Below are 55,554 nucleotides of genomic sequence, written 5' to 3'. Positions count from 1 at the left end.
ATCGCCCACATCACCGGCCCGTCCAACCATCGCTCGGCCGTCGAACGCGCTCACGCCGTCGCCGGCGCGCTGTGCACCGAGCCGCTCTTCGGCGACTGGAGCGAACGCTGGGGGCGCCAGGCGACCGATCTGGTACTGCGTGAACACCCGGACGCGATCAGCTGTGGCAGCGACCAGATCGCCCGCGGCGTCTGCGATCGCCTGCGCGAGTTGGGTCGTACGGTGCCGGACGACCTCGCGGTGACCGGCTACGACAACTGGCCGGTGATGGCGCTAGCCAGCCGGCCGCCGCTGACCACCGTCGACCTGCGCCTCGAAGAGCTCGGCCGCCGCGCCGCGACCCTCCTCCTCGAGAAGATCGCCGGCACCGCACACCACGGCGTACTGGAACTCCCCGCCCAGCTGATCACCCGGGAGTCGACGCTAGGGTCCTGAGCGGCGGCGCTCTTCGCGCTGCGGGCGGGAGGCCCAGCGGTAGGTGAAGAAGATCCAGGCGAGCGCAGGCAGGCCGAAGATCGCGGCGGCGACCTCGCGCCCGAAGACCAGGAGCAGCAAGCCGACCAGCGCGAACGGCACCGCCATCCACACCGCGCCCGCGAACGCCGCCCACCGCCACTTCCCAGGTTTGCGCGGCTGCGGCTTGTAGAGCGACGGCGTCGGCAGCCCGGCGAAGATCGGCTGCAGGTCGCCGTGCGTGACAGCGTCGTTCAGCAGGTCGACGCGGCGGTGCAGCTCGTCCTCGTTCAGCCGGCCGATCGCGAACTGCTCGGCCAGCTCGTCCGTACAGACATGCCGTTCCTCGTCGGTGAGCCGGATGCCGGCCATCCGCCGCCGGGCCGCAACCTCCCGCGCCTCCTGACCAGCCGCCGTGGCAAACCCGATCAGGTCACCCGGCTTCACCGGCCGCCGTTCCGCCATCCCACCTCACCTCACCCTCGTCCCTGTCGAGTGTGCCAGATGGACCGAAGAGTGGTCTGACGCTCCGGAGCGGCCGTTCGGTTGCCGCACCGGCAGCGACGTTGATCACAGAATCGGCGATCAACCTCGCTCGCGCGCCAAGTCATCTTTGATCGCGACGGGCCGAACGGTGCCCCACTAGTTACGGAGAACGACCATGAAGAAGCTTTCCGCCCGGGTACTGGCCGGCACCGCGATCCTCGCCTCCGCAGGGCTGCTGGTCGGCATCGCGCCGAGCGACGCGGCCGTCACCACCCGGGCCGCCGTCAGCGCGCACACCAAGCCTGCGCTGAACCCGGCGAGCCTCAGCTACACGTACAAATGCTGGGGACACCCGGACAACTGCAACGTCTCGGTCTACGCCCCGAAGGGCTGGAAGTTCACCCAGCTCAGCGTGGCGCACGCGAAGTTCACCGACAGCTCGAACACCTGGATGCTCCGGGTCGACGGCAGCCTCGGCGGCAAGGTCAGCACGAACACCGCGGCGCAGCAGCGGGTGAAGGCACTGCACAGCACGCCCGGCCTGAAGATCGTCTCCCGCGCCCACGGCACGGTGAAGTCCGAGGTTCCGTGGAGCACGCCGCCGGTCGCCTACACCAGCCTGACCTACACCTACCGCGACGGCGCCCGCGGACAGCGCTGGGTCTCGACGCGCTTCGTGGACACGTACACGCAGGGCAAGCACGCGTACATCGAGATCACCGTCGCGGGCCGCCCGCAGGACCAGGCCGGACTCAACCGCGTGCTGGCCAAGGCCACCCAGTGGGTCGCCCTGGTCGGCTGACCTGATCGACCCGGGCACTCAAGGTGCCCGGGTCAACCAGTCAGTTGAGGACTGCGGGGAGGGTCGCGGTCCAGGCCGTACGCAGCTCGGACAGCGGGATCTCGAACTGGTCCTGGACATCCAGGGTGTCGCCCGTGATGACGCCGATCTTCGCGTGCGGGAAGCGGCGCGCGGTGCACATGTCGGTGAACCGGACCTCTTCCGTCCGCGGTACGGCGACCACCGCGCGGCCCGCCGACTCCGCGAAGAGGAACAGGAACGGGTCCAGCCCGTCCGGCGCCCACACCCGCGCGCCGACACCGGCGCGCAGCGCGGACTCGACCAGCGTCTGCGCGACACCGCCGTCGCTGACGTCGTGCGCCGCGTCGATCAGCCCGTCCCGCGAGGCGTTGATCAGGATGTCGGCCAACTGCTTCTCGGCCTCGAGGTCCACCGCCGGCGGCCGGCCGCCGAGGTGGCCGTGCACGACGTGGGCCCACTCGGACCCGGACAGCTCCTCCTCGGTCTCACCGAGCAGGTAGAGCTGGTGGCCCTCCATGTCCGCGGTGAACCCGATCGGCGTCCGCCGGGTGACGTCGTCGATCACGCCCAGCACGCCGATCACGGGGGTCGGCAGGATCGGGGTCTCGCCGGTCTGGTTGTAGAACGACACGTTCCCGCCGGTGACCGGGATGCCGAGCTCCTTGCAGCCGTCGACCAGGCCACGGATCGCCTCGGTGAACTGCCACATCACGCCCGGGTCCTCCGGGGAGCCGAAGTTCAGGCAGTCGGTGACCGCGGCCGGGCGGGCGCCGGTGGTGGCGACGTTCCGGTACGACTCCGCGAGCGCGAGCTTCGCGCCGGTGTACGGGTCGAGCTTGGCGAACCGTCCGTTGCAGTCGGTGGAGACCGCGACGCCGAGGCCGCTGGTCTCGTCGACCCGGATCATGCCGCTGTCCTCGGGCTGCGCGAGCACCGAGTTGCCGAGCACGTACCGGTCGTACTGGTCGGTGACCCAGGACTTGTCGCAAAGGTTGGGCGAGGCAACGAGTTTCAGCAGCGTGTCCCGGAGCTCCGCGCCACTGCTTGCCCGCGGCAACTTCTCGGCACCGTCGGACTGCAGTGCGTCCTGCCAGTCCGGCCGGACGTAGGGCCGGTCGTAGACCGGTCCCTCGTGCGCGACCGTCTCCGGCAGCACGTCGACGACCCGCTCGCCGTGCCAGTCGATCTCCAGCCGGCCGGTGTCGGTCACCTCACCGATCACGTCGGCCTGAACGTCCCACTTGGCGCAGATCTTCAGGAACGCCTCGACGTTGTCCGGCGTGACGCAGGCCATCATCCGTTCCTGCGACTCGCTCATCAGGATCTCTTCCGGCGACAGCGAGGCGTCCCGCAGCGGCACCTTGTCCAGCGACACCCACATGCCGCCGTCGCCCGCGCTGGCCAGCTCGGAGGTCGCGCAGGACAGGCCGCCACCACCGAGGTCCTGAATACCCTCGACGACGTTCGCGGCGAAGAGCTCGAGCGTGCACTCGATCAGCAGCTTCTCCATGAACGGGTCGCCGACCTGGACCGCCGGGCGCTTGGTCGGGCCGCCCTCCGCGAAGGTCTCGCTGGCCAGCACCGACACGCCACCGATCCCGTCGCCGCCGGTCTTGGCGCCGTACAGGATCATCTGGTTGCCGACGCCGGTCGCGTTCGCCAGGTGCAGGTCCTCGTGGCGCATCACGCCGACACACAGCGCGTTCACCAGCGGGTTGCCGGCGTACGTCGGGTCGAAGACCACCTCGCCGCCGATGTTCGGCAGGCCGAGGCTGTTGCCGTACCCACCGACGCCGGACACGATGCCGGGCAGCACGCGCTTGGTGTCCGGTGCGTCCAGCGGGCCGAAGCGCAGCGGGTCCATCACGGCAACCGGGCGGGCGCCCATCGCGATGATGTCGCGGACGATGCCGCCGACCCCGGTCGCCGCGCCCTGGTACGGCTCGACGTACGACGGGTGGTTGTGCGACTCGACCTTGAACGTGACGGCGTACCCCTCGCCGATGTCGATGACGCCGGCGTTCTCACCGATGCCGGCCAGCATCTTCCCGGCCGGGGTCTCCTGCGGGATCTCGCCGAACTTGCGCAGGTGCACCTTGGACGACTTGTACGAGCAGTGCTCGCTCCACATCACCGAGTACATCGCCAGCTCGCAGCTGGTCGGGCGGCGCCCGAGGATGTCCCGGATCCGCTGGTACTCGTCCGGCTTCAGCCCGAGCTCAGCCCACGGCTGCTCGACGTCCGGCGTGTTGCTCGCGTTGTTAACGGTGTCGGTGGACAACTCAGGACTCCTGCACTAGGTGGGACTCAGGTGAAACGGTAGCTGGCTGGTGGGAGGCCATCAGATGGGCCACCAGCAGTGGTACGGCGAAGCCGGCCATGATCGCGGGCAGGGCGACACCGGCGTCGTTCAGCAGCATGCCGACCAGACCGCACGTCGACAGGGCGATCAGGGTCGGGCGGATCATCGGAAGACTCGCGTAGAACTCGCGGTACGTCTTCGACGGGACGCGGTCCGGGAACACGGTGGCGGCCATGCAGAACAGGACGGCGACCAGCATCACCCAGCCGGCCGGACCGCTGAAGAACTGGACAGCCATCTGCAGCTTGCGGATGAAGACGTCACCGACCTGTCCGTCCAGGACGCGCGCTACGAACGTCCCGAAGTGGCTGCGCTGCTCCGGCGGCCGCAGGTAGTCGAGGAACGCGACCGCGGAGACAGCCAGCACCCCCGCCACACCCACAGCGATCAGGGCGCGCAGTGAGATGCTCCCCCGCCACGTCAGCCAAGCCATGAGCAGCACAGCCGGCACGAGAGCGATGATGCCGCCGAAGTCGGTTCCCCAGCCTGGTGTGCCGTCCACAACGATGGCCGCACCACCAATGACCAGCACGGCGATCGCCGCCTGGACCCTGCTCTTGTTGAGAAGCTTCTGCGCGGCCCAGCCGGCTGTCACTAGCGCCCCGACCGCCAGTGTCGCGAAGGTCGAGTTGCCGAAGCCGTAGAACCGTCCACCGATCACAGGTCCGTCCGCGTACATGCTGCCGACCTGCATGGGAGTACCGAGGACGCCGTCGACCAGCAGGAGCAGGTACGCCCCTAGTGCGAGCCCGAGGAACGCGTACCTCTTCAACAGCACCTGTGCCACGGCTGCAGACAGGACACTGATGCCGATCGTCACTGCGTACAAGGAGAAGCCGGGCGCGGGCCAGCGCCACCAGACAGTCGCTTGCGCCAGGAAGACCGCGATGTAGAACCCGCCCTGGATCAGCAACGTGAAGACCGCGGTACGGCGGGAGGCAGGCGACCGGCGGAGCAGGAACCAGAGCAGCGCGAGGACCTCAGCGCCCACGATCGTCAGGGACACCGCGAACAGCACCGGGCGTGGCCGCTCGAACCGCTGGTTGGCGTCCAGCCTGTCATCGATCACCGCGGACGCGTCGGTGTGGCGGTCGCCGGTGAAGTGGATCTGGCTCCCGTCCAGCGGTCCGGCGGTCTCGGAGCCTGCTGGGTCCACCTTGGCCGGTGTGCGGCCCTTCAGAATCGTCGCGGTGATGTCGGTCAGCTGGATCAGCCCGGGGCGCCGGGTGCTGTCACTGGTCAGCCAGCGCGGCCCGTTGTCGGGAGGCAACTGCATCGCGACCAGCGTGTGCGGCTGCGCAACCGCGTCCTCCTGGCTCACACCGACCAGCAGGACCCAGCCGCCCGCCGCGCGGGCCTGTGCGACCAGCTGTGCGACCTTCTGCCGCGCCTCGGCCCGGCCCTCGCGGACGGGCAGCGCACCGGCGTCGATGATCGCGTCACCACACTCGGGCTTCGCCAGCTGGGCAGGGTCGAACTCCGGCTGCCAGTTGGCGACCGAGCCATCAGTCTTGGCCAGTGCAACCGCAGCGCCCGGACCGAAGCCGCAGATGGGGTAGCCGGTCTGACCGAGCCGGCCGATCGGTGCACCGGTGTGGTGCTCGGCCTGCCGGTCCACGTACGTCTGCCAGCCGGCCACCTGCCCGTTCGACACCGCAGGCAGCTCAGCGCACGGCTGGTCGGCGACACTGCCCCAGGCGCGAGTACCCGCTCCGATGGTCAGCCAGCCGTCGATCGGGCAGGTGTGCGGCCCGGCCGTCTTCACCGAGATCGAGCCCACGTGCGACTGGTTGACCAGAGCGGTCAGCTCCGGCGAAACCTGCACGTCCTGCCAGGTCAGACCAGGTACGCCGATCACCACGACCTTCGCGAGCAGCCCGTCCGGCGCAGCGTCGGCCGGCGCGGTGGACCCCAGAACGGCAGATGTCGCCGCGAGCGCGACGGCGGCAGCGCGGACCAGGGTCCGCCCCGCCCTCGACCACCTCATCAGGAGGCGACGACGGCCTTCAGGACCGAGGTGAAGAAGCCCAGGCCGTCGATGGTCGGGCCGGTGAGAGTCTCGACGGCGTGCTCCGGGTGCGGCATCAGGCCGACCACGTTGCCACGCTCGTTGGTGATCCCGGCGATGTCGCGGTACGAACCGTTCGGGTTGCCGAGGTACCGGGCCACGACCCGGCCCTCACCCTCGAGCCGGTCCAGCGTCGGCTCGTCGGCGACGTACGAACCGTCCTGGTTCTTCAGCACGATGGTGATCTCGTGGTTCGCGTCGTAGTCACTGGTCCAGGCGGTGCGGTTGTTCTCGATCCGCAGCGGCTGGTCCCGGCAGACGAACTTGCGGTGGTGGTTCTTGATCAGCGCGCCCGGCAGCAGGTGCGACTCGCAGAGCACCTGGAAGCCGTTGCAGATGCCGAGCACCGGCATCCCCTGGCCGGCCTTGGCGATGATCGTCTCCATCACCGGCGCGAACCGGGAGATGGCACCGGCGCGGAGGTAGTCCCCGTACGAGAAGCCGCCGGGCAGGACGACCGCGTCCACGCCATGCAGGTCCGCGTCGCCGTGCCAGAGCGCGACCGCCTCGGCACCCGCCACCGCGGCCGCGCGCCGCGCGTCGGCGTCGTCGAGCGAACCCGGGAAGGTGACGACCCCGATCTTCACTGGTTCTCCACGTGCAGCGTGTAGTCCTCGATCACCGGGTTGGCCAGCAGGGTGTCCGCGGCCTTCCGGATCTCCGCTACGGCCTCCTCGGTCGCCTCACCGTCCAGGGTGATCTCGAAGCGCTTTCCCTGCCGGACGTCGGCCACACCAGAGAAGCCGAGCCGGCCGAACGCGCCGTGCACCGCCTTGCCCTGCGGGTCGAGGATCTCGGGCTTGAGCATGACGTCGACGACAACGCGAGCCACTGACTACTCCAGGTTCGTTGCGGGGTGACGGCTGAATCCTACCGACCCACGCCCGGAACTCCCGCATCCTGTGACTATTCACTCAGTACATACACGCGGTGTATAGTCACGGTCATGGCCACTGCGGAGCTCGTTCTCGGACTGCTGTCCGCGGGACCGGCGCACGGGTACGACGTGAAACGCGGCCACGACGCCTGGTTCCCGGACAGCCGGCCACTCGCCTTCGGGCAGGTCTACACGACCCTCGGGCGGCTGGAGCGGGACGGGCTGGTCGAGGTGGTCGACAAGACCTCCGGCGGCGGCCCGGACCGGACCGTCTACGCGCTCACCGCGAAGGGCCGCGACCACCTCACGGACTGGCTCAACGACCCCGTCCCACCGGCCTGGGGCAGTGCGGACGAGGTGCTGCGCAAGCTCGTGGCCGCGATCCGTACCGGGGGCGACGCCGCAGGCTTCCTCGCTCGCCAGCGCGCCAGCCACCTGCGCCGGATCCGGGAGCTGCGCGAGACTCCCGCCGACGAGGATCCGACCTCACCACTGGTCCGCGAGTACGTCGTGGCCCACCTGGACGCCGACCTGCGCTGGCTGGACAGCGCCATGGACCACATCTCCGAGCAGAGGGGGACTCGCTGATGAACGCCGCCTTGGAGGTCACCGACCTCGAGTACTCGTACCGCCGGAACGCCGCCCTGCGCGGCGTCAGCCTGCGACTCAAGCCGGGTGAGGTCGTGGCCGTCACAGGGGCCAGCGGCTGTGGCAAGTCCACCCTGCTGCACTGCGCCGCCGGCATCCTCGCCCCGGACGTCGGAGCTGTCCAGGTGGACGGTCAGGACCTGGCCGAGCTGCCCGACGAGCGCCGTGCGGCCCTCCGGCGTACGAAGATCGGCATTGTGCTGCAGTTCGGGCAACTCGTTCCGGACCTGCCGCTGATCGACAACGTCGCACTGCCGCTGCTACTCGGCGGCCACGAACGGGGCGAGGCGCACGTGTCCGCAATGGACTGGCTGGAGCAGGTGGGGATCGCGGAGGACGCGGAGGCAGTACCGGCAGAGCTGTCCGGCGGCCAGACGCAGCGTGCCGCGGTAGCACGCGCCCTGATCACCGGACCGTCCGTCGTACTCGCGGACGAGCCGACCGGCAGCTTGGACAGCCGGGCCGGCCAGGAGCTCCTCGACGTACTACTGAAGGCCGCCCGCTACCGGGGGTCCGCGCTGCTGATGGTGACGCACGACAACCTCGTCGCCGCGTCGGCGGACCGTGAGATCCGGCTACGCGACGGCGTCATCCAGCACGAGGTAGTGCTCTGATGACACTCGAGACGCTGGTCAAGCTGGCCCGGTCGCGCACCCCTGCGGACCGCAGCCGGGTGCAACTCGCGACTGCGTCCCTCGCGCTCAGTGGAGCCGTCCTGATCGCGGCACTGCGCATCGTCCGGCTGGGAAAGGGTGACCTGGACCAGAGCGTGTACAGCGACTACATCGCCCAGAGCGGCCTCCGGTCCGGGCTAACCGCGATCCTCGTCATCCTTGCCGTACTCATCGGCGGCCTGGCAGTCCAGGCGTTACGGCTGGGCACGGCGGCCCGCGAACGGCGCTTGACCGCACTACGGCTCGCAGGCGCCTCCAGGAAGCAGTTGCGGCAGCTGACCGTGGCCGATTCCGCCATGGCTGGTCTGGCCGGCGGCCTGCTCGCAGGGCCGGTGTACTTGCTGCTCAGCCTCCTGTTCGGCGCGCTGCCCCGGATCGCTCGGGTCCTGCCCGGCGCCGAGTTGCTGGACGCTGCTCTGTGGGTGCCGGTCGTCGTGATGACCACCGCAGCCGGTGCAGTCATCGGCAGCCTGCTCCACCGGGACGGGTCCGCCATCCGCGAGACCTCGCCGGCGGCCCAGCCTCGTACAGGCCTGATCGCGGGGCCCGTGCTGATCGCCCTCGGTCTCTACTTTGCGCAGTACCTGGGCTACATCGCGACAACCGTCCTGCTCGCAGGTGTTGCGCTGCTGTTCCTCGCGACGTCGACGATCTGGATCCGCTGGCTCGGGCGGCGGCTGCGCCGGTCCGGGGACCCGGCGAACCTGCTGGCCGGAGTCCGGTTGACCATCGACGCCCGGCCGTCCTCCCGGATCAGCGTGCTGCTGGGCTGTTGTGGTTTCCTCGTCGGCAACATGGCAAGCGGCATCGAGAACGTACTCGTCGACGAGAACCACCTGGCCTCGTCCGGGACGTTCTACAACACCGGCTACGGCCTGGCGATCGCCGGCCTGGCCATCGTCGTCCTGACCGCGATGGCGGCGTTGATCGTCGGTGTCGCGGACCAGTTGGTCGACCAGCGTCGCCAGTTCGCCAGCCTGACCGCGCTCGGCGTGGACCAGCCGTTCCTGCACAAGGTCATCCGGCGGCAGCTGACCGTCGTCGCGGCGCCTACGCTCGCTCTCGGCCTGCTGCTCGGCACCGTGATCGGCGTCAATCGGATCGCGGGCGGCGACGTCGGGTCTTTCGACCCGATGACGCTCGGTCTCGCGGCGGTCCTGACGGCGGCCGGCTGGGCCTTCGGTCACCTCGGCGGCGCGGCCGCCGGTTTCCTGCTTCGCAACCAACTGCGGGACGCACTCGATCCCGAGAATCTGAGGGCGGCGTAATGACCACCACTTCACTGCCGTCGGCCGTCCGGCCGGCCCTGCTGCTCGGGGTCCCGAACCGGGTCACGCTGATCCGGACGGTGATCGCGATGGCGGTCGCCACGTACGCGTTCCGTACCGAGCAGCTGCCGTGGCTCGTGGTCGGCTACTTCGCGTACTGGTTCGGCGACAGCCTGGACGGCTGGGTCGCCCGCCGCCGCAACGAAGAGTCGCTGTCCGGCGCGGTCTTCGACATCGTCTGCGACCGTGCCTGCTCGTTCCTGCTCGCGGCCGCATTCATGACGACGTACCCGGACACCATCGGGCCGCTGGCGATCTACCTGATCCAGTTCGGCGTGCTCGACACGATGCTGACGTTCGCGTTCCTGCTCTGGCCGTGGATCCTCAGCCCGAACTACTTCTACAAGATCGACCGGCCGATCTACCTGTGGAACTGGTCCAAGCCCGCCAAGGCGCTGAACACCGGCGCGGTGGTGATCTCGCTGATCGTCGCCGGCGAGACCGGCGCCCAGTGGCTGCCGTACACAGTCGCGATCGCCGCACTGGTGGTCAAGGTGGTCTCGTCGTACCGGCTGATCACGATCCTCTGCGGGCGCCGGGCCGCCGCTCCGGAGCCGGAGGGGGGTCCGGTGTGACCCTGGTCCCTCCCTCAACCCGGCCCGAGATCCGTGGCGATGGCCGTGATCGCGCTTAGCCTCGGAGACATGTGGGTCTGGCAACTGGTACTGGCGGTGGGCTTCGGCATCGGGTCCGCGGTCGTACCGTTCATGAACGCGGAGGCGTACGTCCTCGCGCTCGGCGCCACGAACACGCTGAACCCGGTCACCGCCGCGATCGGGGTCACGATCGGCCAGACCATCGGCAAGGTCGCGATGTTCCTCGCGGTCCGGTACCGGCCCGGCTATGCCGCCCACAAGCACAAGGAGCCGAAGGCGCTCAACCTGGACACCCGGTGGGGGCGGCTGCGGCAGCGCAACCGCGACCTCAGCAAGCGGCTGCTGGACGCGATGAGCGACAGCCGCTGGGGGTTCCCGGTCACGCTGCTGAGCGCGTTCGTCGGCGTGCCACCGCTGTACGGCGTGGCGCTGATCGGCGGCGCCTCGCGGATGCGGACGGTGGTCTTCACCGTGTCCGTACTGATCGGCCGCGGCGCCCGCTTCATCCTGCTGGCGCTCGGCGTCAGTATGTTCTAGGGCGTGAACTTCTGGCCGGTCAGTTGCTCGTAGGCGTTGATGTACGCCGAACGGGTGCGCTCGACGACCTCGTCGGACAGCGGCGGGGGCGCCTCGCCGGACGTACGGTCCCAGCCCGACTCGAACTGCAGCCAGTCCCGGATGATCTGCTTGTCGTACGACGGCTGCGGCTTGCCCGGCGCCCACTGGTCGGCCGGCCAGAACCGGCTCGAGTCCGGCGTCAGCACCTCGTCGGCGAGCACGATCGTCCCGTCCGCCCGCGCCCCGAACTCGAACTTCGTGTCGGCCAGGATGATCCCGCGCTCCTCGGCCATCGCCCGCGCCCGCGTGTACTCCACGAGCGTCGTCCGCCGGAGCGCATCCGCGATCTCGGCGCCGACGGTCGCCACCACGGCGTCGTACGACACGTTCTCGTCGTGGTTGCCGAGCTCCGCCTTGGTTGCCGGGGTGAAGATCGGCGTCTCCAGGCGGGAGCCCTCGACCAGGCCGCTCGGCAGCGGGATCCCGCACACCGCGCCGGTCGCGTTGTAGTCGAGCAGCCCGGTGCCGCTCAGGTACCCACGGGCGACACACTCCACGGGGAACATCTCGAGCCGCTCGCACACCACCGCGCGCCCGGCGACCTCGGCCGGTACGTCCGTGGAGACGATGTGGTTCGGGACATCGAGCTGCTCGAACCACCACAGGCTCATCGCGGTCAGCACCTTCCCCTTGTCGGGGATCGGTGTCTCCAGGATCCAGTCGAACGCGCTCTGCCGGTCGCTCGCGACCATCAGCAGCTCGCCGGACTCCAGCTCGTAGAGATCCCGGACCTTGCCGGAGTGGACGTGCTTCGCACCAGCAATCTCGGGCGCCTGCGGAGTAGTGGTCACGGGCCGATTGTTCCATCCGGCGCCCGGGCGCGGACCGCCAGCACTCATCAATGGCCGTTCCGGCCGCCTTCGCCGCCTCGCTGAGCGCTGGATCGGCGCATTGTTGAGTGCTGCAGATCCGGGTTCATTTCCGCCTCAAGGCCAGCAGCTTGCCACCGAGCGCGACGACAGCGTCGCGGGTCGTGGACAGGAGTCGGTTCTCGGTCTGGGCGAGGCGGCCGAGGGCGCGCGAACGCTTCACCAGCTTCGTCGTCGCCGGGCGGCGTTCGGCGTCGTACGCCATCAGCGCTGCCGGCAGGTCCTTGCCTCCCTGGACCGCACCCAGGTGCCGTCCCAGTGCGCCGGCGTCCTCGATCGCCGAGCACGCGCCGCGGCCCAGGTTCGGCGTCATCGCGTGCGCCGCGTCGCCGAGCAGCGCGATCCGCCCCCGGGCGAACGGCACCAGCGGCAGCGTCAGGTCGTACACGTCGTTGTGCAGGATCTGCTCACTGCCCGCGATCAGCTGCGGGATCGGGTCGTGCCAGCTCTCGAACACTGTCGGCTCGCTCGTCGTCCCCGGTGCCTGGTTCGCGGTGGCGTACCAGTAGAACCGGCCGTCGATCAGCCGTGCGGCGCCGAACAGTTGCCCACGGCCCCAGGTTTCACCGCCGCCGTCGTCGATGTCTACGTTTGCGATCCCTCGGTAGGCCGTGAATCCGGAGTACCGCGGGCCCTTGTACTGCGGGTACAACGCGCCACGTACTGCACTGCGGATCCCGTCCGCGGCGACCAGCAGCTCCGCGCGGAGCTCGTCGTTGACCGTCACGCCGTCCGCGTCCTGCGTCACGGTCCGTACGTCGTATCCGGTCCGGACCGTGATCGCCGGGCCGAACTCGGCCGTCAGCAGATCGTGCAACTGCGCGCGATGGATCATCACCGGCAGCTCCACGCCGAGCTCGGGCGCACCGACCATCCAACGGCCGTCGGGCCTGCGGATCCCAGCCGGCTTGGACTGCACCGACGCCTTCTCGACGCCCTTGACCCCGAGCTCCTCGAGCACGGCGACCGCGGACGGCCAGACGGAGATCCCGGCGCCCACCTCACCCAGCTCCCGGGCCCGCTCCAGCACCGTGACCTGCCATCCGCGCCGTTGCAGCGCGACAGCAGCGGCAACCCCTCCGATACCCGCTCCCACCACAATCGCCGTACTCATGATCCTGACTCTACATCTGTAGAGTACGGTTGGAAAGTGCGAAACTGTCCGGCGTGACGAAGCAGGCGCCGCGGGGCGCGGAGCGGCAGGACGCGATCGCGGACGCGGCGATCCACCTCGTGGCGACCCGTGGACTGCGCGGCCTCACGCACCGCGCCGTGGACACCGAGGCCGGTCTGCCGCCGGGTTCGACGTCGTACTACCTGCGAACGCGGAACGCTCTGCTCACCGCGTGCGTCGCCCGGATGCTCACGCGAGACGTGGCCGGCATGCCACCAGCCGGAACGAATCCGCTCGAACTGATGGTCGCGATGACGACCGGGCTCGCCCAGAACCGGCCGGACGATCTGATCGCACGGTACGAGTTGTCGTTGGAGGCGAGCCGCCGTCCCGAACTCCGGACTGCGATCGACGAAGGCGGGCGGCAGTTGCGCACCATGCTCGCGCAGTTGCTGGGCGAGCTCGACGTACCCGATCCGGAGGCTGCGGCGTGGCCGGTCGCCGCGATGATGGATGGGCTCTTGTACGACCGGGTCGCCGGCGTCGGCTCGACCCTGTCACCACCAGCCTTCGAGGCCGCCGTACGACGCTCAGTAACAGCTCTGGTCGCAGGCCTCAGAGGCGGTCAGTGACTGCTACGAAGGTGAAGTAGCAGACGCCGACCAGCATGCCGACATGGCCGAGCACTGACAGGCCGGCGCCGGATCCCCAGGCGTCGCTCTGCTTGTCTTCGGAGTGTTTACCGCCGCTCGGCAGCCAACGGGCCAGAAGCAACAGTCCGATGACGGTCAGCAACCACCAGCCGGCCAGCATCACCAGCGCGACCTCCCGATGACCGGTGGCCAAGGCAACGACCCAGCCGATCAGCGTGATGATGCCCACGATCGTGTGCAGCCGCAGCAAGATCGCGGAATACCCGTGCCGGCCGGCGCCGTGACCGGTGCCGTCGACAACAGTACTGCCGAGCCGCACACGCGTGATCAGCACGACGACCGCCCCGAGCGCGGTCAGGAACCAGGTGACGTTCGACCATTCCACGACCCGATCCTTACCCCACAAGCCCGCCCAGTGAACCCCCCACACCCTTGACACTCGTCCAAACCCACCTTGCGCGGGAAGTGTGCGGTGGGCAGGCGTGGGGACGGGCTGGATATCCGCTCGTGTTGAGGGTTCTCTGCTGGTACGAGAGCGGAGAACCCACCGCACGCGTGGATATCCGCTGCGCTTGTCGGCTGGTGGGCTGGTGGGACGGGCCGGAGGCGGCGCCCGGCGGGCCGAGTGTCCGCTCGAGGCCCGCCGGGCTGACTACTTCAGGCGAGATTCAACTCGCCCGACCTACCTCTACCAACTCCCCTACCCCGGCCCAGTCCCACTCCCCTGCCCGATTCCAGACCCGCCCTACCCAACCCCGCTCTGCCCGGTCCCGCTCTGCCCGGTCCCGTTCAGCCCGGTGCCGTTCTGGCCCGTGCCGTTCTGGCCCGTGCCGTTCTGGCCCGTCCCGTTCTGGCCGGTGCCTTGGCCCGGGAATCCGCCGCGGAAGCCGCCGCCGGGTCCGCCGAACTGGCCCTGCTGGTTGCTCGATCCGTCCCACGAGTGCCCGACCGCCATCCCGCCGAGGAACGCCAGCACCGCGAGAATCGAACCGGCCCCCGCAAGTACCAGATTCCCCGACCGCCCACGACCACCCTGCCCGGGCCCGGCCTGCCCGGGCCCCGCGGGATTCTGCGCTGGGATGGCGGGCTGACCGGGGGCAACCTGTGCGGGGGCGAGAGGCTGTTCTTGGGGGATGGGCTGTTCGGGAGTCGGCTGGTTGGCTGGGGGTTGGGTGGAGGGATTCATGGTTAGGCTCCTGTTCCGCTCGAGAGGTCGTAGATGGTGGTATTGCCGACGGTCTGGGCGGTGAAGTTTTCGCTGACCCAGGTGGAGATCTCGCTGGATGTGCCGTCGCGACCACCTGGACCGCCACCGAAGCCGCCGCTGCTGCTCCCGACGAAGTAGTGGATCTTGCCTTGGGCAACCAGCTGCTTGAACTCGTCCAGCGTCGGCGCCGTGTCAGTCCCGTTGAACCCGCCGATCGCCATGATCGGCTCACCGGAAGCGATCTGCAGCGGCGCTGCACCGTTAGCGGTCACCGCCGCGGCAGCCCAGGTGTAACCCTTCGCACCCTGCTGCAGCAGCTTCACCAACTCATCGGACACCCCGCTGATCCCGCCACCGCCAAGGAATCCACCCGTCCCACCACCGCCACCACGTCCGGTCGCAGCCCCGGTCCCCGGTTGCGTCGTGCCGGTCCCAGGCTGCGTGGTACCGGTGCCCGGCTGCTGTGTCGTACCGGTGCTGTTCTGACCTGGCATCCCGCCCATCCGACCTCCGCCGAAGCCGCCGCCAGGGCCACCATCCATCCCGCCCACACCAGACGGGCCGGCGGACGGCAGGGCGCCTGTGTGCGCCGCGCTGATCGTCGAGAGCGAGTACGCCGTCGGCCCAGCCAGTGCGCTCACCGTGAGTACAACCGCGGCGAACAGCCCAGTCCGCCGAGCCGCCGTACGATGCAGCTTCAACTCCGGCAGCAGCATCAGCAGACCAGTCGCGAGTACGCCGGTGAACAGCACCACCCACCGCAGCCACGGCTGCCACGACGGTGTCTGCTTCAACAGCGCGAAGCTCCACCCCGCAGTCAACAGGATCCCACCCGCCAGCGTTGCTCGCGGCAACCACTCGGCCCGCCGTCGCCAGAGCACCGACATCGCCGCTGCGATGACTGCACCGATCGCCGGCGCCAACGCGATCATGTAATAGCTGTGGATGATGCCCTGCATGTAGCTGAACACCAATCCGGTGACGACAAGCCACCCACCCCACAACAACGCGAACGCGCGCTTCCGATCGGTCCGCGGAGCCTTCCCAGCAGCAACCACCAGTACGACCGTCGCAATCAGGGCCGCAGGCAACAACCAAGCGATCTGCGACGCGAACTCGCCGCCGAACAACCGCTGCACGCCAGTCGAACCGCCCCACCCAGGGTTCCCGACCCCGCCCCCGACGGATCCCGTCTCATTACCGCTCAACCGGCCGAGCCCGTTGTACCCGAGCGTCAACTCGAGAATGCTGTTCGTCGACGACCCACCGATGTACGGCCGCGCCGACGCCGGCACGAGCTCCACGATCGCGACCCACCACCCGGCGCTCACGATCAGCGAGACCGTGGCAAGCGCCAGATGCAGCAGCCGCTTCCCGAGCGCGGGCTTCCCGGCCACCAGGTAAGCGATCCCGAATGCCGGCAGGATCAGGAACGCCTGCAGCATCTTCGTCAGGAACCCGAACCCGACCAGCGCACCGGCCAGCATCATCCACCGCGCTGCGTACTTGGTCGAGTCGATCGCCCGCGTCACCGCCCACGCACCGGCGCACAGCAGCAGGATCAGCAGCGCATCGGGGTTGTTGAACCGGAACATCAGTACGGCAACCGGTGTCAACGCGAGGATCGCACCCGCCAGCAGGCCGGCGTTTGCGGAGAACCACCGGCGCACCGACACGTACACGAAGCCCACACTTGCGACGCCCATCAACGCCTCGGGCACCAACATGCTCCAGCTACTGAACCCGAAGATTCGCCCGGACAGTCCCATCACCCACAACGACCCCGGGGTCTTGTCGACGGTGATGAAGCTCGACGCGTCGAAGGACCCGAAGAACCAGGCCTTCCAGCTCGTCGACCCGGCCTGTACGGCGGCCGCGTAGTACTCGTTCGCGTACCCGTTCCGGGAAAGGCCCCACAGGTAAGCGATCGCGGTCAGCGCCAGCAATCCGCCGTACAGGATCTTGTCGCGACTCAGTGTGTACGTCGTGGTCATCGTTCGGGGTCGTGGAACATCGGACAGCGTGGTCACGGGGCCTCCCGGTCTGGACTGAGGAGCGCAGGGAGCGAAGCGACCGGAGCGACGAGGGAAGACCGGGAGTCAAAGCCCCGTGACCCCCGCGCCGGAGGCGCGGCATTCAACACCGCGTCGTCATCGAACACCCACGTTTGAAAGAGGCTGAACCGGACCACCGTGGCGGCCAGGTTCGCGATGGTCAGGACGGCGACCTCCACCGCTTGGTGCGGCGTGGTCACCGCGGTGTGCAGCAGCCAGAGCGACGCAGCGGTCAGGCTCCAACCGATCCCGAACGTGACCAGGCCGCGGAGCTGATGCCGCCAGCGTCCCTCCACACCGGTCACGCCGAAGGTGATCCGCCTGTTCAGCGCGGTGTTGCCGATCGCGGTGATCAGCAGAGCCAGCAGGTTCGCCACCTGGGCCGGCAGCCCCTGGCGTAGTACGAGATAGAGCAGCGCGTACGTCGCCGTACTCAGCACGCCGATCGCACAGAACCGCAGGAGCCTTGCAGCGAAGGCGGTCCGCGGATCGAGGACCCGAGGCCGTCCGTACTGCTGCCGGACCGGCTCCAGGTCGACGCGACTGCGCATCAGCCGTGCGATCCCACGCAGGTCCTCGCCGACCGTCTTCGCGATCGCGACCCGCGAGTCCAGGTCGTCGATCCAGTCCACCGGTACTTCGTGGATCCGCAGCCCGGCCTTCTCGGCCAGCACCAGCAGCTCGGTGTCGAAGAACCAACTGGTGTCCTGCACCAACGGCAGCAACTCGCGCGCCACGTCGGCACGGATCGCCTTGAAACCGCACTGCGCATCCGAGAAGTGCGCGCTCAGTGTTGCTCGTAGCAACAGGTTGTACGAGCGCGAGATGAACTCCCGCTTCGGTCGGCGGACCACCCGCGACCCCTTCGCCAACCGGGTGCCGATGGCAACATCACTGTGCCCCGCGAGCAATGGTGCGACCAACGGAAGCAGGGCGTTCAGGTTCGTCGACAGATCGACGTCCATGTACGCGAGCACCTCGGCCCCGCTGCCGGACCAGACCTGTTTCAGCGCGCGGCCGCGCCCGGACTGCTCGAGCCGTACCACCCGGACTCCGGGCAGCTCGGCGGAAAGGATCGTGGCGATCTCATAGGTCGCGTCCGTACTTCCGTTGTCCGCGATGCAGACCTCGGCCGGAAACGGGAAAGCGGTGTCGAGAAACTCCCGCAGCCGTCTGACGTTCGGTCCGAGGTCGTTCTCCTCGTTCTTGACGGGTACGACGATCTCGACCCGAGGCTGACCTGGAATCTGCATGCCACCCAGGCTGTCCGGCCAACCTGTGCCAGCCCCTGCACACTGCTGGCAGTTCCCTGGGACTTACCGCGTGCGACGAAGCCAGAGCAGTCCGAGCACGGGGAGCACCAGCGGTACGAACCCGTAACCCTGGCCGAAGTGGGACCAGACCGTCGCGTCCGGGAAGTCGTCCGCGGCGGCGTAGCTGAAGATTCCGACGCCGATCACGCCGACGAGCTCGATCGCGATCGCCGTGGTGGCGACCTTGCGGGACACCGCGGTCGCCTTCGCCAGCGCGAACGTCGCTGCGCAGTAGATGATCGCGGCAACGGCCGACAGCAGGTACGCGATCGGCGCAGCACTGAACTTCGTGGCGATCTGTACGCCGGCCCGCGCGGTCGCGGCCAGCGCGAACACCCCGTACACGGCGATCAGGATCCGCCCCGGCCCGTGCTTGGTGGCTGCCGGATCCGTCATCAGGCCGTCCACACTTGGTGCAGCCGGAGCTCGAGGATCGGCACCACCAGGCACGCGATCGCCAGCGCACCGGCACCCCAGCGGCTGCTCTCGGCCAGCGCCCAGAAGGCACCCGCCGGCAGGATGACCAGAGCACCGATCAGGTACCCGATGAAGAACGGCCCGGACACATCGCGATCGGTGCCGGCGTACTGCGCGATACCGACGATCAGCTGCGCGATCAGCCCGACCTCGATGACGCCCAGTACTCCGAGCACCGTCCAGTCGATCCGCTTGTTCCGCGCGGCCAGCACGACGGCGTACACCATCGCGGCCAGCGACAGTGCGACGAGCACCCAGGTGAGTGGCGTGAACACGGACTAGAGGATGTCACCCGGCGTGTACGCGGCCGCCTCGGGGTGGCGCTTGGCGAGCTCGTCGATCTTCGCGACGACCGTACCGACCTGGGCCACGGCCGCACCGGTGAACGACAGCGGCTCACCGACGATGCCGACGATCTGCTCCTCGCTGAGACCCAGGCGACCGTCGGCGCCGAGGCGGTGGAACAGGTCGTTCGCAGCCAGGCCCTTGCGCAGGTCGAGCGCGGTGGCGACCGCGTGCTCCTTGATCACCTCGTGCGCGGTCTCGCGGCCGACGCCGTTCTTCACCGCGGCCATCAGTACCTTGGTCGTGGTCAGGAACGGCAGGTACCGCTCGAGCTCCCGCGACACCACGGCCGGGTAGACCCCGAACTCGTCCAGCACGGTGAGGAACGTCTCGAACAGGCCGTCCAGCGCGAAGAACGCGTCCGGCAGCGCAACCCGGCGTACGACCGAGCAGAAGACGTCGCCCTCGTTCCACTGGTTGCCCGCGAGCTCACCGGCCATCGACGCGTACCCGCGGAGGATGACCGCGAGGCCGTTGACGCGCTCACACGACCGGGTGTTCATCTTGTGCGGCATCGCCGAGGACCCGACCTGGCCCTCCTTGAAACCCTCGGTGACGAGCTCGTGCCCGGCCATCAGCCGGATCGTGGTCGCCAGGCTGGACGGACCGGCGGCCAGCTGCACCAGGGCGGAAACCACCTCGTAGTCCAGCGACCGCGGGTACACCTGGCCGACGCTCGTCAGTGTGTGGCTGAACCCGAGATGCTGGGCGATGTCGTGCTCCAGCGTCTCCAGCTTGGCCGGATCGCCGCCGAACAGGTCGAGCATGTCCTGCGAGGTCCCCACCGGGCCCTTGATGCCGCGCAGCGGGTACCGCTCGATGAGCTCCTCCATCCGGGCGACCGCGACGAGCAGCTCGTCCGCCGCGGACGCGAACCGCTTGCCCAGCGTGGTCGCCTGGGCCGCCACGTTGTGCGAACGGCCGGTCAGCACCAGCGCGGCGTGCTCGGCAGCCAGCTGGCCGAGCCGTACGGCGGTGGCCACCGCACGGTCGCGCACCAGCTCCAGGCCGGCGCGGATCTGGAGCTGCTCGACGTTCTCGGTGAGGTCGCGGCTCGTCATCCCCTTGTGGATGTGCTCGTGCCCGGCGAGCGCACTGAACTCCTCGATGCGCGCCTTCACGTCGTGCCGCGTGACCCGCTCGCGGTTCGCGATCGAGGCCAGGTCGACCTGGTCGATGACCCGCTCGTAGTCCTCGACGACGCCGTCCGGAACCGCGACCCCGAGCGCGCTCTGCGCCTTCAGGACCGCGACCCAGAGCTTCCGCTCGAGCACGATCTTGTGCTCCGGCGACCACAGCTCGGCCATCGACAGACTGGCGTACCGCGCCGCGAGAACGTTGGGGATCCGGGGTTTGCTCACACCCCATTCTCCCAGAGTCTCAACGAGCCACGACCAGCAGGCGGGACCATCACCGGTCCGCGAGCTGCTCGCGGACCCAGTGCGGGCTCGGATTCACTCGCGTCTCGCCGCCTGCGACGACCGTGGGCACTGTCTCGTTGCCGTCCGCGACTGCGCGTACGGCCGCCGCTGCCTCGGGGTCGGTCCAGATGTTGACCCAGGATGCCCGGCGGGCCGAGCCGAACAGGCTGAATCGCAGCCGCAGGCAGAACTGGCATCCCGGACGCCAGTAGACGATCGGCTTCCCGGCGCGCGCGGCGTCCGCGGCGCTCACCGACCGCGGAAACGCCAACGGCGAGATCAGCCCCGCCAGCACGGCGAGGAGCAGGAACTGCAGCACGGCGCCCACCGTGGCGCCGCCTGACCACGAAATCCCCGCGACCAGGGCTCCAGCGGCAAGCACGACCAGAGCGGATCCCCAACTTCGCAACACAACTGCCATCAAATCAGACGGTCGATCTGACCTGATCCGTGGTCACCATGGCTGCATGGAGAGACTGACGACGTACGAGGCCGCGTGGCTGGCGGGCGGTGCCGAGCGTGCCGCGTTGGCCATCTTCGTGGCGCTGGCCGTCGACGGCCGGCTGGAGGTCGCGCACCGGCGTCAGCGGATCAAGGTCGTGCGGACCGAATCGACGTACCCGGTCGAGGCTGCAGCGCTCGAGCTGGTCCCCGAGAGCGGGCTCGCGGTGCCGGACTTCCTCCGGCGGATCGCCGCCAGCCCGGCGGTCGCCGACCTCGGCGCGGCGGTCCTCGCGAAGGGTCAGCTCCGGTTCCTCCGCCGGCTCAGCCCGACGTACCGCGACCTGATCAAACATCCCGGTACGGGCGTGCGGCGGGTGGCGGTGCTCGGCGTACCGGGGATCGAGGACGAACGCCTGCGGGAGATGCTGGCGCATCCACTGCCCCCGATGCCGAAGATCGACCCGATGAACCCGGTCCGCGACAACACCATCGACGGCACGATCGGCCCCTCCGAGGGGACTTGGACGGGCGGCCAGCCGTAGGGCGCGTCAGACGGTGATCTCGCCGCGCTCTGCCTTGAGGGCGATGTCGGTACGGTGCTGGGAGCCCTTGATCCGGATCTGACCGACCGCCGCGTACGCACGCTGCCGCGCCTCGGCGAGGTCCTTGCCGACCGCGCTCACCGCGAGCACCCGGCCACCGGACGTGACCAGCTCGTCGTCGTCGAGCGCCGTCCCCGCATGGAAGACGCGGACGTCGTCGTTCTCCGCCTGGTCGATCCCGGCGATCGCGTCGCCCTTGCGCGGGCTGGCCGGGTACTTCTTGGCGGCGACCACGACGGCGACCGCGGACGCGTTCCGCCAGCTCAGGTCGCCCTGGTCGGCGAGCTTCCCGGTCGCGGCGGCGTACAGCAGGCCGCCGAGCGGAGTCTTCAGCATCGGCAGCAGCGCCTGCGTTTCCGGGTCTCCGAAGCGGCAGTTGAACTCGATCACCCGGACGCCACGCGACGTCAGCGCGAGACCGGCGTACAGCAGGCCGTTGAACGGCGTACCGCGATGGCGGAGCTCGTCGACGGTCGGCTGCAGGACCTTCTCGGTGATCTCGGCAACCAGATCGTCCGGTGCCCAGGGCAACGGTGTGTAGGCGCCCATGCCGCCGGTGTTCGGGCCCTCGTCGTTGTCCGCGAGCCGCTTGAAGTCCTGTGCGGGCTGCATCGGCAGCACCGTCGTACCGTCGGTGATCGCGAACAGCGAGACCTCGGGCCCGTCCAGGAACTCCTCGATCAGCACCTGCTCGCACTCGCCCGCGTGTGCCAGCGCCTCCTCGCGGTCGGACGTCACCACAACGCCCTTGCCCGCGGCGAGCCCGTCATCCTTCACGACGTACGGCGGACCGAACGCGTCGATCGCCGTCGCGGCCTCGGACGGCGTGGTGCATACGTATGCACGGCCGGTCGGTACGCTCGCCGCGGCCATCACGTCCTTCGCGAACGCCTTCGATCCCTCGATCTGCGCGGCCTCCCGGGACGGCCCGAAGACCGCGATCCCGGCGTCCCGCAGCGGATCCGCGAGGCCGGCCACGAGTGGCGCCTCGGGTCCGACCACGACCAGGTCGGCGTCCAGTTCGCGGGCCAGCGCGACGACCGCGTCGTGGTCCGAGATGTCCACCGAACGGCAAACGATCGTTTGCCCGTCGTACGCCGGGCGCAACGCCGCGATGCCAGGGTTGCCCGGGGCGGCCACCACCTGCTCGACCTCCGGGTCCTGGGCCAGCGCCCAGGCCAAAGCGTGCTCGCGGCCGCCAGAGCCGATCACCAAGACCTTCACGGGCGCTCAGCCTAGCGTGCCCGATGGTTGGGGGACCTCAGGCGGTGCATACTGCGCCAATACTGGAGGTAAGCGATTGACTACATCAAGCGTAACGGGGCGCCGCCGCCCGACCCCGGCGTCCCTGCTGTCCTGGCTGTTGCTGGTGCCGTGCCTCGTGGTGTTCGCGCTGTTCATCGTCTGGCCGCTCGGTAAGTCCGTCTCGCTGTCGCTGCACGGCTCCGACCTGTTCGGCCGGCCGGACGCGTACGTCGGACTGCAGCACTACAAGGACATGCTCGGCTCCGGCGAGTTCCGGCACATCCTGTGGGTGACGTTCGCGTTCGTCCTGCTCACCGTGATCCCCGGCGTGCTCGGCGGCCTGGTGATCGTCCTGCTGCTCGAGCAGCACATCAAGGGGATCCGGATCTTCCGGACCGCGTTCGCGCTGCCGTTCGCGTTCTCGGTCGCCAGCGCGTCGGTGATCTTCGCGACCATCTACAACCCGGCGATCGGGCTGGCGAACGGCTTGCTCGGCCGGTTCGGCGTGGACCGGATCGGCTGGCTCACCGACCCGTCCTGGGCGCTGATCAGCGTCGCGATCACCACGGTCTGGATGAGCATCGGGTACAACGTGCTCGTCCTGTCCGCGGGCATCGGCGCGATCCCGGCCGAGATCAACGAGGCCGCGACCCTGGACGGCGCGGGCGGCTTCCGCGCCTCCCGGTACATCACGATCCCGATGCTCGGCCCGCAGTTGTTCTTCCTGGTCGTGATCTCCACGATCCAGTCCCTGCAGGGCTTCGGGCAGATCAAGATCCTGACGCCGGAGGGCGGCCCCGAGCAGTCCACCAGGACGCTCGTCTACTCGATCTACCACACCGCCTTCGCGAACAACGCCAGCGACTTCGGCGCCGCGTCCGCCCAGGCGATCGTGCTGCTGGTGATCCTGCTGCTCTGCACGGCGATCCAGTTCGGCGTCCTGGAGAGGCGGGTGCACTACAAGTGAGATCTCTTTCCGCCGGCCGGGTGGTCACGTACGTCGTACTGATCGGTGCTGCGCTGCTCGTGATCTTCCCGGTGTACTACGTGATCGCGGGGTCGGTCATGTCGCCGGGCCAGATCTCGTCGTACCCGCCGGACCTGTTCCCGCACGGGTTCTTCACGGGCAACTACAAGGGCGCGTCCTCGTCCGGGACGCCGATCGGGCAGCAGTACCTGAACTCGATCCTGCAGACGTCGATCATCACCGTCTCGCAGCTGATCACCAGCGTGCTCGCGGCCTATGCATTCGTATTCATGAAGATGTGGGGCCGTACGGTCCTGTTCGGGCTCTTCCTGGCCACGCTGATGGTGCCGTGGGAGTCGATCGTGCTGCCGAACTACCTGACCATCACCGGCTGGTCGCTCGGCGGCGAGCGGCTGACGGCGTCGTACGCCGGCACGATGATCGCCCTCGTGCTGCCGTTCCTGGCGAACGCGTTCGGGGTGTTCCTGCTCCGCCAGTCGTTCCTGCAGTTCCCGATCGAACTGCGCGACGCGGCAACGATCGACGGCGCCGGGCACTGGCGGTTCCTGAGCCGGATCCTGCTGCCGCTGAACAAGCCGGCCCTGATGGCGGTCGGCCTGTACGTGTTCCTGTCCGCCTGGAACCAGTTCTTCTGGCCGCTGCTGATCGGCGACTCGGCGTCCCGCCGGACGCTGCAGATCGGGATCAGCCAGCTCAACGACGCGGAGGCCGCCGACCCGGGACTCATCCTGGCCGGCGTCACGCTGTCCATCCTGCCCACGTTGGCCATCGTGATCTTCGGCCAGCGCTTCATCGTCCGCGGGCTGACCGCGGGTGCAATTCGCTGAGAAAGGTTGTGCACATGCGTTCCGTTCGACGTACGACGGCTGCCGCCGCACTGCTGGCGGTGCTGGCTCTGGTCGCCGCCGGCTGCGGTGGCAGTTCCAACGATTCCAAGGACTCGGGCAGCGGCGGGCAGGACGCCCCCGACGCCGGCGCGCTCGACAAGGCGAGCGGCGTCACCAAGATCACCTTCTGGCACGGCATGAAGGGCGCCAACGGCACCGCCGTCGACAAGCTCGTGAAGGCGTTCAACGACGCCCACAAGGGCAAGATCGAGGTCACGGCCGTCTACCAGGGCGACTACGACGAGACGATCACGAAGTACAAGACCTCGGTGCAGCAGGGCAACACGCCTTCTGTCGTACAGATCTACGACATCGGGTCGCGGTTCATGATCGACTCCAAGCAGACCGTTCCGGTGCAGAAGTTCGCCGACAAGGACGGCTACTCGCTGGACTCGATCGAGCCGAACATCGCGAACTACTACTCGATCGACAACAAGTTGAACTCGATGCCGTTCAACACGTCGATGCCGTTGCTGTACATCAACAAGGAAGCGTTCGTGAAGGCCGGGCTGGACCCGAACAAGCCGCCGACGAACCTCGACGAGATCATGGCGGACGCGAAGAAGCTGACCGTCAAGCAGGGCGGGAAGACCGTGCAGTACGGCTTCAACGCCGCGATCTACGGGTGGTTCCTGGAGCAGCTGATCGCGCAGTCCGGTACGACATACTGCGACAACGACAACGGCCGCAAGGACCTCGCGTCGAAGGTGAACTTCGACGACGAGCAGGGCGTGAAGGTCGCGACCTGGTACCAGCAGATGGTCAAGCAGGGCCTGATGCCGAACACCGGCAAGAAGACCGACGACGCGCAGGCCGTCTTCAAGTCCGGTACGTCGGCGATGCACCTGGAGTCGACCGGCTCGCTGCGCGGCTACCTGGACGCGGCGAAGGGCAAGTTCACCGTACTGACCGCGCCGTTCCCGCACCTGTCCGCGTCCGACAACGGCGGCGGCCCGATCATCGGCGGCGCCTCGCTGTGGATCGACGGCCCCGGCCACTCCGACGCCGAGAAGCGCGCCTCGTGGGAGTTCGTGAAGTTCGCGTCGACCCCGGACCAGCAGGCCGCCTGGCACACCGGCACCGGCTACTTCCCGATCAACTCCAAGGCCCTCGACGAGCCCGCCGACAAGGCCTGGGTCGCGCAGTACCCGCAGTTCACCACCGCGATCACCCAACTCCACAACACCAAGCCCACCAACGCCTCCTCCGGCTGCATCCTCGGCGTCATGCCCCAGGCCCGCAAGGCCTCCGAAGACGGCATCGAAAAAGCAGTCCTGGGCACCGACCCAGCCACCGCCATGAAGGCAGCCGCCGAGTCAATCAAGCCCCAGATCGACCAGTACAACAAAACAGTCAAAAAGTAGCCGTTCGCCCGACGACCGGCCCGCGGACAAGCGACCCACCATCTCAGCGGTCAACCTTCGAGATGGTGGGTCTGCCCCCGGCATGTCACCAGGCCGACCCACCAGCTCAGAGGTTGACCTCTGAGCTGGTGGGTTTCGTTTGGGAGGTTGCGGGGGCTTCGAGGTCCGGCGAGCCGGTTCCAGCTGTCCGCTTTCGACACTATGCGCGGGGTAGGCAGCATTTCTTGTACTTGGCTTGTGAGCCGCACCAGCAGGGGTCGTTTCGGCCGGGCGGCCAGGGGGTCTGGGGTGTGCCCGAGTCGATCAGGGAGTCGCGGTAGGCCTCGAGTGTGGGGATGTCTGGATCTTCGCTGCCGGAGGTTGTGGCGAAGGTTGCCAGGGCGTTGGCTGTGGCGGGGATTGTGGCGAGGCTGGTTGTGCCGTGTTCGGCTCGGAGGCGGAGTTCTTGTTCGGTGATTGCTCGGTGGTCGTCCCAGGTTGCGCCGTGGTCGGCGGCCAGGTCGGGCCAGCGGCGTAGGGCTTCGTCGAATTCGGGCTCCGGGAAGAACAGGACCACCGGGCCGTCGTCCAGCGAGTCCTCCAGTTCCGCCATCATCTCGTCCGCGAGATCGTCGTACTCGTCGTGCTCCAGGCCGAGCTCGTGCCGGACACCGTGCCGGGCCTGCAGTACTTCGAACGTGATCATCGCGACGTCGTCGTACGCCGGATCCGAGGACTCGAGTTGGTCGTGACGCTCGAGAACGGTGTCCAGCGCCTCGGTCAGCCATTCCTCCGCGACCTCCGCCTGCCCGTTCGCGACCAGGACCTCGCCGACGAGCATCGCCGCATCGGGGTCCTCGGTCAGCCGTTCACGCAGCACGGCGAGCTGCGTCATCGCCTCCTCTTCACGACCGGCGAGGAACAACGCGTCCGCGCGAATGGCCGAGGGGTGGCTCGTCGAGGTGTCGCCGGAGCGTTCGCAGGCCTCGATCGCGCGCTCGGCAAGCGCGATCGCGACCTCCGGTTCGTCGGTGTCGGCGGTGATCTCGGCCGCCACAGTCAGCGCATAGCCGGCGTCGGCAGCGTCCGCCAGCCGGCCGTCGTCGACCGCGGCGACCAGGGCTGCCGCCAGCGTCTCCGGCGTCTCGCTCTCGCTCGCCTCCGCCGCGATGCGATCGATGTCTTCGGTCGACAGGACGTCATTCATACGCACACCCAACGGTATCGCGAGCGGTCGATCAGTAATGCCAGTAGTACCGGGCGTCGGCGTTCCACGTCAGAGGCACGGTGGTGCGGTTCGTGAAGGCCATGCCCAGGCCCTTGGCGAGCTCGACAGTGCGGTCGAGCTGCAGGGCGTACGGGTGCTGGTTGTCGTCCCACCATTGTTCGTGCTGGGTGATGCAGGTCTGGTTCGCGTAGTACGGGTTCGTACAGGGGTGGGGCGGGAGCCATTGCTGGACGTGGCGGAAGTGGACGGTGGTGGAGCCATTCGGTGGCTTGATGGTGCCGGTGGCGTCCAGGCAGTAGCCGGCCGCGGGGATGTTCCACTTGACGTAGTGCTGGCGCCCACCGTCGGACGCGATCGGTTGCGGGTTCTTGCAGTTCGCGTCGCCAAGGCTTTCGGTCGTGACGCGCTGGATCTGCGTGAGCGGTCGCCCGGCCCCGTCGTTGTAGCCGTCCAGGAGGACCCAGTCGCCGTCGTGGATGAAGTGCTCCGCGGACTTCGGCGGCCAGGCCTTCGGATCGCCCCAGGAGATGTCCGACTCGGTCGCGCTCAGCGGGGTCCACGCCCACTGACCGGCTGCCGTCCCGCCGGCGAAGTACTGCCCGGCGGACTTCTCGAACATCAGGGAGTACTGCGCGTACGTCTCGGTCGCGGCGTCCGACGACCGTGGCGTCACGACTGCGAGCGCGACCGCCACAGCGGCCGCCACGGACACGGCGGCGAGTTTCTTCAGCACAGAGAGTGAGGTTAGCCCGCCGCCAGTCCACCGGCAGCTGTCAGCGGTCGAGCACCTCGCGGAGCTTGGCCGCGAACTCCGTCGGCTTACCCGGCTGGCCGTACTCGTTGCCGAGGAAGCCACCGTGCCCGCTCGGGAACCTGACCGGCGTCAGCCCGAGCCGCTCCGCCGCGGCCTTGCCGCCACGCCCGGCCATCTGGTTCGAGGACTCCTCGCCGACCCCGAAGACGATCCGGTCCTTGACCTTGCCCAGGGCATCGAAGTCGGGGGCGTACGACGTACAGCCGCGCAGGTTCTGCCCGAGCAGAGCGTCCGTACGGGACCCGTCGTCCTCCGTCGGCAGCCCGAACATCGCCGGATCCGGTGCCGGCTGCTGCGTGTAGTCGGCCGGAATCTCGCCGTCGTACGACACCAGCGTGATGAACTTCGCCATCCCGGGCCCCATCCCGTCGCGCTGGTACGTCGCATACATGTCCTCGACCGCGCCCAAAGCCGCCTCACTGTCCGGCAGGATGCCGGCGAGCGGCGGCTCGTGCGCGACCAGTGTGTGGATGACGTCCGGACGACGAGCGCTGAGCGCGAGCGCGTTCACCGCACCGCCGCTGCTGGCGAAGACGTCGACCGGTCCGACGTCCAAGTGGTCGATGAGGGCGGCCAGGTCGGCCGCGTGATCCTCCGGGGAAAGCTCGGTCACCTCGCCGCTGCGGACACTGCGCTCGACGCCGCGTGGGTCGTACGTCACCACGGCGCGATCCTCGAAGTGCGACGCCAAGGTCGGGAATCCACTCGCGCCCATCGGGGAGCCGATGATGAGCAGGACCGGGCGGTTCGCCAGGTCGCCACGGACGTCGTACGTCAGGGTCGCTCCCGGCACGTCGAGAGTCTGGGTCACCGGCTCGGGCATCGTCGGGCTCCTCGTCGCCTCGGCCCACCCCCATTGGTCGACCTCGTGTTCGAGAGCCTAGACGCTCGCGATCGCCCCCAACAGGAACCCGATCGGAACTTTTCCGGCACTTTCTGCTTAGCTGGTGGGTATGACTGAGAAGCCAGAGATCGACTTTCCGGACGGGCCGCCGCCGGCGGATCTCGAGATCACCGACATCAGCGTGGGCGACGGCGACGAGGCCAAGGCCGGTTCCCGGGTCAACGTGCACTACGTGGGCGTGGCCCACTCCACCGGCGAAGAGTTCGACGCGTCGTACAACCGCGGCGCCCCGCTGGCCTTCCAGCTCGGCGTCGGCCAGGTCATCCAGGGCTGGGACACCGGCGTCCAGGGCATGAAGGTCGGTGGCCGCCGCAAGCTGGTCATCCCGCCGCACCTGGGCTACGGCGACCGCGGCGCCGGCAGCGCGATCAAGCCGGGCGAGACCCTGATCTTCGTCGTGGATCTGGTGAGCGTCAGCTGAACCCACAGCAGCCGGCGGTGACCCTTGGTCACCGCCGGCTGCCTGTTTTCCGGTAGTTGTACTCATCCACCACCGCCGTCGATCCGGTTGACTCCGGAGCATGACAAAGACCGTCCGGTACGCCGCCGTGGCCGCGAAACTGCTGCTGCTCGCCTTGTTGCTCGCGGCATTGATCTGGCCGGATCTCAGCGGTATCAAGGGCAAGGCGTCGACCGCCCGCCTGACCGTCTATCCGATCGGCGCGCTCGTGCTGCCGCTGTGGTGGTGGATCCGCGGCCGCAAGGGCGCGTTCCCGTGGGCGGCGGACCTGTTGATGACGCTGCCGTGGCTGATCGATCTGCTCGGCAACCGGCTGGATCTGTTCGACACGGTCGGTTGGTGGGACGACGCCATGCACTTCGTCCTCTGGGCCCTGCTCACCTGGGGCGTGCTGCTCGCATTCGCGCCTCCGGGCCTGTCGCGACCGCTCACGGTCCTTGTTGCCCTCGGCTTCGGCACCACTGCGGCCGTCGTCTGGGAGATCGGCGAGTACGTTGCGTTCGTCCGCAGCTCGCCCGAACTCCATACTGCCTATACCGACACCCTGGGCGACCTGGCGCTCGGCACACTCGGTGCGCTGCTGGCCGGTCTGATCGTGGGCCACGCACGAGGGGCGGGCACAAAGTCCCCCTCCCCTTCCAACTTATAGCGGGTGGGGGGACTTGCTGCAAGCCCCGGTTCGTCTCGCAGAATGGTCGATCGGTCGGCTCAGCAGAGCTCGGGGAACGGAGATTGATCAGTGCGTTTTGTGATGGCTACCTGGGGGTCGCGCGGTGACGTGGAACCTTTGGCGGGGCTTGCGGTAGCACTTCAGGAACTTGGCGCCGAGGCAACGGTGTGCGCGCCACCGGACGACGATTTCGAGGCGCTGCTGGCGCGCGCCGGCGTACCGATGGTGCCGCTCGGACCGTCGGTGAAGTCGGTGGTCGCGGGGCCGAAGCCGCCGTCGGGACATGCGGCGTTCGACCTGGCTCCGCGGCTGGTCGCGGCGCGGTTCGAGACCCTCGGCACCGTGGCGCAGGGGGCCGATGCGATCGTCGCCACCGGTCTGATGCCGGCCGGTGCTCGCGACGTGGCCGAGAAGCTCGGCATCGGGTACGCGCTCGCCGCCTTCCACCTCGGTGGGATCCCGTCGCAGCACACCTCGCCGGGAGTACGGCCCGGTACGCCGTCACCGGAAGGCGAGACGGATCGGCGCGTGTTGTGGAAGCAGGACGCGGAACGGGTCAACGCGCTGTACGGTCCCTCGCTCAACAAGGAGCGTGCTGCGATCGGGCTGCCGCCGGTGGAGAACGTTCGGGACTATGTGTTCACCGAACATCCGTGGCTCGCGGCGGATCCGACGCTGTGCCCGTCGGAGGGGATGACCGATCTCGGGGTGATCCAGACCGGCGCCTGGATCTTGCGTGACGATCGTCCGCTGGCGGACGAGCTAGAGGCGTTCCTCGGGGCGGGTGAGCCGCCGGTGTACGTCGGGTTCGGCAGCATGGCTGCGCATGCGCCGAAGGGCATCGCCGAGACTGCGATCGCGGCTTGTCGGGCGCACGGGCGGCGCGTGCTGCTCAGTCGGGGGTGGGCCGAGCTGGATCTGGCCGACGACGGCGCGGACTGTTTCGTCGTGGGTGAGGTCAATCAGCAGGCGCTGTTCCCGAGGGTGGCGGCGGTTGTGCATCACGGTGGCGCGGGTACGACGACCACGGCTGCACGCGCCGGCGTACCGCAGGTTGTCGTACCGCTGATCGCGGACCAGCCGTACTGGGCGGGCCGGGTCGCCGCGTTGGGCATTGGTGCTGCACACGAGCGTTCGGCGCCGACCGTCGAATCCCTCTCGGCCGCCCTCGCAACAGCACTGGACCCCAAAACGAAAGGCCAGGCCGCGAAGACAGGCGCCGAAATCAAGCCCGACGGCGCCACAGTAGCCGCGCACCTCCTCCTGGACGGCCGCGCGACGCGCGGGTAAGTCGAGGGCGGTGCCGAACCGCGCCGTGGGTTAGTCGGTTGGGCGGTGGAGGGCGTCTTGTAGGTGTGCGAGTACGGCGTCGGGCGAGCGGGTCCAGTCTGTGGTCAGGACGTGGTGGACCCTCCAGCCGGTGGTGGTCAGGGCGCTTGGGTGGGTGGTCAGACGCTCGAGCAGGGTGTCGGCGGCGACGCGATCGGGAGTGTCGACGAGGACCGCGAGGCGGTGCCCGGTGTCGTCGGGAAGCTTCAGTGCCAGGTCGCAGCGGAAGACCGACTCGCCCACCGCCACGTCGACCTCGACGCCCCGCTCCGCCAACGCCGCAGCCAGTTGCTCGATGACAGCACTCGGCGGCGGCGCCTTCACCGGCGCCGCCCTCAGCCGGTACGACATCAGCGCGGCCTTCGCAGCGTCCTGATCCCCACGGGAGACGGCAGCGGCGTACCCGAGGAACCGCCGCAGCGTGTTGGCGCCGTCGTTGTAGGTGTTCGTGATCGCGTCAGGCTCGATGCTGCTGACGATGACCATGTGTTCGCGAGCGCGGCTGAAGATCACGTTCAGCCGCTTCTCGCCGCCCGAGGTGTTGATCGGGCCGAAGTTCATCAGCATCCGCCCGTCCTGGCCGGCCGCGTAGCAGACGCTCATCAGTACGATGTCCCGCTCGTCGCCCTGGACGTTCTCCAGGTTCTTCACGAACAGGCCGGCGTCCTGCTCGCCGTGCATCCGCACCTGCTCCGCCTCGTACTGCGCGGCGAACGCCGGATCGCTCTCGGCCAGCTCGTCCAGCGCCCGCTCGATCTCACCCTGCTGCGCCTCCGAGAACGCAACGATCCCGATGCTCTTCCCCGTCTCACGCGCGAGCAGCTCCCGCACCAGCGAGGCGATCCAGCGAGCCTCCGCCGGATTGGTGCGTCGTACGTACACACCGTCGACGAGCCGTACCGCCGTGATGCTCCCGTCCAGCACGCTGTCGCACACCTCGGCGGCCGGGGAATCCGAACGCAACGTCCACGGCGGCGCCGCATGCGGTGGCAACCGGTCCGGCACCGTCGCGAGCTTGCCCTGGTAGAACGCCGCGTTGCTGAACGAGATCAGCGCCTCCGACCTGCTCCGGTAGTGCCAGGTCAGCATCGTCGACGCCAGCCGCAGCGCACTGATCGAGAGGAAGCTGTCCTCGGTCAACGCGATCCCGAGCTGCTCCGCCGTCTCCTCGTCGGCCTCGTCGCTCTGGACGCGGAAGTACTGCGTCGGAGGCAGCTGCATCTGGTCCCCGACCACGATCACCTGCGGCGCCCGGTGCAGCGCCGGAATCGCCTCCTCCACAGGGATCTGGCTGGCCTCGTCGTACACCACGACGTCGAACGACATGGTCAGCGGCAGCGTCTCCGACACCGACGACGGGCTCATCAACCACACCGGACGCAGCACCGCCACGACCTCGCCGGGCGGACCGGACGCGAGATCGCGGATCGACCGGTACCGCATGACCTTGCCGAACTCGTGCTCCAGCTCCCGCCGCCCGGTCGCGAAGCCTTTCTTCCGCTCGCGATCATCCGCCGACATCCCGGTCACGCTGCGCTCGGAGTGCGCGACCTCGGCCAGGAACCGGCGCCGCACCTGCGCGACGACAACTTGTGCGTTCAGCTCGGTCAGGTCGTCGTACACCATGCTCAACTCGCCGACGATCGCATCGACCCGCGCCGAGGACAGCTGCAGCGGTGCAGCCGACCGGGCGCGACCCCATTCGGCTGCACAGACGGCGTACTCGAGCTGGTCCGGCGTGGCGTCAAGCCGACGAACAGCGGTCAGCACAGACGGCGGGGCGCTCGACAGCTCGCGGAGTTTGGGACCGATTGCGCGGACGACAGGACTCTCGGCGGCCAGCCGCTCCGCGACGTCCCGGAGCTCGTCGACAGACAGCGTGTCCCAGTGATCGGCGAGCAGCTCGCGGCTGATCTCCGTGGCCGCGTCGAGCGCGTCGGCCAACCGGGACAGCCCCGAGGTGGCGCCCTCGCGAAGAGCCGAGCGCCAGTCAGGCACGCTCTTCCGAACGGCGGCGAGTTGGTCGATCAGCTCCCGCGGGTCGTCGGCACCCCAGTCGTGGCGGGTCTGCTCGGTGTGTTCCTGTACGGCCGCCGATGCGGACTGCGCCGAGACCAGATCGGTCAGGATCTCGGTGACGGACGGCTGCACGGCGCGCGCCGTCCCGTCGAAGCGACCGCGGACGAGGCTCTTCACCCGTCGCCAATCCCCGCTGAGGAAGGAGAACGTGCCACCTTCCTTGCTCTGGGCAACCTTCAAGGCTGAACGCGCGTCGGCCGGCGCAAGCGGATCCGGCCAGCCCGCGGCCTCCTTCCAGGCGGCGCGCTCGGCCGCGACCAGCTTCTTCCGCTCGGCTCCGGCGGCCGCCAGCTCTCGCGCGTCGTCCGACCGCGGCACGATCGCCTCGGCTCGATCGACCCGTGTCAACGGCTCCAGCAACCGCCCAAGGTGGGCGAATGCCTGAACGTCGCGGACGGCCGTCGGTTCAAGATCCAGCGCAGCCAGGGACTCCGCCACCGCATCCCACCTCGCGCGAAGCTCGCGGCCGGCAGCACTCACGTCCGAGTCGTCCCAGCGTCGCAGCAGGCTGAGCGAACTCCGCGCCAGCACACCACCGGTCGCCGGATCGGCCGCAGCGAGCGACTGAGCGACCTCCCGTACGGCCGCGTGCGCGTCCCACCACTCCCCCACCTCGGGCAGAAGCGCGCCCTCGTCGTCAGCAGGCGTCCACGCGTACTCGTGAAGCTCGGCGAGGCGGTTGACGACGGCTCGAAGGTGCGGGTTGCCGCTCGCCAACTGCTGTTCGAACTCGTCCACGGTTGCGAGCAGGCGGTCAACCCGAGTGAGCAGATCGGCCCGCCGCGCGGTCAGCGCATCCAGATCGTCCTCGCCCGCGAGCCACGCCTCGTACGTCTCCCGAAGCCCGTGGACGAACGCCTTCTTGTCACCCTGCGAGTCGTGGATCAGTGCGCACAGCCCGTCCAGCCGCCGGCTCGCGAGCCGTGCATGGACGACATCGAGCGCGGCCCGTTTCTGGCAGACGAACAGCACACGTTTGCCCTGCGCAACGAAGTCCGCGATCAGGTTGGTGATCGTCTGCGACTTCCCCGTCCCCGGCGGCCCTTGGATCACGAAGCTCTCGCCGCGCCGCGCCCGCGCGATGGCCGCCACCTGCGATCCGTCGGCCGGCACGACGAGATGCCGATCGGAGACAGGCAGCTCCGGCAACGCACTGCCCACCGGACGCGGCCGGTCCGAGAACAGCTGGTCGAACGACGCCGCCGACTCCGAGCTGGTCAGCAGCTCGTCGTAGTCCCGCACCAGCCCGAGGGTCCGGTAGTTGAAGTTCGCCAGGGAGACCGCGCACAGATCGACGTCCCACGAGTACGGCCCGCCCTCGGTGTCGAGTGAGTACAGGTCGGTCTCGAGCGCGCCCGGCCGCCGCGGCTCCTCGCCGAGCGCGATCCCCAGCGGCAGGGTCTGCTGCGCGATCTGGGACCGAAAGATCTGCACACCGAGCGGCTCGTAGTCCGCCCGCCGGTACGAGTACGCATACTGCTTGCCACCGAACCCGGTGGCAAGATTCCCTCGCCGGCGACGGTTGTACGTCCGGAGTCGCGTCATGGCCCGCTGCCGCACCAGATCGATCCGCGGCTTCTCCCGCAGGTGCAGCTGGAGGCCCGGCTCGGTCGCCTGGATCTCCTTCGTCAGCCGCTCGTGCAACTCGCGCAGCGCGCCCGGCACCGACAGGTCGACAGTCTCGGGCAAGGAGATCCCGTACAGCTGGCGCAGGCTGTGCCGCAGCGTCGGGTTCACCTCGGCGATCGGATCCGTGACCCGCAGTGTGTACGAGTCGCGGACGCCGCGCTTCTTCGTCAGCTCGACCTTCGCCAGCACCAGCGGCGACGCAAGCCGGGTGTCGCGGTCGTTCTTCAGGTCGTGCCACCGCAGGAACGCCGGCACCAACCGCAACTGGTCCTGCCCGTAGTCGGCCTTGTCCCGGCGCGCTGTCGAGATCAGCTTGTCGAGGGTGTTCGCGGCGTACGGCGCATCGTCGTACCGGATCCACTTGCCGAGCGGCTGCGCCTTCTTCAGCAGGTCGGCCGCCAGGTTGTCGCGCCACGTGAACAGCTGCTCGGAACGGATCGTCCGTACGTCGAGCATCAGCGGCACCGAGACCTCGGTGAGGTTCAGCGTCTGCGCGGTCGGCCGGAAGTTGATCAGCCGGTTCCGCCGGGAGAGGTCGAAGAGCCGGTCGCGGAGGGCACCGAGCACCGCAGTCCGGCGATCTGCCACGCCCTGGACGATCGCCTCGACGTCGAAGTCGAGCGGCTGGTCGCGGTAGTTCTCCAGCTGCTCGATCAGCGAGTGCAGGTCCTGCGCGCGCCGGAACCGGTCCGGCTCGGCCATCTGCGCGGCGACCGACACGATCACCGGGTGCAGGTCCGGGTCCAGCCGGTACAAGTTGCCGCGGGCATCGATCAGGGTGCCGACGTCTGCGGTCCTGGACAGATCGAGGCCGCAGCCGAGCGCGAGCAGCAGCTGCCCCAGGCTGAAGATGTCCGTCAGCTGGTCGTGGTGACCGAGCACGTGCTCCCAGCTCTGCCAGCCAGCCACCAGGGTCGGTGCCGCGATCGCGTCCGGAACCGGCTCGGGGACGACGGTCTGCTCCCGGGCGCCGTCCGCTCCCAGGTCGAGGTCGGACTGCCGATGCGCCACCACCTCGACGGCCGTCGGACGCTTCCCCTGCCGGACATCGACCTCCCGCGTCGCAAGGGTCGGCCGGCCCGCGTCCTCGGGCGCGAAACCGAGCCGGCTCTGCTCGTCGACCGTGATCCGGCCCAGCCCGCGCAACGGCGCAACCAGCCCACGCTCGTGCACCGCCGCAGTCTCGTGGAACAGCGGCAGCACCGCAGCGAGCAGCGCATCGTTGCCGAGCCCGCCCTGCGAGACGGCCAGCGCGACGAGATCCTCCGCGCTCATCCGACCACCTCCGCGGCAGCCTGGACGAACCGTGTCCGCTGCTTGTCGCTCCAGCCCAGCTCGTCGTCGGCAACATCGACGTACCCACTGAGGCCGGACCGTCGAGCGACCGCCAGCGACGCGACCAATCCGTCGTCGCCCAACTCCGGGTCCGCCGTCGCGAGATCGAGCAGCAGATAGCAGAGATAGCGCACAGTGGCTGCAGCCAATGGGCGCGGCCGCGGCAACGGTGCCCCGTCCACAGGACGTACGGCCAACGGCTCGTCGAAGCGCACCGCTCCCCCGGGCACGCCCAGCGGCCCCGGCGGATCCGCAAACCCCGCGGCCGCGGTCGCGATCGCGTCCGTCCGCAGACCCTCGGTGTGCGCGATCGCCGCCGCGAAGTCCCGGCTGATCTCCCTCAGCAGCACCGCATCGAGCAGATCCGGCGCGTCCACGTCGAGCGGCCCGGTCACGAGCGCCTCGACGTCCTCGCCCGCCACCCAGTTCTTCAACGCCCACGCGCGCCCGACCGCCTCGGGATGGGACGTGCCGCGACTGCCTGACCGGAGATCCAGCGCCTCCGCCTGACGCAAGTACGCATCCGGATCAGCCGTACTCAGTCCGGTCTCGAGCTTCAGCAGGGCGCGCACCGCCGTCCGCAGGTCTCCACACGCCGTCAACGCTCCACGATCGGCAAACAGTTCCGTCGCCAAAGACCAACGCCGGTGCGTCTCGAGGTACTGCGACGGGGTCCGGGCATCACCTGCCGCCGCATCGAGCAGCCGATCGACGGCGAGATACCCACCGTCCTCGGCCTGCCACAACAACCGGTGCGCCAACTCGTGGCCGATGACCGCCGTCAGCTCGTCCTCGTCGAGCCGGTCGAGCAGCGCACCCTGGAAGAGGATGACCGCCTTACCTGCCTGATGCAGGTACGCCGCGTTCGGCTCGCCGCTCACCTGGTAGTAGTCGATGCCCTCGTCCAGCTCGAGCGCCCGCGCGGCGCGCTCACCCGCCCGGAACACGGCCGGATGCGCATCGGGCTCCAAACGGTACGCATTCCGCAGCAGTACGTCGTCGAGCGAACCCTCCGGCCCGCCGTGCAACGCCGTCCAGGCACGCTCGTCCACCTGGCGGACGACCGCCAGGACGGACCGGTGATACCCGAGCGCTGACAACATGCCCGCCACGATAACCACCCCCACCGACCAAAACCGAACGCGATCCGGCGGGCCTGTGGACAACCGGCAAAACTATCTGTCAGTTGGGCGGCAGACTCCGTTCGCAGCAGCACTCGCGGCGAGGGCTGCAGCTGCGGGACTGGCCCCGGACGCGTCGTCCGTGGCGAGCGGCACGTCCTGCACGTCCGCGGGTGCAGCGGCTCGAGTTGTGTGACGGCCGATCGGTACGACCATCGGCGTACCGGCGACCGGGTCCGGGACGACCTTCACGGCCAGTCCGAAGACGTCCTGCACCACCGCTTCGTTGATCACGTCCGCAGGGTTGCCCTCGGCAACGATTGCGCCGTCCTTCATCGCGATCAGGTGGTCGCCGAACCGGCAGGCCTGGTTCAGGTCGTGCAGCACCAGCACGATCGTCCGGTCGTCGGACTTGTTCAGGTCGACGAGCAGGTCGAGGACCTCGAACTGGTGCGTCAGGTCCAGGAACGTCGTCGGCTCGTCCAGCAACAGGATGTCGGTCTCCTGCGCGAGTGCCATCGCGATCCAGACCCGCTGCCGCTGGCCGCCGGACAGCTCGTCGATCGGCCGGTCCGCGATCGACAGCACGTCCGTCGAGGTCATCGCCTCCGCGACCGCCTCGTCGTCGGACTTCGACCATTGCCGGATCCAGCGCGTCCGTGGGTAGCGCCCACGACCGACCAGGTCCGCGACCGTGATGCCCTCCGGCGCGGTCGGCGACTGCGGCAGCAGGCCGAGCTTGGTCGCCACCTCCCGGGTCGGGATCTGCTGGATGCTCTTCCCGTCCAGCAGCACCGATCCGCGGGACGGCTTCAGCAGCCGCGCCAGCGTCTTGAGCAGCGTCGACTTGCCGCATGCGTTGGCACCGACGATGACCGTGATCTTCCCGGTCGGGATCCGTACCGAGAGGTCGTGGATGATCTCTCGCTGGTCGTAGCCAACGGCCAGCTCGGAGGCGGCCAGACTGTGTTCCACAGGGTTCTCCATCTCTCAGCCACCACTTCCGACACGGTTGGCCCGCGCCAGCAGGACCATCAGGTACGGCGCACCGACCACGCCGGTCACCACACCGACCGGCAACTGGGTGTCCCCGAAAGCGTGCTGCGCAACGAGATCCGACACCGCCACCACCAGCGCCCCGAGCAACCCGGACGTGACCATCGCCGGTCCGGGCGAACGAGTCAGCCGGCGCGCGATCGGCGGCGCGACGAACGCGACGAACCCGATCGGCCCGGCCGCCGCCGTCGCCACCGCGGCCAGCAGCACGGCGATCACGATCAGCCCGAGCCGCGACGCCTCGACCCGCAGCCCCAGTCCGTACGCCGTCTCGTCGCCGAGCTGCAGGATCCGCAACTGCTGCACGAGGAACACCATGAACGGCAGCAGGACGACGAAGGTGATCGCCAGCGACCGGACGTTCGACCAGTCGCGGCCGTTCAGGCTTCCGGTCAGCCAGATCAGCGCCTGCTGCGCGATCTCCACGCGAGCCTTCGTCAGCAGGTACGAGGTGATGCTCGTGGCCATTGCGCCGATGCCGATCCCGATCAGGATCAACCGGTAGCTCGACACCCCGTGCCGCCAGGCGAGGACGTACATGATGAACGCGGTTAGTACCGCGCCGAGGATCGCGAGCGCCGACACCGCGACGCCTGTGAGCCCGAGAGTGACGATCGCGAAGACGGCGAACGCGCTGGCGCCGTAGGTGACGCCGATGATGTCGGGCGAGGCCAGCGGGTTCCGGGCGATGCTCTGGAAGATCGCGCCGGACAGGCCGAGCGCCGCGCCGACCATGAGACCGGTCAGTGCCCTGGGCAACCGTAGGCGGTTGACGATGAACTCGGTCGCGTGATCGCCGCCGCCGAACAGCGTCTTGACCACGTCGATCACCGGGATCTTGAAATCACCCAGCGACAGCGAGACGCAGAAGACGGCAAACACCACCACCGCGAGAACAGCAATGACCACAGCAGTACGAGCCTGTCGCACCGCACGAGCCCGCGCGATGACCTGAACTGCCTCATCCATTGTCGTCACAGGTCGGCCAGCTTTCGGCGGCGGACCAGGATGATGAAGAACGGGGCGCCGAGGACCGCTGTGACGATGCCGACCTGGAGTTCGCCGGGCAGCGCGACGACGCGGCCGATCACGTCCGAGCCGAGCAGCAGGACCGGCGCCAGCACAGCGGAGTACGGAAGGATCCAGCGGTAGTCCGGTCCGGTCACCAGACGGGCCACGTGCGGGATCGTCAGGCCGACGAATCCGATCGGGCCGGCCGCCGCGGTCGCCGCACCACAGAGCAGTACGACGACCACCGCGACGAACGCCCGCGCCAGCCCCACCCGCTGACCGAGCGACTTGGCCACGTCGTCCCCCAGCGACAACGCGTTCAGGACCCGGCCGCAGAAGAGCGAAAGCACGATCCCGACCAGGATGAACGGCGCCACCTGCTTGGCGATGTCCGGACCGCGGCCGGCGAACGACCCCACCGACCAGAACCGGAACTGGTCGAACGTGTCGACATCACCGATCAGCAGCGCCGTGGTCAGCGACCCGAGCATCGCGGTCAACGCAGCGCCGGCCAGCGCGAGCTTCACCGGTGTGGCGCCCTCCCGGCCGAGCGACCCGAGCAGATAGACGGCCACCGACGCCGCGGCGGCTCCCACGAAGGCGAGCCAGACGTACGACGTCAGCGAGGACAGCCCGAACCAGTAGATGCCGCCGACAACGAACAGGGCGGCGCCACCGTTCACGCCGAGGATGCCCGGATCGGCGAGCGGGTTCCTGGTCACGCCCTGCATCAGCGCACCGGACAGACCGAGCGCGGCGCCGACCAGCAGACCGATGAGCGTCCGGGGTACGCGCAGTGATCGGACGATCACGTGGTCGGTGTTCGACTCGTTGTAGTGGCGCAAGGCATCGATGACGGTCGGCAGCGGGATCTGCTTGGACCCGATCGCAACGCTGAGCAGGCACACCAGGACCAGCAGGATCACGCTGATCACCAGTCCGGCGATGAGTGTGGTCCGCCGGGCACGCCTCGGGCGCGACGCAACGGCGGTGTCCGGACTGGCTTCGACCACGGCACTGGGCGGGGGCATTGGACTTTCGGGATCCTCTTAGGTAAGGCTAACCTCTAGACGCCTCAGAATAACCCGGCCGTCCACGGGTCCGCATCTGAGTCTCCCCTGCCAGAGGTTACGGAGAAAACCCAGCATGACGACCGTGCTCGAGCGACCGATCGTTTTCGACTCGCTGCTGGCCACCGTGGCAGCCGTGGACGACCTGAGCCCGCACCTGCGCCGAGTGACCTTCGTCGCACCGCGGATCGCGGAGGCAGTCAGTGCCGGCCCGGACCAGCGCATCAAGGTGCTGCTGGCCCCGCCGGACGGTGGCGACATCCGGTTGCCCTCCGGCCCCGAGTGGTACGCGGACTGGTGCGCACAACCCGTCGAAGAGCGTTTCATCATGCGGACGTACACCGTGCGCGCTATCCGGCCCGAGGTGGCTGAACTGGACGTGGAGTTCGTCCTGCACGGTGTGAACGGCCCTGCGTCGGCCTGGGTGAGTGAAGCGAAGCTGGGCGACCAGGTGGGGCTGCTGGTGCCGTTCGCGGTCGACAAGACCAGTACGAAGGGCCTGCTGCACTCCGGTGTCGACTACATTCCACCAACCACCAGCATCCGCCGGGTACTCGTCGCGGACGAGACAGCGCTTCCTGCGCTCGCGGGGATCCTGGAGGAGCTTCCTGCTGCGGTACATGCGACCGTGTTCGTCGCCGTACCCGACGCAGCCGACATACGGCCCCTGGCCGGCTCTGCTGATGTCACGTGGGTCACTGAGGGTTCACTGCTGGAGGCACTGAAGTCAGCAGCCCTGCCGTTCGACGTTGACTACGCATGGGTCGCCGGTGAGTCGTCGATCATCAAAGAGGTCCGTCGGCACCTGGTGAACGCCGTGGGGATGCCGAAGTCCGCCATCTCCTTCCAGGGCTACTGGAAGCGCGGCGAAGCACACTGCTAACCCGTTGCGTCCGAAGAACTGTGGCTTGGAGACCCCGGATCTTCGGACGCAACGAGTCGGTCAGGACGGGTTCTCTGCGTGGGTGAGGGTTTCCCAGGCTACGAACAGGTTGTTCGAGCCGGCCGGACGCCGGGACTCGGTGAGCGCCTGAGTGTTCGTCATCGCGATGCCGAGGCGGGTGTGCAGTGCGTTGAAGCCCACCTCGGTGATCGGCCCGAGGCCGCGTTTGAGCGTGCCCTTGCACAGCCAGGACGGCACCGGCTCCAGGTTCCGTTCCCACTTCGACTGGAACCCGAGTGCCTGCCGGAGCCGCTCACCGAACTCGGGGTACATGTCGATGCCCTGGATCCGTGCGGTCTCCAGCACGTGTGAGATCGACGAGATGCCGTAGCCGGTGTGGGTGAAGTCGCGACAGGTCTCCTGAGTCAGACCCGTCACGAACGTCCCCTGCCCCTGCCAGTAGCTGACGATCTTGTCGCGGGTGTTGAGGTTCTGGCTCGGCACGGTCTTCGGCAGGGCGCCGTCCGACTCCAGATACACGTACGCCGGTACGCGCAGCCGGTACAAGGCGATCGCCTTGTCGTAGATCGTCTTGTCCTCGAGGAACACGCCGATGCCCTGGAGGGCCTCGATCATGCTCAGCTCCCAGTTCCCGTTGGAGTTCGAGCCGTTGATCATCTCCGGTACGTAGACGTTGCGGAGCATCGTGGCGAACCGCCCCGAGTTCGGCCAGTTGCCGTACTCGTACTTGATGATCTCCGCGGCCTTCGGCCAGGACGACGCGGACCAGGCGGTCTGCAGCGGCGCGTTGCTGTTGGTGTGGTCCCTGATGGTCGCCGACCACGCGTCCATCAGCTGGATCGACTTCTGCGCGTAACGGTCGTCGCGGGTGAGGTACCAGAGCAGGGCGTCGGTGTACGCCGCGATGGCGTCCTCACGCTCGTCGGTGCAGCCGTAGTTGGGGTTCGAGTACGAGCCGCACTCCACGATCGCGCGCGGTTTCGGCGTCCGGGAGAGCGACGCGTACGAACTGTTCTTCGCCTGGTTGAACGCGTCGGTCCACGGCTGCGCGCCGGCCTGGACCTTGGACCGGACGAAGTCGAGTTGCGGCTGACTGACACCCACACCGGGGTGCGCGAACGTGGCGGGTGCGTCGACGGCTTGCGATGCAGCTACTGCTGGACTGCTTAGGGTCCCGGCGACCAGCGCTGCGCAGGCGGCGGCCAGGACGAAGGGCATCTTTCGCATGGGCGGTGTCCTGTCTTCGGGGGCGGTAGGACAGCGGTTTCCAACGCAGTTTCACGACCCCCAGTGACCACGGTCAAGCCCCCGCCGGTACCGGAACTTCGCTGGAACAACCACCCGCGCTGTCCCATGCCCCATGGAACAAAACGCGTTTCTGTCCCACTAGTGCCCGAGCTGGCTCGTGATCCGCTCGACGACAACACTCGTCGCGTACCGCGTCGTACCGGCGGGCTCCACGTCCGTCCAGCTGCCGGTGTACTTGCGGGCGATCGCCTGCTCCAGCGCGAACTCCGGATCCGGCACCAGGTCGTCGATCCGCCCGCGCAGTTCGATGTAGTACGTCGGGCGCGCCGGGTTCACGATCACCACCGAGATCGCCGGATTGCGCCGCAGATTGCGGAGCTTCTGCCGCCCGTCGACCAGGCTGATGCGCACCCGCTCGCCGTCCCACAGGAACCACAGGGGCGTGACCTGCGGCTCGCCGTGCCTGCCGATCGTCCCTACCATCGCGACCGCCGTCGACGACAACAGCTCATGGAACTCTGCCGGGATCTCCACGACGCTGGACGATAGCCGCGACCGGGCTCAGTGCAGGGCGAGTTCCGGGGTGCGGACGCCGGCGGCGTCCAGGAGGGCGGCGGCGGTGACGGCGCCGATGCCTCCGAGAGGCTGGGCACGGACGACCGCGCGGGCGTTGGCGCCGTCGAAGATCATCGTCAGCTGGACCGCCAGCGTGGACGGATCCTCGGCGCCGGCCGCCAGCAGCTCGCGGTGGAAGAAGTCCGTGAGCTGCTGCTTGAAGTGCCGCGCCACGACGGAACCCGGGTGCTCCGGGTTCTTCAGCTCGACCGCCGTGCTCACGTACGGACAACCCAGGTAATTGCCTGCCGCAACGAGCGCGTCCTGCCGGTCGAACACGGTCAGGATCCGCTCCCGCGGCGACCGGTCGTCCTCGACACCCGGCCGGAGCATCGTCTGGTACGCCGGGCCGCGGCTCGCGAGGCTCTCCGCGATCAGCTCGTCCTTGGACCGGAACAGCTGGTACATCGATTTCTTCGACACCCCGGCCGCCTTGCAGAGCGCGTCCACTCCGATGTTGACGCCGTCGCGGTAGAAGAGTTCGCCCGCGGCGTCCAGGAGCCGCTCGCGGGGTGTCGCCGAGGTGGTCATGCCTTCGAGGGTACCGGCTGGATTTGAAAACAGAAACCGATCGGTTTACGGTTCTGGAAACAGATCAGTTTCTATCGAGGAGTTTCCTGATGACCACACTCGAAGGCGCCGTTGTCCTGGTCACCGGCGGGCAGCGCGGGATCGGCCGCGCGATCGTCGACGACCTGCTCACCCGTGGCGTGACGAAGGTCTATGCGACCGCCCGCGACCCGAAGCCGAGCAGCGACCCGCGCGTCGTGCCGCTGCCGCTCGAGGTCACCGACCAGGCGTCGATCGACGCGCTCGCCGCGGCCGCGCCCGATGTCACGGTGCTGATCAACAACGCCGGCGCGAGCTCGCCGGACACCTACCTGGACAGCTCGATCGAGGACGTCCGCGCGGTCTTCGACGCGAACTTCTTCGGCCCGCTGCAGCTCACCCGGGCGTTCGTCCCGATCATCGAGCGCAACGGCGGCGGCCACGTCCTGAACGCGCACTCGGCGCTGTCCTGGGTCGCCCGGCACGGCGCATACTCCGCCACCAAGGCCGCGTTCTGGCTGCAGACCAACGCGATCCGGCTCGAGCTGCTGAACCGCGGCATCGGCGTCACCGGCCTGCACATGGGGTACGTCGACACCGACATGGTGACGGCCGTGACCGCGCCGAAGTCCCGCCCCGAGGACATTGCAAAGGCCGCACTGGACGGCATCGAGACCGGCGCGCACGAGGTCCTCGCCGACGACACCGCCCGCGGCGCGAAGGCAGCCGTGTCAGGCGACCTCGTGGGCCTCTACCCCGAGCTAGCCGGCTGAGACGTACACGTCGCGATCGCGGGTGTACTCCATGGCACCCGCGATCCCGTCCGCGACGTCGGCGCCGAGTTCGCGCTCGACGACGTACAGGGCCAGGTCGATCCCCGACGTGACGCCGCCCGCGGCGATCAGCGTGCCGTCATCCACGACGCGGTTGGTCTTGAGGTCGGCGCCGAACGCTTCCAGTTCGGCCCAGGCCCCGCGGTTGGTCGTGGTCGGCCGGCCCTTCACCAGGCCGGCCTCGGCGAGCAGCATCGAGCCGGTGCAGACCGAGCCGATCCACTGCAACGACGGCGCCAGCGCCGCGATCCGCGCTGTCATCACACCCCGCCGCGCCTCCACCCAGGCACCCTTGTCCGCCCGGTTCATCCACCCACCACCCGGTACGAACAGCGCATCCGGCTGCCCCAGCCCCTCCGGCGCCTTGAACTGCAGGCCGTGCAGCCCAGTCACCTCTGCCGGCCCGTCCAGCGCAACCAGCGCCAGCTCGAACCCCGGCCGCCGCGACGCGTGGCTCCAGACCTCGAACGGCCCCATCACATCCATCTCGTCCACACCGTCGAACACCAGCATCTCGATCCGCATAACTCCACCCAACCGATCCGCCCGCTCCCAAGCCAGTGGCCAGAAAGCCGGTATTCACCAAGATCTGGCCACAGGCTCAGGCCAGTACGTCGGTGGCCTTGTGGGTGCGGTCGACGCCCTCGACGAAGATCACCACGCCGTCGGAGTTCTCGGTCCGGAGCGCGAGGATCTCCCGGTAGTCCGGCGAGTCGTACCAGTCCCGCAGGTGGTCGTAGTCGGGGAACTCGATGACGATCGGCGACCCTTCCCAGTTGCCTTCGATCTGTTCCGCGGTCGCGCCGTGCACGATGAAGTGACCGTCGTACGGCGCCAGCGTCTCGTCGATCCGTTCCAGGTACTCGACGATCGCGGCACCCATCCGGACGCTGCGCAGGTTGGCGATCGCGTAGGCCTTCATTTTCTGTCCCATGGCTTCAGCTTCGGGCACGGGCTGAATTCGCACGATTACCTCTGAGGTCATCAGGACGCCTTGGTCTGCCGGGGACGTACCGTAGATGGCATGTCAGTCACAGGGGGACCGCCTTCCACCCACGAGGAGGAGGTGGAGGAGCGGGTCGGGCCGTACCGGTTGATCCGGAGGCTCGGACAGGGCGGCATGGGCGTCGTGTACCTGGCCGAAGGTCCCGAGCACCAAGAGGTTGCGTTGAAGGTCCTGCGGCCACACGTGGCGCACGACCCGATCGCGCGGGCTCGGCTGCAGCGCGAGGCAACCACGCTGCAGAAGGTCAACCACCCTGGTGTGGCCGGCATCCTCGACCACGACCTGGAAGCCGAACAGCCCTACCTGGTGACCCGCTTCATCCCTGGCCGGCCGCTGGACGAGCAGGTGGACGAGCGTGGTCCGTTGACCCCGCGTAAGTGGCTCCCGCTGGCCGGCTGTCTGGCTGAGTCGCTGCAGGCGATCCACGCCGCCGGGGTGATCCACCGCGACCTCAAACCCGGCAACGTGATGATGTGCAACGGCAAGCCGGTGATGATCGACTTCGGCATCGCACAGGCCGCCGACGACCTGCGGCTCACCCAGACCGGTCTCGTGATCGGTACGCCGGGTTATCTGGCGCCGGAGCTCATCGAGGGCGAGATGGTGTCGCAGTCCGCCGACTGGTGGGGCTGGGCCGCCACTGCGGCATTCGCTGCGACCGGACGCCGCCCGTTCGGCAAGGGACCGTTCGAGGCCGTGCTGGCGCGCGTGCACTCCGGTCAGGCCGACCTGGACGGGCTGGACCCACGACTGAAGTCGCTGCTCGCTGCCGCGCTCTCCCCTGACAAGGCCAACCGGCCGACGCAGGAAGAGATCATGACCGGCCTCAGCCGGTACGCGGAGGGGCGCGACGCACTCCCGCCCCGGGACGTGCCCGCTGTCGATGCGACAGTGGCCGCAGTACCGCCGACCAGGCTCGTGACGAAGCTGATGCCGACCGAGGAGCCGCGGCCCGGCCCGACTCCGACGCAGGTGGCCGCGCTGGTTCCGCCGGTGATTCCGCCGCTGTCGGCGTTCACGCCGATCCGGGACAAGATCCGGGACGCGAGGAAGCCGGTCGCCGAGGTGCCGCCGCCCGGTTACGGCCCTGGGCAGTACGCCCCGGAGCAGTACGCTCCCGGCCCGTACGGCCCCGACCCGTACGCGCCTGCTCCGTACGCACCGCCGTACCAGCAGTCACCGCAGCCGATGCCTGGGCAATCGCCCCAGCCGACGCCTGGGCAATCTACTCAACCCGTGCAGCCCGCTCAGCCTGCCAAGTCGCCGCCGACAGGTCGTCGTAGTGCCGTCATTGTCGGCTTCATGCTGGCGCTGGCCGGGCTGATCGCCTTCACCCCAGGACTCGGCTCAGTGGTCGCGATCATCCTGCTCGTGCTGGCCCGAACGGTCGATCGGTCGAGTACGGCCCTGATGCGTCGCCGGCAGGTCCGTGGCCGGTCCGGCAAGTCGGACGGGGTCGTGGCCGCCGCAGCAAGCCCGCTGCAGCTCGCCATGGCTGCGCTGATCACGGTGCCGTGTCTGATCCTGCCGCTGCTCACTGCGATCGTTGTCGGCGGAGTCGTCACCGGTCTGGCCGCCACGGCGTACGACCTGAACTGGCCGCCGCTGTCTGCGGTCGGCTTCGGTAGCGCGGCCCTGACCGCACTCTTCTTCAGCTGGTGGGGACCGGGCGGCAGCTCACTGCGCCGCGGCGCGCACATCACGGCCCGCAACACGTTCCGGGCGCACTGGGTCTCCGGACTGGTCGCGGTGGTGCTGCTCGCGATCGGCGCGCTCACGTTCTACCTGGCGACCCAGGGCGAAGGCGCCGGCTGGGCTCGGCAGCCGATCGAGACGCCGAACATCCAGCGGCCGACGCTCGGCGACCTGCGGAACGCGCCGTTCATCCGCGACCTCCCCGTCATCGGCAACTGACAACGGGGAGGCCGGGCGGGCCTTCAGGCGTTCAGGCCTTCAGCGGCTCAGGCGTTCAGGCGTTCAGAGCTGGACGATCTGGCTGCGCTCGGGGCCGACGCCGATCGCCGAGATCCGTGCCCCGCTGAGCGATTCGACGGCGCGCACGTAGGTCTGCGCCTCCTTCGGCAGGTCGTCGAAGCTCCGGCAGCCGGTGATGTCGTCCGACCAGCCGTCGAACTCCTCGTAGATCGGGGTCGCGTGGTGGAAATCGGTCTGGGTCATCGGCATCTCGTCGTGCCGAACGCCATTCACGTCGTACGCGACGCAGACCGGGATCCGCTCGCGACCGGTGAGCGTGTCGAGCTTGGTCAGCACGAAGTCGGAGACGCCGTTCACGCGAGCGGCGTACCGGGCAATCACCGAGTCGTACCAGCCACAGCGCCGCGGCCGACCCGTGGTGACGCCGAACTCGGCGCCCTGTGCCCGCAGCCACTCGCCGTCCGCGTCCAGCAGCTCGGTCGGGAACGGACCCTCACCGACGCGCGTGGTGTACGCCTTCACGACGGCCATCACGCGGTCGATCCGGGTCGGCGGGATGCCGGTGCCCGTGCAGGCGCCGGCCGAGATCGCGTTCGAGGAGGTGACGAACGGATAGGTGCCGTGATCAACGTCGAGCAGTGTCGCCTGACCTGCCTCCATCAGGACCGTCTTGCCTTCGTCGAGCGCCTGGTTCAGCAGCAGGCCGGTGTCCGCGACCATCGGCTTCAGGCGGTCGGCGTACCCGAGGAGCTCGTCGAGGACCTCACGGATCTCCACCGCGCGCCGGTTGTACACCTTCACCAGGAGCTGGTTCTTCTGCTCCAGCGCGCCGGTGACCTTCTGCTCGAGGATCTTCTCGTCGTACAGGTCCTGGATGCGGATGCCGATCCGGTTCATCTTGTCGGCGTACGTCGGACCGATGCCGCGCCCCGTCGTACCGATCTTGCGGCTGCCGAGGAACCGCTCGGTGACCTTGTCGAGGGTCCGGTTGTACGGCGGGATCACATGCGCGCTCGCACTGACCAGCAGCCGCGACGTGTCCACCCCACGCGCTTCCAGCGCATCGAGCTCCTCGAACAGCACGCTGAGGTCGACCACGACCCCGTTGCCGATCACCGGCGTCACACCCGGTGTGAGGATGCCGCTCGGGAGCAGGTGCAGCGCGTACTTCTCGGATCCGATCACGACCGTGTGGCCGGCGTTGTTGCCGCCGTTGAACTTCACCACGTAGTCGATGACCTCGCCCGTGTTGCCGAGCAGATCGGTCGCCTTACCCTTGCCCTCATCGCCCCACTGGGCGCCGACGAGCACGATTGCGGGCATCTCAGCCCTCCTCTTCACGCACCAACCTCACACCCCGTGGCGGCCGGTGCTGGAAACGGTGAAGCCCGGAGACGTTCACCGGACATTCATCCGGCAACGCATCCAGGCTCTTGCGGCCAAAGCCTACCGGACCAGGAGGCTCCAGTTTCGGGCCTGTCCACAAGCCTCGAACTTCACTGTTGCCTCAACTGACGGGTTGCCATTTAGCGTGATCACGTGCACACTCTTAGTCAGCGGCCCGCCGAAACTGCCGCAGGGGACGGTTCCGGCGGGCCGCTTCCTTATGTCCGGGCCTTCTCGACCGGCCCTACTCGCCGCCGGCCGCTCCGGACGCGAGCCACTCGTTGACCCGCCGCTCGGCCTCCTCGCGGGACACGTCCTCGACCCGGGTCATGATCGCCCAGCGGTGCCCGAACGGGTCGATCACGGTGCCGAACCGGTCCCCGGTCAGGAACGTCTGCACCTCCTCGACCGACTTCGCACCGGCCTCGATCGCCTTCGCGTACGTGGTGTCCACGTCCGGCACGTAGTGCACCAGCGACGAGTGCACCCACTCACCGGTCGGTGCCCGCAGCCCGATCTGCGGCATCTCGTCACTGATCTGCAGCATCGAGTTGCCGAACTTCAGCTCGGCATGCGCGACCCGCCCGTCCGGCATGTCCTGCCGGCTGATCACCTCGGCACCGAAGACCTCCCGGTAGAACTCGATCGCCTTCGGTCCGTCCGCGACGGCCAGGTACGGGGTCAGGGAGTGATAACCGTCGGGGACGGGGTTTACCTTGTTCGTCATGCGCCCAGTCAACGCGCCGGGTGCCTTGCCGGTCTTGGAAGAAAGCGACAGGGAGCCGTGACCCAGCCAGCCGACAGCGAGAGAGGCATCCTGCACCCGCGCGAGCAGGCGCGGCACCGTTCGTTGCACCGGCTCACGCCGGGGCCGGACGCCGGGCGGTTCGTGGAGTGGTACTGGATCGTCGAGTGGGACCTCGACGAGCCTTACACGGCCGAGGTGCTGCCGTTCCCGTCGGTGAACGTGACGTTCGAGCAGCCCGGCGGCGCCTTCGTGAACGGCGTCTGCACACGGAAGTTCGAGCGCGAGCTGTCCGGGCGCGGGCGGGCGTTCGGGGTGAAGTTCTGGGCCGGTGGGTTCGGCGCGATCACCGGCCTGGACGTGGGCTCGTTCCGCGACCAGGTGCTGCCGCTGACCGCGGTGTTCGCGGACGGCGACCGGCTGACGGACCTGATGTTCGAGGCCGAGTCCGACGTCCGGCGGCGTGCCGTGTTCGAGGCCTTCCTGCATGACCACCTGGCCCCGCCCGACCCCTCGTACGAGCTGGTCCGGGAGATCGTCGGCGCGATGGCCGCCGACCGCACAATGGCCCGCGTCGACGACGTCACCGAACGCTTCGACGTACCGATCCGCACTCTGCAACGGTTGTTCCGCCGGTACGTCGGCGTGGGCCCGAAGTGGGTGCTCCGCCGTTACCGGCTGCACGACGGCGCCGAGCTCCTCGCCCAGGGCGAAGTAGCCGAGCTCGCCGAACTCTCCGCCTCCCTCGGCTACTTCGACCAGGCCCACTTCTCCAACGAGTTCAAACAGCAAATCGGCCTGACCCCAGCCGAGTACTTGGCCCGCGCCGCAGCCGAACGCCAAATCACCTACCGCTGAGCCGACGTCCGAGGACGCAGTCAGGGCCACATCTTGGTGATCCGGCCTCCAGCGTGCACGTGCCAGAAGCCGACCGACACCCGCCTGCTCGCGGCAAGCATCGCTCGCTCGGCGTCCAGGAAACGCCGGGCCATCTCGTCCAGCCCCAGGTTGCCCGAGGCAAGACAGAAGAGATGACCGGCGTCCAGGGCACTCAACTCGTGCTCTCGATAACGGATTCGCTTGTCTTTGGTGAGCAGCAGCCAGCCACGCGAGCAACCTTCTGAAATCCACTCCTCGTCTGGGATTTGGGATGCGTCTTCCTGGTAGAAGTCTGCAATCAGATGAATAATCCAGCCCAGTTCGCGGAGCCGAGCGGCAGATGCCTTACCGAGACTGCGGTCGAAGAAGTACTCAGGCTGCTTGGCGGAGCACATCTTCGACTACATCCGCGGGCAGGTCGTACTCATCCGCAACGACGCTGATCGGTTCCCCGGTTCGCCACAACGACACCAGGGCATCGACAGGAACTTTGCTCTTCGCCAGCACCGGCGCGCCCCACCCAAAGCTCGGGTCAATGACGACTTCAGCCCCGGCTGGGTACTGCGGGAGACGTAGGCGCGCCGGGTTCCCATCCGCATCCCAGCTGATGTACGTCAAGTACTCGATGATGACCTCGGGGATCGCCATCTGGGCATCCCGGGCATGGATGACCGATTCGTCCGCCACCTGGACGAAGAGACCAACTCCATCGGTCGCGATCCGCTCTCGTGCCAGCGCGTACGGATCCCGGAACTCGGAACGGACCAGATCCGCAGCACGCCGAATGTCAGGCATCGAGAAGCCCAGCTCACGAAGAGTTCGCAGTACGAAGGCCTCGACGACGCCGACAAACGGCACTCTGGGCCAACCGCGTCGCTCCGGTCGAACAGCGTGCACCAGCGACGGCCGCGAACCATCGGCGAGCCACGCATCCAGGGTCGACTCGGGCATCTTGAGGGTTCTTGCTGCCTCGCGTGCAGTGAGCAGCGGTGTCTTGTAGATGTCCGTCATTGACCTTCTCCCCTCTGAGCCGTGACCGACGTCGCACTGCGACGGTGTGTGATGAAGTCTCGCAGACCGCGCCGACAAAACCCGCCACGGCTCGTCGCAGCTTCCATCACCTACCGCTGAGCTTGACTGTCAGGGCCATTAGCAGGGCTGCTGTTGCGGCTGCGAGAGCTACAGCGAAGCCGTATTGCGGGCTGTGTCTGTCGACGATCCAGCCGGCGAAGGCGGAGCCGAGCGCTATGCCTGCAGCGCCGCCTGAGTTCAGCCAGGTGAACGCCTGGGTCAGTACGGCGGAGTCGACCGTTGACTCGGTCAGTACGGCGGACAGTGTCTGGAACGGCGCGATCGCGAGGCCCGGCAGCGTCAACGCGAGAGCTGCCGTCAACGGTGTGTGTACTGCGATCAAAGGCACGCAGCTGACGGCAAGCCAGACGAAAGCGATCACGAACTGCGTCTCCGGAGCAGTCCGCCAACGCCTGGTCCCGTACGCGAAGCCTGCGATCAGACTGACCAGACTGGTGATGCTGTAGAGCGGTCCGGCGAGGCCTGGCGTGCCTCTGGAGACGGCGAAGGCCGTGACCGACACCTGCATGCTGCCGAAGAACAGGCCGATGCCGACGTTCGTACCGACCAGGCCGGCGAATCGCTTGTGCAGCAGGCGTTTCGAGCCACCGTGCTGACCGGGGGCGGTCGGTGGTGGGGCCGTACTGCGTTGTGCTGCCAACAGGAGGCCGCCAGACAGCAGGAGCCCCGTTGCGAGCGCGGAGCCCAGTGCAGGAGAGCCGGACGAGCTGACGATGCCGACCAGCCCCGGCCCGACCATGAAAGCCACGCCGACACTTAGTGCCTCAAGTGCAAACGCCGACGACAGCAGCGGCGTGTCACGCAACGCATGGGACCAGCGGGCTCCTGTCTGCGCACCGATCTGCGGCAATGAGGCGCCTGCCAGGACGCCTGTTGCGATGAGCGCCGGCAGCGGCGCACCTGTCGCCGCGAGGCCGATGAGCAGCATGACCGCGGCCGCGTGCACGAGCAAGGTGATCGGCAGCATCCGGGTCTGACCGAAACGGTCGATGAGCCGTGCGACCTGTGGCCCGGCGACCGCCTCGGCGACCGCGAAGCCGCCGGTGACGCTGCCGGCCGCGGCGTACGAGCCGGTCGAGCCGTGCACGAGCCAGACGATGCCGAGGCCCGTCATGGCGATCCCGATCTTGGCCGGGGCCGCCGCGAAATAGAACTTCCAGGCGCCCGGAGTACGCAGTACAGCTGCGTAGGTGGGCGCGCCGATCCGTCCGGTGAGAGCCGGCACGGTGTGACCTTCCGCTGCCCGGAGGGGCGGGGACCTGACCGTGGGCGTCCAGCTTCGCCGGTCTGTCCGTCCGCCTAGAACCGTCCATGTTCGGCAAGTAGCGGGGACGCTCGCCGCCTGCCGGCACTGTCAACGGGCAGAAACCTCTAGTGGTTCAGGTTGACCGGAACATCATACCGTCCTCGAGCACCGGCACCGCTGAGCTCGTGTCGACCTCGGCCGCGATCGCCACATCGTCCGCGAAGCCGTACTGCGTCAGCTCCCGACCGCCGGCACACTCGTGCAGGTACGTCGGCAGGTCGTCGCTGATGGCCTCGTACGCCGCCACGGCCGCCCGCGCTTCCGGGGAGAGACGATCGCTGCCGAGCGCGCTGAGGAACCCACCCGCGCCCCAGAGGTCCTCGACCGCCGGTCGGAGCGAGCCGTCGGGCCAGCGCTCTCCGGCAGCGATCGCGACCACCTTCGACTGGGTGCTCCGCAACTGCTCCCCGACCCAGTCCGCCGCGGCCAACCGATTACGCAACGACACCGCGATCACAGTCGCACCGCTGTCACTCAACTGCTTCGCAATCGTCGAGCCGTTGGGTGACGGCAGCACCAATCTGGTGATTCCGGTCACTCGCCGGATCGACACCGGCGACAGACTGACCTCACCGGGCCCGGCCGCGGAGCGTCCGACCGCGAGCGTCGCGCCGCACTGCTCGGCGTAGGCAACGGCCGTCTCGTCACGCCATCGGTACGGGTAGACGTCGATGCCGCGATCGGCCGCGACGGTCACCGCCGTGGTGAACGACAGGACGTCGACGACCGCGACGATGTCACCGGCAACGACCTCCGCGCCGACCGGTCCCCAGTCGAACCCGGCACTGAACCCGTCCTGCGCATAGGGGCTGGTCACCCGGCAGATCATTCCGCCGGGAAACCAGTCCCACAAGGAGGTTTCAGCTCAGCGCGTCGGCGGCCGCGGGCGAGGAGTCGCGCAGGAACGTGGCGCAGCGTTCGGCCTCGTCCTTCTCCTCGATGAGCGCCGCCGCCTTGCCCAGTGCGGCCAGGGCACGCAGGAAGCCGCGGTTCGGCTCGTGCTCCCACGGGACGGGGCCGTGGCCCTTCCAGCCGTTCCGCCGGAGCAGGTCCAGGGCGCGGTGGTAGCCGGTCCGCGCGTACGCGTAGCCCTCGACCGTACGGCCGCCCGCGAGCGCGTCTTCGGCGAGCACGGCCCAGGCGAGCGAGGACGTAGGATACTTCGCCGCGACCTCGACCGCAGCAACTCCGTCGGCGAGTTCCGCCGCGGCCGGGTCGACCGGTAGTAGTGTCTCGGGTGGACCGGACAGCAGATTGTTCAATTCCATAAGCACATCTTCGCCGATCACGCAGCCGTACCGGCACGTGACCGTCTGACGAAATCCGTTGACCGTTCACCCGGCGGCCACGGATGCTTGAGACCCTGCGTCAACCGCCGTGGTTCCCAGCTACGGCCGGAAGGAGGCACCGGATGAGCGTCATAGTCCTGAATGCGTCGTACGAACCGCTGCACACCGTATCGATCCAGCACGCCATCCGGATGCTGGTTCGTGAGGTCGCAGTGGTCGAAGAGGCGCACGGAGAGCGAACCATCGGCCCTTTTCCGGTCCCCCGCGTCCTCCGTCTGGTCCGCTACGTCGTGACGCACTGGCGCTACGCGGCCGGCCGGATGAAGTACAGCAAGCACGGCGTCCTCCGGCGGGACAAGTTCCGGTGTGCGTACTGCGGCCTGGAGAACGCTGACACCATGGACCACGTCCAACCCAGATCCCGGGGCGGACGCACCGAGTGGCTGAACGCCGTCGCCGCCCATGCCTCCTGTAACGAGCGGAAGGGCAACCGCACTCCGTCCGAGGCCGACATGCCCCTCCTCTGGCAACCCTGGGTACCAACTCGCGCCGAGCTCGTCATAGACAGATGACGGGCCTTTTTTATGCCCGTTTCCAGGAGCCACCGGCTGTCCTCCGGGCGCAGCGTCGAGATCGCCACCGCCACTGACCTTGTCGACCTCGACGTGGGCGGCTGGCCCGAGTTCATGCGCCACAACCGCGTCTCCGAGGCGTACTTCGCCCGAACCCTCGAGACGTTCCCGGCGACCTGCCTGACGGCAACCTGCGACGGCCGGCCGATCGCCGACGCCCAAGCCGTCCAGTTCTCCCGCGGCAACCGGCCGGCCTTTCCGGCCGGCGGCTGGGAGCAGGCAGTCGTGTGGGCCTTCTCGGACGCCCACCGCGGCATCGAGCCGGACACCGCCTGCGCCCTGAACATCAGCGTGTCCCGGGAGTTCCAGGGCGACGGCGTTGCAGCGCTCGTACTCGGCGCGCTCCGCGAGGCCGCCGCCGACCTCGGTCTGGCAGCACTCGATGCGCCCGTTCGCCCGACCCACAAACACCTCGAACCTGCCCTCTCGATGTCCGAGTACGCCACGCGCACCCGCCCCGACGGCCTTCCCGCCGATCCTTGGATCCGCACCCACGTCCGAGCCGGCGGCCGAGTTGCCGGTGTCGCGCCGGCG

Annotated in this window: 57 protein-coding genes (2 of these 57 only partly in view); 21 read left to right on the top strand and 36 right to left on the bottom strand. The window is 68.5% G+C overall.

Annotated features, from left to right (window positions below):
* Positions 1 to 435, top strand: partial view of a LacI family DNA-binding transcriptional regulator gene (locus tag ACGFI6_RS12765; protein ID WP_393117848.1) — the 3' end only. 537 nt of this gene lie to the left of the window's left edge; 435 of the gene's 972 nt are visible here — the last part of the coding sequence; its start codon lies beyond the left edge, outside the window; the stop codon is at positions 433 to 435.
* Here ACGFI6_RS12765 and ACGFI6_RS12760 read toward each other — a convergent pair.
* Positions 424 to 918: a DUF1707 domain-containing protein gene (locus ACGFI6_RS12760; RefSeq protein ID WP_393117846.1), complete on the bottom strand. Its 495-nt coding sequence runs from the start codon at positions 916 to 918 to the stop codon at positions 424 to 426. The two genes, ACGFI6_RS12765 and ACGFI6_RS12760, sit on opposite strands and share 12 nt — an antisense overlap.
* A 196-nt stretch (positions 919 to 1,114) precedes the next feature.
* On the opposite strand from ACGFI6_RS12760, the gene ACGFI6_RS12755 reads away from it, so the two are divergent.
* Positions 1,115 to 1,741, top strand: coding sequence for a hypothetical protein (locus tag ACGFI6_RS12755; protein ID WP_393117844.1), 627 nt, complete (start codon positions 1,115 to 1,117; stop codon positions 1,739 to 1,741).
* Between the two features lie 40 nt (positions 1,742 to 1,781).
* Here ACGFI6_RS12755 and purL read toward each other — a convergent pair whose 3' ends face one another.
* From purL to purS, 4 genes are read right to left on the bottom strand one after another with little or no spacing between them, the layout of a single operon-like run.
* On the bottom strand, positions 1,782 to 4,043 hold the full coding sequence (gene purL, locus ACGFI6_RS12750; protein ID WP_393117843.1) for a phosphoribosylformylglycinamidine synthase subunit PurL: 2,262 nt from the start codon (positions 4,041 to 4,043) through the stop codon (positions 1,782 to 1,784).
* 1 nt (position 4,044) lies between these two features.
* Positions 4,045 to 6,111 carry a hypothetical protein gene (locus ACGFI6_RS12745; protein ID WP_393117841.1) on the bottom strand — a complete coding sequence of 689 codons (2,067 nt, stop codon included), beginning with the start codon at positions 6,109 to 6,111 and terminating at the stop codon, positions 4,045 to 4,047.
* Positions 6,111 to 6,779, bottom strand: coding sequence for a phosphoribosylformylglycinamidine synthase subunit PurQ (gene purQ / locus ACGFI6_RS12740; protein WP_393117839.1), 669 nt, complete (start codon positions 6,777 to 6,779; stop codon positions 6,111 to 6,113). The genes ACGFI6_RS12745 and purQ overlap by 1 nt, the downstream gene beginning before the upstream one ends.
* The gene (purS, locus tag ACGFI6_RS12735) at positions 6,776 to 7,024 is read right to left on the bottom strand and encodes a phosphoribosylformylglycinamidine synthase subunit PurS (protein ID WP_393117837.1); all 249 of its coding nucleotides are present in this window, start codon (positions 7,022 to 7,024) and stop codon (positions 6,776 to 6,778) included. The genes purQ and purS overlap by 4 nt, the downstream gene beginning before the upstream one ends.
* A gap of 114 nt (positions 7,025 to 7,138) precedes the next feature.
* Here purS and ACGFI6_RS12730 point away from each other — a divergent pair, with 114 nt between their 5' ends.
* From ACGFI6_RS12730 to ACGFI6_RS12710, 5 genes are all read left to right on the top strand, one after another.
* A complete protein-coding gene (locus ACGFI6_RS12730; protein ID WP_393117835.1) occupies positions 7,139 to 7,657 on the top strand; it encodes a helix-turn-helix transcriptional regulator in 519 nt (172 codons plus the stop codon).
* Complete coding sequence (locus ACGFI6_RS12725; protein WP_393117833.1) at positions 7,657 to 8,331, top strand: ABC transporter ATP-binding protein; 675 nt, start codon at positions 7,657 to 7,659, stop codon at positions 8,329 to 8,331. The genes ACGFI6_RS12730 and ACGFI6_RS12725 overlap by 1 nt, the downstream gene beginning before the upstream one ends.
* Positions 8,331 to 9,659 (top strand): hypothetical protein, encoded by a 1,329-nt coding sequence (locus ACGFI6_RS12720; RefSeq protein WP_393117831.1) that lies wholly within the window; start codon positions 8,331 to 8,333, stop codon positions 9,657 to 9,659. The genes ACGFI6_RS12725 and ACGFI6_RS12720 overlap by 1 nt, the downstream gene beginning before the upstream one ends.
* Positions 9,659 to 10,294: a CDP-alcohol phosphatidyltransferase family protein gene (locus ACGFI6_RS12715; protein ID WP_393117829.1), complete on the top strand. Its 636-nt coding sequence runs from the start codon at positions 9,659 to 9,661 to the stop codon at positions 10,292 to 10,294. Before ACGFI6_RS12720 ends, ACGFI6_RS12715 begins: the two co-directional genes overlap by 1 nt.
* 69 nt (positions 10,295 to 10,363) lie before the next feature.
* Positions 10,364 to 10,852, top strand: coding sequence for a hypothetical protein (locus ACGFI6_RS12710; RefSeq protein ID WP_393117828.1), 489 nt, complete (start codon positions 10,364 to 10,366; stop codon positions 10,850 to 10,852).
* Here the strand turns inward: ACGFI6_RS12710 and ACGFI6_RS12705 are convergent.
* Both ACGFI6_RS12705 and ACGFI6_RS12700 read right to left on the bottom strand, forming a co-directional pair.
* Positions 10,849 to 11,724, bottom strand: a complete 876-nt coding sequence (locus ACGFI6_RS12705) for a phosphoribosylaminoimidazolesuccinocarboxamide synthase (protein ID WP_393117827.1) — start codon at positions 11,722 to 11,724, stop codon at positions 10,849 to 10,851. The genes ACGFI6_RS12710 and ACGFI6_RS12705 overlap by 4 nt on opposite strands.
* A gap of 124 nt (positions 11,725 to 11,848) precedes the next feature.
* The gene (locus ACGFI6_RS12700) at positions 11,849 to 12,916 is read right to left on the bottom strand and encodes an FAD-dependent oxidoreductase (RefSeq protein WP_393117826.1); all 1,068 of its coding nucleotides are present in this window, start codon (positions 12,914 to 12,916) and stop codon (positions 11,849 to 11,851) included.
* 53 nt (positions 12,917 to 12,969) lie between these two features.
* Between ACGFI6_RS12700 and ACGFI6_RS12695 the strand changes: the two genes are divergently transcribed.
* Complete coding sequence (locus ACGFI6_RS12695; protein WP_393117824.1) at positions 12,970 to 13,548, top strand: TetR/AcrR family transcriptional regulator; 579 nt, start codon at positions 12,970 to 12,972, stop codon at positions 13,546 to 13,548.
* On the opposite strand, the gene ACGFI6_RS12690 is transcribed toward ACGFI6_RS12695, so the two are convergent.
* From ACGFI6_RS12690 to ACGFI6_RS12655, 8 genes are all read right to left on the bottom strand, one after another.
* Positions 13,532 to 13,954 carry a hypothetical protein gene (locus tag ACGFI6_RS12690; protein ID WP_393117822.1) on the bottom strand — a complete coding sequence of 141 codons (423 nt, stop codon included), beginning with the start codon at positions 13,952 to 13,954 and terminating at the stop codon, positions 13,532 to 13,534. The genes ACGFI6_RS12695 and ACGFI6_RS12690 overlap by 17 nt on opposite strands.
* Before the next feature lie 360 nt (positions 13,955 to 14,314).
* Complete coding sequence (locus ACGFI6_RS12685; protein ID WP_393117820.1) at positions 14,315 to 14,545, bottom strand: hypothetical protein; 231 nt, start codon at positions 14,543 to 14,545, stop codon at positions 14,315 to 14,317.
* 212 nt (positions 14,546 to 14,757) lie between these two features.
* Entirely contained in the window at positions 14,758 to 16,770 is a 2,013-nt protein-coding gene (locus ACGFI6_RS12680) for a glycosyltransferase family 39 protein (RefSeq protein ID WP_393117819.1), read from the bottom strand.
* A gap of 32 nt (positions 16,771 to 16,802) precedes the next feature.
* Complete coding sequence (locus ACGFI6_RS12675) at positions 16,803 to 18,083, bottom strand: glycosyltransferase (protein ID WP_393117817.1); 1,281 nt, start codon at positions 18,081 to 18,083, stop codon at positions 16,803 to 16,805.
* Positions 18,084 to 18,146: 63 nt separating this feature from the next.
* On the bottom strand, positions 18,147 to 18,539 hold the full coding sequence (locus ACGFI6_RS12670; RefSeq protein WP_393117815.1) for a hypothetical protein: 393 nt from the start codon (positions 18,537 to 18,539) through the stop codon (positions 18,147 to 18,149).
* Complete coding sequence (locus tag ACGFI6_RS12665) at positions 18,539 to 18,895, bottom strand: hypothetical protein (RefSeq protein ID WP_393117813.1); 357 nt, start codon at positions 18,893 to 18,895, stop codon at positions 18,539 to 18,541. The genes ACGFI6_RS12670 and ACGFI6_RS12665 overlap by 1 nt, the downstream gene beginning before the upstream one ends.
* 3 nt (positions 18,896 to 18,898) lie before the next feature.
* On the bottom strand, positions 18,899 to 20,326 hold the full coding sequence (purB, locus tag ACGFI6_RS12660; protein WP_393117811.1) for an adenylosuccinate lyase: 1,428 nt from the start codon (positions 20,324 to 20,326) through the stop codon (positions 18,899 to 18,901).
* 49 nt (positions 20,327 to 20,375) lie between these two features.
* Positions 20,376 to 20,807 carry a glutaredoxin domain-containing protein gene (locus ACGFI6_RS12655; protein WP_393117809.1) on the bottom strand — a complete coding sequence of 144 codons (432 nt, stop codon included), beginning with the start codon at positions 20,805 to 20,807 and terminating at the stop codon, positions 20,376 to 20,378.
* A gap of 46 nt (positions 20,808 to 20,853) precedes the next feature.
* On the opposite strand from ACGFI6_RS12655, the gene ACGFI6_RS12650 reads away from it, so the two are divergent.
* On the top strand, positions 20,854 to 21,372 hold the full coding sequence (locus ACGFI6_RS12650) for a TIGR04222 domain-containing membrane protein (RefSeq protein WP_393117808.1): 519 nt from the start codon (positions 20,854 to 20,856) through the stop codon (positions 21,370 to 21,372).
* 6 nt (positions 21,373 to 21,378) lie between these two features.
* Here ACGFI6_RS12650 and purD read toward each other — a convergent pair whose 3' ends face one another.
* A complete protein-coding gene (purD, locus tag ACGFI6_RS12645) occupies positions 21,379 to 22,656 on the bottom strand; it encodes a phosphoribosylamine--glycine ligase (protein WP_393117806.1) in 1,278 nt (425 codons plus the stop codon).
* Positions 22,657 to 22,732: 76 nt separating this feature from the next.
* Here purD and ACGFI6_RS12640 point away from each other — a divergent pair, with 76 nt between their 5' ends.
* Genes ACGFI6_RS12640 through ACGFI6_RS12630 form a run of 3 tightly spaced genes read left to right on the top strand, consistent with a single transcriptional unit; the run spans position 22,733 to position 25,916 of the window.
* On the top strand, positions 22,733 to 23,644 hold the full coding sequence (locus ACGFI6_RS12640; protein WP_393117804.1) for a carbohydrate ABC transporter permease: 912 nt from the start codon (positions 22,733 to 22,735) through the stop codon (positions 23,642 to 23,644).
* Complete coding sequence (locus ACGFI6_RS12635; protein WP_393117802.1) at positions 23,641 to 24,492, top strand: carbohydrate ABC transporter permease; 852 nt, start codon at positions 23,641 to 23,643, stop codon at positions 24,490 to 24,492. Before ACGFI6_RS12640 ends, ACGFI6_RS12635 begins: the two co-directional genes overlap by 4 nt.
* Before the next feature lie 14 nt (positions 24,493 to 24,506).
* Positions 24,507 to 25,916, top strand: a complete 1,410-nt coding sequence (locus ACGFI6_RS12630; RefSeq protein ID WP_393117801.1) for an ABC transporter substrate-binding protein — start codon at positions 24,507 to 24,509, stop codon at positions 25,914 to 25,916.
* 199 nt (positions 25,917 to 26,115) lie between these two features.
* Here ACGFI6_RS12630 and ACGFI6_RS12625 read toward each other — a convergent pair whose 3' ends face one another.
* The 3 genes from ACGFI6_RS12625 to ACGFI6_RS12615 are packed head-to-tail and all read right to left on the bottom strand — an operon-like array spanning position 26,116 to position 28,760.
* Positions 26,116 to 27,102: an SEC-C metal-binding domain-containing protein gene (locus ACGFI6_RS12625; protein WP_393117800.1), complete on the bottom strand. Its 987-nt coding sequence runs from the start codon at positions 27,100 to 27,102 to the stop codon at positions 26,116 to 26,118.
* A 31-nt stretch (positions 27,103 to 27,133) separates the two neighbouring features.
* Entirely contained in the window at positions 27,134 to 27,856 is a 723-nt protein-coding gene (locus ACGFI6_RS12620; protein ID WP_393117798.1) for a hypothetical protein, read from the bottom strand.
* 40 nt (positions 27,857 to 27,896) lie between these two features.
* Complete coding sequence (locus ACGFI6_RS12615; RefSeq protein ID WP_393117796.1) at positions 27,897 to 28,760, bottom strand: alpha/beta fold hydrolase; 864 nt, start codon at positions 28,758 to 28,760, stop codon at positions 27,897 to 27,899.
* Between the two features lie 130 nt (positions 28,761 to 28,890).
* Here ACGFI6_RS12615 and ACGFI6_RS12610 point away from each other — a divergent pair, with 130 nt between their 5' ends.
* The 3 genes from ACGFI6_RS12610 (at position 28,891) to ACGFI6_RS12600 (ending at position 31,261) form a co-directional block, all read left to right on the top strand.
* Positions 28,891 to 29,262, top strand: a complete 372-nt coding sequence (locus tag ACGFI6_RS12610) for an FKBP-type peptidyl-prolyl cis-trans isomerase (RefSeq protein ID WP_393117794.1) — start codon at positions 28,891 to 28,893, stop codon at positions 29,260 to 29,262.
* A 100-nt stretch (positions 29,263 to 29,362) separates the two neighbouring features.
* On the top strand, positions 29,363 to 29,950 hold the full coding sequence (locus ACGFI6_RS12605) for a hypothetical protein (protein ID WP_393117792.1): 588 nt from the start codon (positions 29,363 to 29,365) through the stop codon (positions 29,948 to 29,950).
* Between the two features lie 186 nt (positions 29,951 to 30,136).
* Positions 30,137 to 31,261 (top strand): glycosyltransferase, encoded by a 1,125-nt coding sequence (locus ACGFI6_RS12600; RefSeq protein WP_393117790.1) that lies wholly within the window; start codon positions 30,137 to 30,139, stop codon positions 31,259 to 31,261.
* Between the two features lie 30 nt (positions 31,262 to 31,291).
* Here the strand turns inward: ACGFI6_RS12600 and ACGFI6_RS12595 are convergent, their stop codons facing one another.
* From ACGFI6_RS12595 to ACGFI6_RS12575, 5 genes are all read right to left on the bottom strand, one after another.
* Complete coding sequence (locus ACGFI6_RS12595; protein WP_393117788.1) at positions 31,292 to 36,283, bottom strand: AAA domain-containing protein; 4,992 nt, start codon at positions 36,281 to 36,283, stop codon at positions 31,292 to 31,294.
* Positions 36,280 to 37,446, bottom strand: coding sequence for a M48 family metalloprotease (locus ACGFI6_RS12590; RefSeq protein ID WP_393117786.1), 1,167 nt, complete (start codon positions 37,444 to 37,446; stop codon positions 36,280 to 36,282). The genes ACGFI6_RS12595 and ACGFI6_RS12590 overlap by 4 nt, the downstream gene beginning before the upstream one ends.
* A gap of 72 nt (positions 37,447 to 37,518) precedes the next feature.
* A complete protein-coding gene (locus ACGFI6_RS12585) occupies positions 37,519 to 38,451 on the bottom strand; it encodes an ABC transporter ATP-binding protein (RefSeq protein ID WP_393117785.1) in 933 nt (310 codons plus the stop codon).
* A gap of 3 nt (positions 38,452 to 38,454) precedes the next feature.
* The gene (locus ACGFI6_RS12580) at positions 38,455 to 39,489 is read right to left on the bottom strand and encodes a FecCD family ABC transporter permease (RefSeq protein ID WP_393117783.1); all 1,035 of its coding nucleotides are present in this window, start codon (positions 39,487 to 39,489) and stop codon (positions 38,455 to 38,457) included.
* A 5-nt stretch (positions 39,490 to 39,494) separates the two neighbouring features.
* A complete protein-coding gene (locus tag ACGFI6_RS12575; RefSeq protein WP_393117781.1) occupies positions 39,495 to 40,562 on the bottom strand; it encodes a FecCD family ABC transporter permease in 1,068 nt (355 codons plus the stop codon).
* A 115-nt stretch (positions 40,563 to 40,677) separates the two neighbouring features.
* Here ACGFI6_RS12575 and ACGFI6_RS12570 point away from each other — a divergent pair, with 115 nt between their 5' ends.
* Positions 40,678 to 41,484, top strand: a complete 807-nt coding sequence (locus ACGFI6_RS12570) for a siderophore-interacting protein (protein WP_393117779.1) — start codon at positions 40,678 to 40,680, stop codon at positions 41,482 to 41,484.
* Positions 41,485 to 41,544: 60 nt separating this feature from the next.
* On the opposite strand, the gene ACGFI6_RS12565 is transcribed toward ACGFI6_RS12570, so the two are convergent.
* The 3 genes from ACGFI6_RS12565 to ACGFI6_RS12555 all read right to left on the bottom strand — a co-directional run bounded on the left by ACGFI6_RS12565 (position 41,545) and on the right by ACGFI6_RS12555 (position 43,899).
* The gene (locus tag ACGFI6_RS12565; protein ID WP_393117777.1) at positions 41,545 to 42,732 is read right to left on the bottom strand and encodes an alginate lyase family protein; all 1,188 of its coding nucleotides are present in this window, start codon (positions 42,730 to 42,732) and stop codon (positions 41,545 to 41,547) included.
* Positions 42,733 to 42,891: 159 nt separating this feature from the next.
* The gene (locus ACGFI6_RS12560) at positions 42,892 to 43,287 is read right to left on the bottom strand and encodes a PPOX class F420-dependent oxidoreductase (RefSeq protein ID WP_393117775.1); all 396 of its coding nucleotides are present in this window, start codon (positions 43,285 to 43,287) and stop codon (positions 42,892 to 42,894) included.
* A 27-nt stretch (positions 43,288 to 43,314) separates the two neighbouring features.
* Positions 43,315 to 43,899, bottom strand: a complete 585-nt coding sequence (locus ACGFI6_RS12555) for a TetR/AcrR family transcriptional regulator (protein ID WP_393117773.1) — start codon at positions 43,897 to 43,899, stop codon at positions 43,315 to 43,317.
* An 89-nt stretch (positions 43,900 to 43,988) separates the two neighbouring features.
* Between ACGFI6_RS12555 and ACGFI6_RS12550 the strand changes: the two genes are divergently transcribed.
* Positions 43,989 to 44,690, top strand: a complete 702-nt coding sequence (locus ACGFI6_RS12550; protein ID WP_393117771.1) for an SDR family oxidoreductase — start codon at positions 43,989 to 43,991, stop codon at positions 44,688 to 44,690.
* On the opposite strand, the gene ACGFI6_RS12545 is transcribed toward ACGFI6_RS12550, so the two are convergent.
* Both ACGFI6_RS12545 and ACGFI6_RS12540 read right to left on the bottom strand, forming a co-directional pair.
* A complete protein-coding gene (locus tag ACGFI6_RS12545; protein WP_393117769.1) occupies positions 44,679 to 45,275 on the bottom strand; it encodes a DJ-1/PfpI family protein in 597 nt (198 codons plus the stop codon). The genes ACGFI6_RS12550 and ACGFI6_RS12545 overlap by 12 nt on opposite strands.
* 76 nt (positions 45,276 to 45,351) lie before the next feature.
* The gene (locus ACGFI6_RS12540) at positions 45,352 to 45,684 is read right to left on the bottom strand and encodes a DUF1330 domain-containing protein (RefSeq protein WP_393117767.1); all 333 of its coding nucleotides are present in this window, start codon (positions 45,682 to 45,684) and stop codon (positions 45,352 to 45,354) included.
* A gap of 90 nt (positions 45,685 to 45,774) precedes the next feature.
* Here ACGFI6_RS12540 and ACGFI6_RS12535 point away from each other — a divergent pair, with 90 nt between their 5' ends.
* Complete coding sequence (locus ACGFI6_RS12535) at positions 45,775 to 47,670, top strand: protein kinase (RefSeq protein WP_393117765.1); 1,896 nt, start codon at positions 45,775 to 45,777, stop codon at positions 47,668 to 47,670.
* 63 nt (positions 47,671 to 47,733) lie between these two features.
* On the opposite strand, the gene ACGFI6_RS12530 is transcribed toward ACGFI6_RS12535, so the two are convergent.
* Entirely contained in the window at positions 47,734 to 49,014 is a 1,281-nt protein-coding gene (locus ACGFI6_RS12530; protein WP_393117763.1) for an adenylosuccinate synthase, read from the bottom strand.
* A 307-nt stretch (positions 49,015 to 49,321) separates the two neighbouring features.
* Positions 49,322 to 49,804 (bottom strand): VOC family protein, encoded by a 483-nt coding sequence (locus ACGFI6_RS12525; protein ID WP_393117762.1) that lies wholly within the window; start codon positions 49,802 to 49,804, stop codon positions 49,322 to 49,324.
* A gap of 57 nt (positions 49,805 to 49,861) precedes the next feature.
* On the opposite strand from ACGFI6_RS12525, the gene ACGFI6_RS12520 reads away from it, so the two are divergent.
* A complete protein-coding gene (locus ACGFI6_RS12520) occupies positions 49,862 to 50,680 on the top strand; it encodes a DUF6597 domain-containing transcriptional factor (RefSeq protein WP_393117760.1) in 819 nt (272 codons plus the stop codon).
* Between the two features lie 20 nt (positions 50,681 to 50,700).
* On the opposite strand, the gene ACGFI6_RS12515 is transcribed toward ACGFI6_RS12520, so the two are convergent.
* The 5 genes from ACGFI6_RS12515 to ACGFI6_RS12495 all read right to left on the bottom strand — a co-directional run bounded on the left by ACGFI6_RS12515 (position 50,701) and on the right by ACGFI6_RS12495 (position 54,367).
* Entirely contained in the window at positions 50,701 to 51,096 is a 396-nt protein-coding gene (locus ACGFI6_RS12515) for a hypothetical protein (RefSeq protein WP_393117758.1), read from the bottom strand.
* Positions 51,074 to 51,712: a DUF433 domain-containing protein gene (locus ACGFI6_RS12510; RefSeq protein WP_393117756.1), complete on the bottom strand. Its 639-nt coding sequence runs from the start codon at positions 51,710 to 51,712 to the stop codon at positions 51,074 to 51,076. Before ACGFI6_RS12510 ends, ACGFI6_RS12515 begins: the two co-directional genes overlap by 23 nt.
* A gap of 106 nt (positions 51,713 to 51,818) precedes the next feature.
* A complete protein-coding gene (locus ACGFI6_RS12505) occupies positions 51,819 to 53,018 on the bottom strand; it encodes an MFS transporter (protein ID WP_393117754.1) in 1,200 nt (399 codons plus the stop codon).
* A 154-nt stretch (positions 53,019 to 53,172) separates the two neighbouring features.
* Positions 53,173 to 53,916: a 2-phosphosulfolactate phosphatase gene (locus ACGFI6_RS12500; protein ID WP_393117753.1), complete on the bottom strand. Its 744-nt coding sequence runs from the start codon at positions 53,914 to 53,916 to the stop codon at positions 53,173 to 53,175.
* Positions 53,917 to 53,959: 43 nt separating this feature from the next.
* On the bottom strand, positions 53,960 to 54,367 hold the full coding sequence (locus ACGFI6_RS12495) for a DUF3151 domain-containing protein (protein WP_393117751.1): 408 nt from the start codon (positions 54,365 to 54,367) through the stop codon (positions 53,960 to 53,962).
* Positions 54,368 to 54,510: 143 nt separating this feature from the next.
* On the opposite strand from ACGFI6_RS12495, the gene ACGFI6_RS12490 reads away from it, so the two are divergent.
* Both ACGFI6_RS12490 and ACGFI6_RS12485 read left to right on the top strand, forming a co-directional pair.
* Complete coding sequence (locus tag ACGFI6_RS12490) at positions 54,511 to 54,960, top strand: HNH endonuclease (RefSeq protein ID WP_130442568.1); 450 nt, start codon at positions 54,511 to 54,513, stop codon at positions 54,958 to 54,960.
* A gap of 12 nt (positions 54,961 to 54,972) precedes the next feature.
* Positions 54,973 to 55,554: the 5' portion of an N-acetyltransferase gene (locus ACGFI6_RS12485; RefSeq protein WP_393117749.1), read on the top strand. The gene runs 180 nt beyond the window's last position; 582 of the gene's 762 nt are visible here — the first part of the coding sequence; its start codon is at positions 54,973 to 54,975; its stop codon lies off the right edge, out of view.

Source organism: Kribbella sp. NPDC048928 (genome assembly GCF_043197975.1).
Classification (GTDB): Bacteria; Actinomycetota; Actinomycetes; order Propionibacteriales; family Kribbellaceae; genus Kribbella.
Note: the sequence above shows the minus strand (reverse complement) of the source record. Positions and strands in the feature narration are given on the sequence as shown.

Bases quoted from the DNA above. Each gene is read 5' to 3' on its own strand.
- ACGFI6_RS12760 (WP_393117846.1), bottom strand. From the start codon at position 918: ATGGCGGAACGGCGGCCGGTGAAGCCGGGTGACCTGATCGGGTTTGCC.
- ACGFI6_RS12755 (WP_393117844.1), top strand. From the start codon at position 1,115: ATGAAGAAGCTTTCCGCCCGGGTACTGGCCGGCACCGCGATCCTCGCC.
- ACGFI6_RS12745 (WP_393117841.1), bottom strand. From the start codon at position 6,111: ATGAGGTGGTCGAGGGCGGGGCGGACCCTGGTCCGCGCTGCCGCCGTC.
- ACGFI6_RS12730 (WP_393117835.1), top strand. From the start codon at position 7,139: ATGGCCACTGCGGAGCTCGTTCTCGGACTGCTGTCCGCGGGACCGGCG.
- ACGFI6_RS12725 (WP_393117833.1), top strand. From the start codon at position 7,657: ATGAACGCCGCCTTGGAGGTCACCGACCTCGAGTACTCGTACCGCCGG.
- ACGFI6_RS12720 (WP_393117831.1), top strand. From the start codon at position 8,331: ATGACACTCGAGACGCTGGTCAAGCTGGCCCGGTCGCGCACCCCTGCG.
- ACGFI6_RS12715 (WP_393117829.1), top strand. From the start codon at position 9,659: ATGACCACCACTTCACTGCCGTCGGCCGTCCGGCCGGCCCTGCTGCTC.
- ACGFI6_RS12710 (WP_393117828.1), top strand. From the start codon at position 10,364: ATGTGGGTCTGGCAACTGGTACTGGCGGTGGGCTTCGGCATCGGGTCC.
- ACGFI6_RS12700 (WP_393117826.1), bottom strand. From the start codon at position 12,916: ATGAGTACGGCGATTGTGGTGGGAGCGGGTATCGGAGGGGTTGCCGCT.
- ACGFI6_RS12680 (WP_393117819.1), bottom strand. From the start codon at position 16,770: ATGACCACGACGTACACACTGAGTCGCGACAAGATCCTGTACGGCGGA.
- ACGFI6_RS12675 (WP_393117817.1), bottom strand. From the start codon at position 18,083: ATGCAGATTCCAGGTCAGCCTCGGGTCGAGATCGTCGTACCCGTCAAG.
- ACGFI6_RS12670 (WP_393117815.1), bottom strand. From the start codon at position 18,539: ATGACGGATCCGGCAGCCACCAAGCACGGGCCGGGGCGGATCCTGATC.
- ACGFI6_RS12655 (WP_393117809.1), bottom strand. From the start codon at position 20,807: ATGGCAGTTGTGTTGCGAAGTTGGGGATCCGCTCTGGTCGTGCTTGCC.
- ACGFI6_RS12650 (WP_393117808.1), top strand. From the start codon at position 20,854: ATGGAGAGACTGACGACGTACGAGGCCGCGTGGCTGGCGGGCGGTGCC.
- ACGFI6_RS12630 (WP_393117801.1), top strand. From the start codon at position 24,507: ATGCGTTCCGTTCGACGTACGACGGCTGCCGCCGCACTGCTGGCGGTG.
- ACGFI6_RS12625 (WP_393117800.1), bottom strand. From the start codon at position 27,102: ATGAATGACGTCCTGTCGACCGAAGACATCGATCGCATCGCGGCGGAG.
- ACGFI6_RS12615 (WP_393117796.1), bottom strand. From the start codon at position 28,760: ATGCCCGAGCCGGTGACCCAGACTCTCGACGTGCCGGGAGCGACCCTG.
- ACGFI6_RS12610 (WP_393117794.1), top strand. From the start codon at position 28,891: ATGACTGAGAAGCCAGAGATCGACTTTCCGGACGGGCCGCCGCCGGCG.
- ACGFI6_RS12605 (WP_393117792.1), top strand. From the start codon at position 29,363: ATGACAAAGACCGTCCGGTACGCCGCCGTGGCCGCGAAACTGCTGCTG.
- ACGFI6_RS12595 (WP_393117788.1), bottom strand. From the start codon at position 36,283: ATGAGCGCGGAGGATCTCGTCGCGCTGGCCGTCTCGCAGGGCGGGCTC.
- ACGFI6_RS12590 (WP_393117786.1), bottom strand. From the start codon at position 37,446: ATGTTGTCAGCGCTCGGGTATCACCGGTCCGTCCTGGCGGTCGTCCGC.
- ACGFI6_RS12585 (WP_393117785.1), bottom strand. From the start codon at position 38,451: ATGGAGAACCCTGTGGAACACAGTCTGGCCGCCTCCGAGCTGGCCGTT.
- ACGFI6_RS12580 (WP_393117783.1), bottom strand. From the start codon at position 39,489: ATGGATGAGGCAGTTCAGGTCATCGCGCGGGCTCGTGCGGTGCGACAG.
- ACGFI6_RS12575 (WP_393117781.1), bottom strand. From the start codon at position 40,562: ATGCCCCCGCCCAGTGCCGTGGTCGAAGCCAGTCCGGACACCGCCGTT.
- ACGFI6_RS12570 (WP_393117779.1), top strand. From the start codon at position 40,678: ATGACGACCGTGCTCGAGCGACCGATCGTTTTCGACTCGCTGCTGGCC.
- ACGFI6_RS12565 (WP_393117777.1), bottom strand. From the start codon at position 42,732: ATGCGAAAGATGCCCTTCGTCCTGGCCGCCGCCTGCGCAGCGCTGGTC.
- ACGFI6_RS12555 (WP_393117773.1), bottom strand. From the start codon at position 43,899: ATGACCACCTCGGCGACACCCCGCGAGCGGCTCCTGGACGCCGCGGGC.
- ACGFI6_RS12550 (WP_393117771.1), top strand. From the start codon at position 43,989: ATGACCACACTCGAAGGCGCCGTTGTCCTGGTCACCGGCGGGCAGCGC.
- ACGFI6_RS12545 (WP_393117769.1), bottom strand. From the start codon at position 45,275: ATGCGGATCGAGATGCTGGTGTTCGACGGTGTGGACGAGATGGATGTG.
- ACGFI6_RS12540 (WP_393117767.1), bottom strand. From the start codon at position 45,684: ATGGGACAGAAAATGAAGGCCTACGCGATCGCCAACCTGCGCAGCGTC.
- ACGFI6_RS12535 (WP_393117765.1), top strand. From the start codon at position 45,775: ATGTCAGTCACAGGGGGACCGCCTTCCACCCACGAGGAGGAGGTGGAG.
- ACGFI6_RS12530 (WP_393117763.1), bottom strand. From the start codon at position 49,014: ATGCCCGCAATCGTGCTCGTCGGCGCCCAGTGGGGCGATGAGGGCAAG.
- ACGFI6_RS12525 (WP_393117762.1), bottom strand. From the start codon at position 49,804: ATGACGAACAAGGTAAACCCCGTCCCCGACGGTTATCACTCCCTGACC.
- ACGFI6_RS12515 (WP_393117758.1), bottom strand. From the start codon at position 51,096: ATGTGCTCCGCCAAGCAGCCTGAGTACTTCTTCGACCGCAGTCTCGGT.
- ACGFI6_RS12510 (WP_393117756.1), bottom strand. From the start codon at position 51,712: ATGACGGACATCTACAAGACACCGCTGCTCACTGCACGCGAGGCAGCA.
- ACGFI6_RS12495 (WP_393117751.1), bottom strand. From the start codon at position 54,367: ATGGAATTGAACAATCTGCTGTCCGGTCCACCCGAGACACTACTACCG.
- ACGFI6_RS12490 (WP_130442568.1), top strand. From the start codon at position 54,511: ATGAGCGTCATAGTCCTGAATGCGTCGTACGAACCGCTGCACACCGTA.